We start from the raw sequence: 54,892 nt of genomic DNA, 5'->3' as shown, positions 1-54,892 counted from the left end.
ACCTTGCTGGAACGAGGCGCCGATCCCGACGGGGCGGACAATAACATGGAGACGGCGCTCCATCTCGCGGCGGCGAAGGGTCGCACCGACGTTGCGGACATGCTGCTGGACTATGGCGCGAACCAGCGGATGACCAACATCGAAGGGCACACACCGTTGCACAATGCCGCGAACCAGGTGGACATGGGCATGGTGAATAAACTCGTGAGCCGGGGTGGAGATCCGGCGGGCGTTGACTCGCTCGTATCGGGACGTGACACCGTGTTGGCACTCAACGCCACCGTCTACGGCGATCACGACATCACCCAAAAGCTCTTGGACAACGGGGCAAATCCCCGGCTCGCGATGGACAGTCCGACTTGGCGTGAGGCGGAAGATCGTCAGAGGAACCATCCGAACCGGATGCAGCCCGGAGCAAATGAAGCCATGAATCTCGTGCGGACCCACGCCGTTGAGCAAGAGAAGCAGACGCTCCGCCAGACCTTCGCGGAGGTCGAGCACGACCAATCCCCCGAGGTCGCGGAACAACCCACCCAACCCGTCGCGCGTCGGCGCGTGCGTCTGTAAGGAGACCACCCATGACTTCCCTTCGTGAACTCTTCGCCGGCGTGCGTAACACCTTTGTACCGCAGGTCCCCAGCCAAGCGGACCTGATCGAGCTTGTCCGGGAAAACGACATTGACGGGTTGACGGCAGCGTTCGACCGGCACGACCTGAAGCCCGGCAACCTGCTCCACAGCGTGCGCTCACCCGAGATGGTGGATTTCCTGGTGGGGAAAGGGGCGGACGTCAACCGGCCTTACCAGAACAAGGATGGGCCGGGCGATTACGGCGATCCCACCCCGCTGTTGTCCGCGGCGGGCAGCGCCAATGCGGAAACGGTTCAACGTCTCTTGCATCACGGTGCAGACCCTGATGCGGGAGGCGTAGCCCCTGATGCGGGAGGCGTAGCGGACGACGACCCGCTCGGCCGCGCGGTGACGCGTGACGACGATCAACAAGAAGCCGTGGTTCGCGCCCTCCTCAATGCGGGCGCAGAGACCAGCCGTGCTTTGGCACAAGCCGTCAAGGAAAAGCATGCAACCATCGGAACGATCACGGCGCTGCTCGAACACGGGGCGGATCCCAACGATTGCTCAAACGATTACGGCCTGGTGCCCGCGTTGAACTTTGCGGCGGCCCAAGGGCGTGGCGATGTCGTCGATCTGCTCCTCGATTACGGCGCCGACCCCATGGAGCGAAACGTCAACGAAGCGACCGCACTCCATTGGGCGAGGGATCCGGAAATGGTGGACAAACTCGTCGGCCGCAGCAAGGATCCAGTTGCGCTGCTCGACGCCAGGGATGAACGCGACGATACCGCTCTTACGGATGCAGCGACCTGCGGTGAAATCGACATAGCGGCGAAACTCCTCGATCTCGGGGCAGACCCAGCACTCGCCATGCAGGGCGACGGCTGGCGGCAAGCGGAGGAGCAGGAACAGTCGGGGTTGGATCCCCAACCCGGTCGCAAAGAAGCCATGCACCTTGTTCGGACCTTCGCCGTCGAGAAAGAGAAGCAGGCTCTCCGCCAGACCTTCGCCGACGTCGAGCAGGAGCAGGCTCACGAGGTCGCGGAACAACCCGCACCGCGTCGCCGGGTCCGCCTCTGACCGCCTGCGGGACAGCGCGAAGCGGGTGGGCCCGGGCGGCGTCAGCCGCTCCAACGAGGTTTTCGGGTGGCGCGAGCCACCCGTTGTTCCGGTCCGCCGTCCCTTGTCCTGGATTCCAGCCCACCCAAAAATCCGGCTCCGCACCCCGCATCGCTTTTCGTTCACCATCCCCTTGCGCTTCTGCCCAGGTGTCGTAACTTTATCCGAAGGGATTCGCACCTCGCTCACCATCCAGGAGACCACCGTGGACATCGACAACGCCAACCTCCGTCGCAAGCCCGTGAACGACCGCGACCCGCCGTCGATGGACACCCTTCGGGAATGGGTGGAAGAGGACCAGCACGATCACGTGAAAGACGCCTTCGAGCGCTTCGACCTTCCCACGACCAACCTGCTGCACGAAGCACGGTCCGGCGCGATGGTGGATCTGCTTGTGAGCAACGGGGCGGACGTGAACCAGCGCTACCGGGACGAGGTGCCGCAGGAACTGCGCGCACCGAACTCGATCACCGGTGAGGAGCAGGAGGACCGGGTCGACACGCCGTTGCAAGCGGCGGTCCAGAACGGTCGCAAGGAAGTGTTCGACCATTTGCTCGTGCACGGGGCAGACGTTGAGATCGGCGGCGACCAACGTCCGCTGATGCTGGCGCTCGGCCACCTTCCGGAAAACGATTGGAGCGGTTACCCGCCGGGAACGGATGCGACGGCGATGGTCGAGATGGCGAACACGTTGCTCGACCGGGGCGCACGGGTGCACGCAGAGCGCGGCGAAATGCCGGCGGTCCTTGCGGCGGTCGAACGGGGGCACCGGGAACCGATGGTCAAGCGCCTGCTCGATGCGGGCGGGAATGCGCAGCAAGGCTTTGAGGACCGTGGCACCCCGCTGCACCACGTGATGGACAACCAGCCCGGCGTGGCCGATCTACTGCTGGATTACGGCGCGAAGATCAACGAAACGTCGTACGACGAGTTCACCGGCACCGAAGAGACGCCGCTCGAAGTCGCGATGTACAACGGTCAGATCCAGACCGTCGGGCGCCTGATCGAGCGGGGGGCCAACGTTGAGGAACTGGTGCAGGGGCCAAACTGGCAACGGCACGTCGTGAACACGCAGAACGATCCGCCCCGGAAGGCAGCGGTCGATTTCGTGCGAGGCGTGTCCATCGAGCGCGAACAGGTGGCGCTTCGCCAGGCCGCCGCGGAAGCCTCGCAGGCTCCCGACATCGCGGAAACACCCGCACCGCGACGGCGGATGCGCCTCTAACCACGCAAGGCCGGGCGATCCCCTGGCCTTTCTTTCGTCGCAAACAGGTGCTTTTCACCCTGTCCGTCGGCATTGTTGTAATCCTCCGTTACTTTCGAGGCTTCCCTCTTGCGCATCCCCACGCATTTCGTAACCTGGGTCGAGCAGGACCCACCGCAGGTGCATCAGCACCTCTTACCACCAAGGAGGTTCATCATGGCTCGCAGGGACTTCAACAGCGCTCGCTTCGGCGCCGAACTCGCCAATAGCGTTTACGAGCAGGAGCAGATCCGCAAGAAACTGGAGCAGAGCCAGCGCTGGGCGGCAACGGACCAGTTGTGCATCGCGGCGCAGAACAACGAGCGCGACCTCATCCCGGGTCTGGCGCGGCGCACGAACATCGACGCTTTCAGCAACAACGGCATGACCCCTTTGCAAGCGGCGTGCAGCAAAACCGTCGAACCGGAAACGGTGCAGTTGCTGCTGAACCTCGGCGCGGGCATCAACGCACGGGGGCGCGACGGATCGACGGCGCTTCACAAGGCGGTCACGGCGGACAACGGTGCGGAAGGGGTGCGGATGCTCCTGGACAATGGGGCGGACCCCAACGTGCAAAACGGGCCGGGCGCAACCCCGCTCCACGTGGCAGCCGCCGCGCCCAACGATCCCGGTTGCACGCAAGCCCTGCTGGAAGCCGGGGCGCTCCCGACGATCGCGGACGAAACGGGCAACACCCCGTTGCACGTCGCGCGGTCCCACTCGATGGACCTCCTGCTTGACTACGGCGCCAGGCACGACGCGCAGAATCTGGCGGGCGAAACGCCGCTTCACCTGGTGGCGGGGCGCGGCGGGGTGAGCGAGGCACGGACGCTGATCAACCGTGGTACGGACGTGAACGTTCGTGACTTGCGGGGCAACACCGCTTTGCACACGGCGGCGACGGGATCGACGACCCACCCCGAGGTGGGGGATCTTCTGGTGCGGGCGGGCGTGGACGTGCACGCGACGAACAAGGACGGCCGCACCGCGGTGCAGGTCGCTGACATGCTTGGCAACGCCCCGTTCAAGAACGCGGTGCAGGGCGCGATCGTGGACTGCGACCGGACCACGCTCACGCACGCCATGGAGCAGGACGCTCCCGCGCAGGCACCGGCACCACGTTGGCGGATGCGTTTGTGATCCTCACGCCCTGCGAACCGGGCGTCAGCCCAGTGCCCTCGCCTCCGGCGGGGGTTTTTACGTCGTGGGAGCAGGCCTCCCGAGGAGCGTCAGTAGCAGGTCGTGGTGGCCGACGTGCCCAGCGTGGTCGAAGTGCACGTCACCGGAGCGGGTTTGGGCGGCGGCGCAGCAGCAGCCATGGCGGAAAGCGCGGCGAGCGCACCGTTACGACGTTGGTCCGCCTGAACCCCACCGCTGTCGAGGTCCTTGATCAGTGAAGCGCGGATGTCCGCGGCGTGTTCGGGCTGGGCTTTCATCGCTTCGCAGTAGCGGGTCATGCGAGCGTACTGGTCGTCCATCCGTTTGAAATGCGGCAGTTCGGCGGCGCACCAGCCCTCGTACCACGACGTGTCCCGGGCACCGGGGTGCAACGCGACGAACTCGTTGCCGTCCCGGGCGGCGTTTTGGTAGGCGTCCACGCGCCCGTCGAAACCGATCCCTTCGATTGCGCAGCCGGACAGCGCGCACGCCAGCGCAGCAAGCATCACCCGTCGCATCATTGTTTTCCCCGTTGTCGTTTTATCGTGTCGCAGGATTATACGAGCAGCAAAACCTGTTCAGGCGCCGCCTGCCGGGTGCCCGGCCGTCGTGGGAGCAGGCCGACGACGCCCGTTCCGGAACGGTTCGAGCGCCTGATCCATCCAGTCGGCCAACCGGTCCACCGCTTCCAGCACGCCCATCAGATGGTCCCCGGTGACCGCCACCCGGGGCGGCATCAACCACACGCTTTCCCCGTTCCCGTCGATGCGGGTCAGGGCCTGCCGCTCGTGGTCGTCCAGGAAGAACGGGCTCTTGAGGCGGGCCAGTTCCGCCTTCGAATGGCTCGGGCGGTTCATCGTGAGCGAATCCTGATGCTGCACGCGGTTGCGCACCAGCACCACCTGTTCGAGCAGTTCCAGGTCCACGCCGCTGTCGGCGAGTTGCACGCCCAACCGTTGCTCGAACAGCGCACGGTAGCCGGCGACGAAGCCTTGCTTCTTGAAGACCTTCGCCGTCGCGGGGTCGGTGGTCACGCCGGTCAGCCGTTCCCATTCCCCGAAGAAGACCTTCAGCGTGTCGGAGAGCGTTGAGACGCAGGCGTACCCCAGCACGTGGAGCGAATCGTCGGCCTCCTGCCATTCGAGGAGGAAGGGCGGCTCGCCGTCCTCGCTGTACGGCGGTTCGAACGGGGCTTCGCCCGCGTCGATCAGGCGCTGGCGCTCGATGTAGGGCGCGGCCGACGTCGCGTAGAGTTGCCGGATGAAACCGACCCGTTGATGCAAAAACCAGCCCACGTCCATGCTCGGCTCCTCGTTCGAATGGTTCGAGAAACGTTAGCACGGAAGATCGGCGGATCACGTCGTATGTAAGTCAGTTTGATGCACGTTCTGCGCGCGCCCGGTGCAGAACCGCCAGGCGATGGCCAGCACTCGGGTTCGGGTCGGGCAGGCTGTTGCAGTGGATGATCTCCACGTCTTCCCAAAACGCAGCGATGGCACCAACGAAGTCCCGCAGCCACTGGCGCGGCACGACGATGCGGTCGAACGTTGGGGGACCGGTGTACACGTAGGGCTCCGCCTGACCGGGGAGCATCATCGGCGCCGGTGGCCAGTCCGGCCACAACTCCGGGTGGCGCTTGTAGAGCCGGTTGGCGGAATCCCCATCCCCGTGCCGGCAGGCGTTCGCCAGCAGTTGCAGCCGTTGAAGGTCGGCGTAACCGTCGAACCGGCTCAGTGGAACGCCGCGCACTTCGTTCAGCAGGACGTTCATGGCGTTCAGGTTGCCGCCCTGCGCGCGCTCGATCCGGTCCTTGGAGTGGGCGAGGGCGTACACGCACCCAGCGAGCCACCGGCGGATCTGGCGCTCGAACAGGGAATGGATCGCCAGGCAAAACGCTTCGGTGGTTGAGCGCAGCAACTCCTTCGCGTCCTGGTGGGCGAAGGGGGCTCCCCCTTCGGTCTCAGCGGCCCAGCGTTCGATGTCCGCGTCCAGCGCGGAGAGGGCGGGCTCCACGACGTTGCGCAGGAAGGCGCGCACGCGATGGGCGTTGCCGGTGGATTCGATGTCGGCGAGGCAGAACGTCCATCGGACGTCGTCGATGTTTTGCATGGTCAAGCGAAAAGCAAGGATGAACGTGCCGAAAGGATACCGGACGCGGTCGACCGGGCGGTGGATCCACGCGCTTGCGAACGAGGCGCAAGCGGCGGTGCCATCGCCTCCGGCGAGGTGTTGGGGCGGGTTCCGGGCACTGATTTTCCAGGGGCGAGGGCAAAAGCTTGATCACCGGCCACCACCCAACCCATCTGGGGTCGCTTGCGCTCCCCGGTGACTTCGCCCGCAACGGCGCCGCAGGCCGAAGGCGGTCTCTCCCAAGGAGGAACGCTTGTCGGTTGACGCGACCGTCGGTTCGCGTAACGTGGGGTGAGAAGCACCCACCGCATCGCCCCTCCGGAGACCACCGTGGACCCCATCGAGCGCGAGATCTTCGGCGCCCTGTTCGGCAACGACCGTGATCCGGACGTCCGGTCCAGCCTCCGCGCGCTGATCGATCAGCACGGCGTGGACGTCCTCAACGAGGTCCGCGACAACCGTCTGGACGGACTGCTGCAGCGGGCCGTGCGCAACGACGATCCCGACCGCACCGCGGCGCTGCTCGACGCAGGGCTCAACCCCAACGAGCAATGGCTGGACGATTCGCCCCTCCACCTCGCCGCTCAGACGAACCAGGAGGCGGACCTCGTTCAACTGCTGGCGCACGCGGCCGACGTGTCAGCGACGAACAGACGTGGGCAGACGGCCCTTCACGTCGCGGCAGCGTGGGGGTCCACCGGCGCGATGCAAAACCTGCTCGACCACCGGGCGCTGATCGACGCGGTGGACACGAACGGCAACACCCCGTTGGCACGGGCGGTCCAGGAAGGGCAACGCGACAACGTGAGATTCCTGCTGGACCGGGACGCGGACCCGGCGCTGGCCAAGCAGGGGACGGCTTGGCGGTTTGCCCAAACTCATGTCGCCCAACGTGCCGGCGAGCATCGCCGGCGAGATGAGAGCGCGTTCAACGTCCGGGAGTGCATGGGCCTCGTCCTCGAGCACGAGAAGCGGGCGTTGCGGCAGGCGATGGTCGGTGCACCCGCGCAGGCGTCGGCACCGCGTCGGCGGATGCGCCTCTAAAACTTGACATCCGCACACCGTACGCGATGATGATGGTGTGGCGTTTCTTCATCCGCACCGTTCCGTGATCCCATCAGGGAAGTTGTTCCGAGATCCCATCAGGGAAGCCGTTCGTGACCCCATCAGGGGTAAAGCACCGTTGTCCATCCGGGGCACGGGCACGTTCAACTTCTCATTCGGAGGATCCCATGGACACCACCCGCAAATCGGCGACGCGCTCGCCGGAAACCGCTCAACTTCTCGAGACACTGCGCCAACAGCCTGGCGAAGACACGTCCTTCTGGACCGAGCATTGGATCAACGCAGGCGCGGATCTCAACTCACGCGATTACCGCGGCCGGACGCCGTTGCACATCGCGGTCGAGCACGGCAACTGCACCGCGACGGACATGCTGGTCCAGGAAGGCGCCGACCCGAACCTGCGGGACCGGGACGGTCGGTCCCCGATCGACGTGGCGGCACGCACCGAGGCCGGGCACCACACCCTGCTCTACATGGTCACGAGCGCGACCCCGGAAACGCTGAACCACCGGGACGCGAACGGCATGACCGCGCTGCACTGGGCGGCGCAGAGGGGGCAGGAGGACCACACCATCGAGTTCATGATCGACAAGGGCGCGGACCCGGCGATCCAGGATCGGAACAACCGGCTCCCGACCGACTGGCTCACGTACCCGGCGTCCTACACGTCGCTGCTCCATGGCACGTCGGAGGCGTCGCAGAAAGTTCAGGCGGCGATCGCCGATCGGCAAAACGAGCGGCACGTCGCGTACGAGCAAGGGGTGCTTGGTGCAGAAGCGGACCGTGCGCACAGCGAGGCGGCTCCGCGCCGGCAGCGCGCTCGGCTCTAATGGTCCGCGATCCAAGAGTCAGCGACCGCCCCCGCTCCCCAGCGGGGGTTTTTGCTTCCCGTCCCGATTGACGTGGGCGGTGGATTCCTTAACCTGGGGTGATAGGCACCCACCAGGCCATTACGGGAGGAAGGATGGACCCCATCGACGAGCAGTTTTTCCACGCCATCAGTTCCGAGAAGCGCATCGACACGAGGGTTCCCCTTTTGGTCAAGCACTACGGCATCGCACGGCTGAACGCTGCTCGTGATCATCGCGGGCTCGGCATTCTGCAACACGTGATCCTCGATGAGATCGGAGACACCGAGCGATCGCACCGGTTGGACGTCCTGCTCGAAGCGGGACTCAACCCGAACGTATGCGACAGCGGCCCCGACGTAGCACCGGTGGTCATGCCGCCGATCATCATGGCGGCGTCGAAGGCGGACATGGACGGGGGCGTGACCATCCGTCAACTGCTCGAACATGGGGCGGACATTCACGCCAGCGAATCCGACGGTGCGACCGTGATGCACCAGGCCGCACAGAGAGGCCATCCCGCGGCGCTGCAAATGATGCTGGATTACGGGGCATCCCTGGACGCGGTTGACCACCATGGCAACACCCCGTTGGCGCTCGCGGTGGACGTGGACGGCAACATGGAGAACACGGTGTTTCTGCTCGAGCGGGGCGCCGACCCGGCGCGCGCGATGCAAGGGCGGGCGTGGGATTTTGCGGTCAACAGTTGCCGTTGGTCGGGAGATGTCCGGGAGCGCGTGAACCTGGTGCGCGCAGCGGCGGTGGAGCAGGAGCGGCAGACGCTGCGTCAGACGGCAGCGGAGGTTGAGCAGGCTCCGGAGGTCGTGGAACAACCCGCACCGCGCCGGCAGCGAGCGCGGCTCTGACGCTCCGCGATCCAGGCGCCAGCCAGTGCCCTCGCCTCCGGCGGGGGTTTTGGCTTTTCGCGCTGGCGCCGGTTGACCTCCGCCCCGGACCTCGTATCCTGGGGTGAGAAGCACCCATTACCCACCCACCGGAGGAACCCATGGCAACCCGATCCGAACTTGGCGCTACACTCTTCGAGGCGATCCTGCAGGGCGATACGCAAGCCATGTCCGAGGCGATCGCGAACGGTGCCGACGTGAACGAGCAAGACGTGGTGGGCGACACACCACTTCACCGTGCGGCGGCCGGCATGGACGATCCCGGTAGCACCGTGCAACTGCTTCTCGACAGCGGGGCGAATCCGAACATCCAGAACGTGGATGGGTACACGCCGCTCCATGCGGCTACCCTGCAAGATTCGGAGCACAGCCAGGATGTCATCCTCGCACTGCTGAAAAGTGGAGCAAACCCGAATCTTCAAGACGAGCAGGGGCGGACGCCGTTGCACAACGTCGCCATCCATCAAACGTATGGTGCAGGGGTGGAGAACGGCGACGCCCTCCAGTCGCTCATTGACCACGGTGCGGACCCGTCCATTTCGGACGAAAACGGGTACACCGCTTTGCACCACGCGGTGGAGCAGCAGGTTTTGCATGCTGTGCGTGAAGGACCTGGCTCGTCCATCGAGGCGTTGCTGAAAAGCGGGGCCAACCCGAACGCGCAAAACGATTTCGGCCAAACGCCGCTCCACCTTGCCAGCATGGGGACCTTCCACGATGACGTGGCCATGCTCGTGGACTATGGGGCAGACGTCCACCTGGCGGACGCGTACGGGCAGACGGGGCTTCACGTTGCTGCGGAGCGGGGATCGGAAACGATGGTGGAGCACCTGTTGCAGAGGGGCGCCAATCCGAACGCACAGGATGGGAACGGCGACACACCCTTGCATCGCAACGCGGTCGAACCGATGGCGCCTGCGGCATCGGCAGCGATCCTGTTGGGAAACGGGGCGGACCCGTCGATCCGCAACACGGCGGACGAGCTTCCCGAAACCCTGGCTCAAAGCGCAGCGGACGAATCCCCGGAGTTCCGCAACAACAAGCTTGAAGCGGTGGCAATCCTCCGCACCGCTCGGGAGACGACCGCGCTCCGCGAGGCGTTGCACGAGGTGAAGCAGGAGGCTGAACCCGAGCAGGCGCCGGTACGTCGCCCCCGCCAACGGATGTAATCCCTCACGCGCAGCGTCCCAGGCGTCAGCAACGTGCCCTCGCCTCCGGCGGGGGTTTTTGCTTTTGGCAGCGTCGTCGGTTGACGTGGTCGGTGCGTCTTGTATCGTGGGGTGAGAAGCACCTAGCGATCAAAGGAGGAGACCATGCTCCACTTCAAGGACAACGGGATGTGGTTCGTCTACGATGGGAAAATCGGATTACGCGTCCTGATGGAAATCGAGGTCGCGATCCTGGACGACCTTGTCCGGGCAGGGCTGGGAAAGGATCATCCGGACGTCGTGTCGAACTCACTGAAGTTCTCCCGGTTGATGACGAGGTTCGCCGATGAAAGGGGCAACGTGACGGTGCTTCATCCGGACGAGCCAACGCATACGATCCCCATTCATGCGTTCGACGTTTGACACGGGCGCTGCATCCCGTAGCCTGGCGTGATGAACAACGGAGGCACATCATGCACTACATCATCGCCGGCTGGATGCTCGTGATTTCGCTACCGATCCTGGTCATCGCCGCTGTGCGGATCGACCAATACCTCAACCTATCTGCCCCACTTTACGGCGCCTGTTGACGCCTTGATCGCCCCACCGCGTTCATGTGCACCAGCCTACCGTTGGAGGACACTTCGATGAGCACATCCAGCAAAAATCGACCTGCAAACGCCCGGGAACGCCAATCCTGGGGCGTGTTTCACTGCCATTCCCGACGTGGACGTCGCCCGTCTGGCGGGATTGACATGGTGCGAAAAAAGTGCGAACAGTCGATGCCAGAAGGCTTGACATGGGGCAATACTTTGCGACCATTAAAAGAGACCTGCGGACCGAGGAGCCCCCCTACTACGGCCGACAAGGAGGAAATCATGAGCACGATGAACGCACAACGGCAGGGCGGCCGTGGAAACTTTACGCCCGAAAAAATCAACATGAACATCGATTCCACGATCCTGGAAGAACTTGCCCGAGCAGGTATGGGAGATGATCCGGCGACCGTTGTCGCTAATGCCCTTCGGTTCTCTCGGCTCGTGATGGGCTTCAAAGACCAAAACGGAAATGTTTATGTCCAGAATAAGCAGCACAGCGTCGGTAAAGACGACGATATGGTTGTTGTTCACGCGTTTGAAGCCGCCTAGTCGCGGACGTCGAATCATCATCTAAAAAGAATCTCGATGGGAACGTGTACATCCAGCGCCCCGATGGCTCAACCGCTCACCGCACCACCGGCAAATCCCCCCAATCCGTCGTGTAGCAGGGCGTCTTCGCGTTCTGGCTCATGTGCCACGCCTGGCGGCCTTCCACGTTCCCCACGCGCAACGTGTTCCGCCCAAAACGGTCGTTCACGGCATCGAGCGCCGCCATCAACCGGTCCCGCCGGTCCGACGCCGGGGCGAACAGGTCGCCCTGCTCGACGCCTTGCGCCTGCAACTCCACGAGCATCACGCCGGCTTTCGCATACTTGAAGCCCGGCTTGTAGATCCGCTTCAACCCGTACACGGCTGCGGCGACCAGCCGAAGCGTGTCCGACGTGGGCACGGTCAGCGGCACGGTGAGCCCGGCCGAATACTGCTTGTCTTTCACGCGGAACGAACTGGTTTGAATGAACACCTGAATCTGACCGGCTTTCAGGTTTTGCTTGCGCATCCGGCCGGCGGCGGTACTGGCGAAATCCTGCACGGCGATCGCGAGGTCGTCGAACGCCATCACCGGCGATCCGAACGACCGGGAGCAGACGATCTGCTTTTGCGGCTGGCTTTCGCACTCGAGCGGGTAGCAGACGATCCCGTTCAACTCGCGCACCGTGCGTTCGAGCACCACGGACACGGTCGACCGGATGAACGTCGGGTCCGCACGCTTCAACGCGAGGGCGGTGTCGATCCCATCGGCGGTGAGGCGGTCGCGCAGGCGACGGCCGACGCCCCACACCTCGCCCACCTGGATCTGCGCGAGCAAGGCGTCCACCTCGGGCTCGGGCAGCGCGGTCAGGTCGCACACGCCCGCCCAGTTGTGCCCACCGACGTTCTTCTTCGCGATGTGATTCGAAAGTTTCGCGAGCGTCTTCGTCGGACCGATTCCACAGCAGGTGGGGATGCCGATCCACGCGAGGATGCGCTGACGGATCGTGCGACCGTAGGCGGTCAGGTCCGGCACGGCCAACGCCATGTTCGACAGATCGAGGAAGCACTCGTCGATCGAGTAGACCTCGGAACGAGGTGCAAAAGAACCTGCGATCGCCATCATGCGCGACGACATGTCGGCGTAGAGCGCGTAGTTCGAGGAGAGGGCAACGAGCCCATGGCTTTCCGCGAGGTGGCGAACCTGGAACCACGGTTGCCCCATCTTCACGTTGAGGTCCTTCGCCTCCTGCGAGCGGGCGACGGCGCACCCGTCGTTGTTCGACAGGACGACCACGGGCTTGCCGACGAGATCCGGTCGGAAGACCCGCTCGCACGACACATACATATTGTTCCCGTCCACGATGGCGAAGACCTGCTGCGCGCTCATGATCCGCCCCGAACCTTCGTGGCCAGGACCTGCCTCAGATTCCAGGTGACCACGCCCCACACCGTCATTTCCTGGCCGTCGGAAAACACGATCGTCGGAAAATCAGGGTTCGCCGGGACGAGCTTCACCACACCGGCGCGACGGTAGAGCCGTTTCACCGTGAACTCGTTGTCCACGCACGCCACCACCACCTGGCCGTGCTTGGGCTCGATCGAACGATCGACCACGAGCTTGTCCCCGTCCACGATGCCCGCGTTCTTCATGCTGTCGCCGGAGACGTGAAACAGGAACGTGGAGAGCGGATTGAGGATCAGAACCTCGTTCAGGTCCACCCGGTTTTGCGTATGGTCTTGCGCGGGGCTGGGGAAGCCGGCGGGCACGCGGCTCAGGGCTTCGACGATGAAAAGCGCCGCGGGCTCCTCGGAGAGCGGAATGGGGACGGATGGGAAAGCGGGGTGGTTCATGGATGGCAGACTACTGTTCGGATATACAGTAGTCAGTCTAGCAGGCGTTCCCGTGGACGACCAAGGCAGGATTGCGAGAGCCAAGCCCAGCGGGCTTCCCCGGGCAGGGAAACCACGCTTCCCACGGCAACGGGCGTCAGCGAGTGCCCGGGCGCTTGCGCCCCAAAAGGTTTGGGGGCTGGTTCCGGGGTTGGGATTTGGGCATCGCCCGTTTCCTGGGGATCCCCATCACGATGCGAGAACCCAGACGCCCGAAGCAAAAACCCCAGCCGGAGGCGAGGGCACCCGCTTCGCACCGTTTCCTTGGGGCGATCAGATCTCCACCGTTTCCGGCTTGGTCGATCCCACCTCCGCCTCGCGGACGGCGCCCGTCGGTTCAGCACCACCCGTCGGCACCTGACGCAGCAGTTTCGCGGTGAACTGGCGATACGGCCGGGTGCTTTTACGCGGTGCACCGTAGCGATGGATCGCGCGCCACGTCGTGTCCGACGACAGGATCGCGACGACGCGGTCGAGGTCCGCCGGATCGCGAGGCTGCACGACGTATCCGCCAACAAACAGGAAGCGACCGTCCGGCGCGATCTCGCGCGGCGTCACCACGATCGGCTTCATCGCCTCGCAAACAAGGCCCGGCACGAGGATCACCGGGGTATCGAGATCGAAGGTGTACATCCCCGCACGGCGTCCAAACGCGTACCACGCCTCCACGTCCTTCGTCCCGCGGGCGTCCAGCGCATCGCGACGCCCGTTCAGCCAACCGCGCGCGGCAGCACCGAGGCGTTCCTCAGGAACCAACCGCCATGCGGCGTCGTACGGGCAGACCATGCGCTGGCTGAACGCTGGCGTGTCCAGCATGGCGCGGCTCTTCAGCCGGTTGAGCTTCAGAAACCGCGGTGTCAGGGCGAGCGGCAGGAGCACGTCCTTTCCGGTGACCGGATCGACCGCCCGAACACGCTCGCCCACGACCTGGCCACCGTCCACGCGATACGTCCAGTCCGCGCTGGTGTTCACGCCGCTATGGACGATCGCCAGATCGTTCAGCGTTTCACCGACGTCATTGTCCAGCAGACCGTCGAGGTCGCGGTCCGCGCCGAAATACCACCCGTCGGGTTGCAGCGGACCATTGTCGTCACGGAACACGACGTTCCAGGGCGAGCCCTCCTCCGGCAAGTTCTCGCGATGAAGCATGGGCGTGACCGCGGTTTCGGGACCCGTGACCACGATCGAGGCGAACGTGGCGGCGGCTTTCCCGAACACCTGACGCATCCCGAAATCCACGAGCGCGCGGACGCGCGAACGCAGGTGCGCGCGCAGCGGAGCACCCGACTTCGTGCGCAACCACGTGTTGGGCACCAGCAGGACCGCGCGATCGCTCTGGCGGGTGGCGCGATCCATGAAGGCAAAATACAGATCAAACAGACCCGTCGAGCACGACGACGGGAAAGCGGTGCGCAGGCGCTCGCGGTAGTCCGGGTCGAGGCTCGTCGTGCGGACATACGGCGGATTGGTAATGGTGACGTTGAAGCGCTCCCCGGCGAACCCGTCGAACAGCGAGTCCCCGACGCGCAAGTTCGCGCGCAGGTCGGACACGACCCCGTGCTCGGCGAAGTACGACGTCCACAGGCGGGCGCAATCATCGATGGAGCGGGCGCAGACGTCCTGCGCGAACAGGCATTTTTCAGCCCAGCGGGCGGTCTGCTCGTACGTCCAACCGCGCTCATGCACCCAGTGTTCGACGATCGCCCACAGGAAGACCCCGCGACCAACGGACGGTTCGAAGACCCGGTCCGTCGGTTCGAGGCGGGCCATGCGCACCATCGAGCGGGCGAGGGCGCTCCCGGTGTAGACGACCCCACCGCTGCGGCGCTCCTCCTCGCTGATCCCGCTTTCCGCATGAAGATCGTTCAGGCGCTCGAACACGGATGGTTGCGGCTTGGCCAGCGTCCCGGCATAGCCGGCGACCAGTTCATCCTGCGCGATCGACGGATTTCCCGCGGTGCGATGCTTCACGGCCTCCCACGCACCGTCCGACTCAAGACGCTCAAAACGCTCGCGCACGAGCTTCTTCTCGAAGCGGTCGGTGGCACGCACGAAGTAGTGCGAGCCCGTCGGGACGCGACCGAACATGTCCTTGACCGCGCCGGCGGCGGACCCCACGCGCTGGACGGCGAAGTCCGCGCTCAGCCGCTCGACGTCGGAGAGCAGGACGAAATCCGGGTGCGTGCGCACCACCGGCACCGGTTCGCTGGCATGGACCGCGCCGCGCTCCCACACCATCCACACGCACGGCACGTCGTAAGCGTTTCCGTCGAACACGAACGAGTCCGCGGGCAGCACCTCCTGATGGACGAGGCGGAACGTGCGACCGAGGCGGCGCTGGATCGACGCCTTCTCGAAGGACCGGGGCACGACGAAGGCAATGACCGACGTCCCGGGGAACGACGCGGCGCGGTTGAAGAACTTCACGGCGAGCGAGGCGCAACGCCCGAACGGCGGGTTGCCCACGAACGCCATCGGCGCGTCCGGATCCTCGGGCGCCCATTCGAAGAAGTCCGCCTGCTCGACACCGGGGCAATGCGGATCGAGGTCCAGACCGACGGACCCGGCGGGGAACTGCTGGAAGAACGCACCGGCGCCGGCGGACGGCTCGACGAACGTCAGCCCCTTGGCCTTGCGGCCGAGGTTTTTCAGAAGGGTCTTGTAGAGCGCTTGGGCGATGGCGGGGGCGGTGTAGAACTGGTCCAGCGTGCGGGCGGTGGTGGTCATGGTGTCCGGTCTCGGAAATGGCACGGACACCCATTTCATGGCACATCGCTCCCCTGGTGCGGACCCGAACTTTTGGGGACGGCGAAATCCAGGACAACCCGCGGTGGCGCTCCGCGGCTAAAATCGGGCGGACAACGACAGCGCAGGGGCGAGACGGATGACGACGACGAAGAGCAGCAAGGCGGGAACGGCGGAACCGGCGGCGAAAGCGCCGGGTGAAAAGGCACCCAAGAAACCGCACGGCAACGCGAAGCGGGCCTGGAAGGTCACCCGCGTCAAGGCGTGGGCGAGGTGGTGCAGGCTCGAAGCCGAAGATCTGATCAACGGGACGAGCCGCCTGGTGCTCCCCGCGGGCACGTCGATGAACCACCTGCGGGATTACCTGCTCAGGCGGTTGAAGAACCCGCTGATCAACGACGACCCGGTCGACGACGAGGTGCTGACACGGAGCCTTCCGGCAAAGGGCGATCAGCAGGCAGCGCCCGCGGGCGAGCGGCGGCACGTCACGTTGAACGCCATGAACGGCTTGTTGGAAAGCCAGTCCGGAACCGCCTGGCACAAGTACGAGCGGGGCAGCGTGGGCGAACTGGACGGGCTAACGGTCCGGAAGATCGACGGCTGGATCCCCGGTGCGAAGGCGTTCTACGAGGTGGGACCGCACGGCGTTCCCATCTGGGCGTTGATGGGCGGTGTGCTCACCGTGGACGACGTGTGGCTCCCGCTCTTGCACTACCGTGAAGGTGGCAGCGAGTCGCACCGGCGCACGGCCGATGCCCTGGAACTCGACGTCTTGCCCGTGGGCAATGCTGCGGATCCTGACGGACGCCCGGCGGTTCCCCGCGCGGTGGCGGACAAGCCGGTCAAGGACCGCACGCCCGAGGACTGGCGGATCATCGACCAGGCGATGACGGAAAGCTTGCGCGTGGGCGCTCGGCTGCTGTCCGGGTACACCCCCGAGCAGTTCCGGCGGGCGATCGAGGTTGGGTACGACCTGCGCGGCCCGGAGGAAGACGGTTTCATGATCGGGGACGTGCTGCTCCTGGCCATCGCGGCGCTGATCCATTCCGGAGCGCACAGCACGGACGACCATACCTGGAATCACCCCGAAACGGGCTGGCTCGAGGACGACGTGTTCACCGCCTTACGGGCTCGCCGGCCGTTGTTCGACGCGTACGGCGCGGCGTTCTTCTTCAAAGACGAGATCGGCGCCTGGCTCGACGCGATGCAGGCGGCGTACCTCGTGCGCAACGGCTACACGGGAGCACCGAGCGCGGCGGACATCGACGCCAAGCGTGCGGCGTACGCCCGGCTGGTCGAAGAGCAAGCGGAGGCCGAGGCGGCGACGCAACCCTCCGAGGACTTGCGCACGCAGGCGTTGAAAAACCGGCGCAAGCCGTCGGTGGTTCGGCTGGGCTGACGCACCGAGCGTCAACAGCGACACCCAACCCGTCACCGCCGCACAACCCAACCGCTGGGGTCGCGTTCGCTCCCGGGCACCGACCCCGCCGCCTGCGGCATGAAGGGGGGCTACTCCGAAGGACACGGCGCGCAGCGGGTCGCCCAGCGGCGTCAGCCGCCCAAGGGTTTGGGGTCTTTCCCTTCCGGCACCGCCCCATCCCCGCCAGGTGAGGCTCCCGCCTTCGCCCTGAGGTCTACGTTTCAGGACCTTGTCCTGGATTTCCCCTCCTCGAAAAATCCGAATCCACGCCCCGGTGCCCCCCAGCGTGATCATCCGTCCTGTCCCAACGACATCCCCACGGAGATCACCATGCAGACCACTCATGTGCCCACCGCCGAACGTTCGATCGACCCGACCGGCTCGCTCGTGAACGTTCTCCCCATCGCTCATCGCGCCGGCGCACTGCTCGACAACACCGAACCGGTGTACGTCCCGTTCCACGCGTTCAGCGCCTGCTGCGACCGTGCGGACGCACGCTCCAACCGCAACCCGGAGAAGGGCGACGGGCTCTGGTGCGACCTCGTGCGTCACCAGGTGCAGATTCCCGCCTGAACGTCGCTTGTCCCGGATTTCGGGTCCTCGAAAAATCCAGATCCGCAGCAGACCCTTCACCCGATCGACACTGATTCAACACCAAGCCAGCACCCAAGGAGAACACCATGAAGGCACCCACAACCAAGCAAGCCATCATCGATGCCGTGAAAAAAATGAACCTGAACCGGCGTGAGGAAGACGCCGTTCTCGTGTTCCTGAACGCAGGTCCCGAAACGGTGTCTGCGGCGTTTTCCGCCCTCAAATGTTACGACGGGCTCGACGATGAAGGCCACGACCCGGACGAATGCGAAATCGCCGGATCGTATGGCATCACGGACGAGCAGTTTGAGGCCGCAGCGACGTGCGCGAACAGCCCCACGGCGCTCCATGCTTTGAACTTCGCGCTCGCGCAACTGCAAAAACTGGAAGCCAACCACCAACCCATGTGATCCCGCGTTTCACCGCAAACGGCAGTAACCACATCAATCAATAAGGAGTGCATACCATGAAGTCTACCCATGACCGTTTGATCGACGACATCGTTGAGTTGGAAGAGAAGCGTGTCCGCGGCGAGGACACCCTCTCGTTGATGATCCCGTGGGCGACCAAGTATCCGATCGACCCGCTCGAGGCGAACCTGAGCGTGACGGGATCCAAGCAGATCGTGGACAACGTCCCCCCGTACGACATCGCGTGGATGTGCATCCCGGCGGAGAAGCGTCTGATGGCGCTCAAAGCGTTTCGCTCGGGCAAGGACTCGTTCCTGAATCACCTGAGTGCCAAGGACACGCGGGCAACTGTGATGCTGATGCTGGTGGCGTTGTTCGTCGCGTCCAACCCCGACATGGACCCCATGGAGGGTTTCCTCGACGTCACCGAGGTCGTAATGGACCAGAAGCCGGTGGCACGTAAGCAGATCGCCCACGCGATCGGCGACCGGATGCTGAAGGACGGCATGGTGCGTCTGCACCACGAAGCCGCGATCGACAACATCCAGCAGATGACGCTTTGGGGCGAGGTCGGCGTGCGCTTCTCGCTGATCCAGATCGCACTGCTCGCAATGATGGTCCACATGGGTCCGGAGAAGGGTCCGCGTTGCGACGAGGTGCGCGAACTCATGACGCGCTTGACCGAGATCCACGGTGACCGTGCGCGGCACCAACTCTCCCCGCAGGTGATGAATCCGCTCATCTGGACCGCTAACTTGGAAGCCTCCAACGCAGTGCACATGGCGTAAGGACCACCCACCAAGGGAGACCTGTCCCGGATTTCGGGTCTTCGAAAAATCCAGATCCGCAACGCCCCACCGATCCACCCGAAACTGGCTTCACATCAACCGAGACCACGACCATGCAAAACCTCAAACTCGCCCACGGCAAGCTCACCCTCGCCCGTGTTACCCCGGTTATCCGCGCGGTCTTCGCTCCCTTCGGGGTGCGGGAGGACGGCACCCTGCTCGCGGACCGCAACCTTTTCCCCATGTGGCTCGACCTGCTCGTTCCGCTGCGCGCCCTGCTCGACGAGATGGGCATCGATCGTCCGGCCGACGACCACGCAACGCTGCTCATCAACCTGCTGGCGGAGCACGTCGGCGGGTTGCCCTACCGGGCGGACGACGAGCGTCTGGACGGCGAGACGTACGACCTGCGCGAAGCGTTCGACCTCGCGGTCGCGCTGGACGACGGTCATGGCTTGCTGGACGCTACGCGCATCGGCGTGGTGCACGACGACGCGTCCCCGGACGTCTGGACGAACACCGTGTCACGTCGGGTGGACGCCCATCAGGTCGGCTCGGTGTTGCAAAGCGAAGCGGAGGCGTTGCACGACGCTCTTCGTCGTCACGACCACCGCCAAGCCGCACGCTGCATCGAGGCGGCGTTGCAGCGGAGCCTGCTGGCCATCCGCGATCCCAAGGCACGCCAGAAGGTGGCGGCGCTGGTCCAGATCAACGACACGTAAGACCTGAGCAACCGGCCAGCGCGATTCACACACCGTCCAGGTGCAAAGCACCCTAACGAAACGGAACGAAAAGGCTTGTCCCGGATCCGCTGGCCTCACGAAATCCAGATCCGCAGCAGATCGCTCCGCCGACCGACACTGTTTTCACCGCAACCAAAACCCAAGGAGAAATCCCATGAACGTCCAGTGCTCCACCGCAGAACTTCCGGCCCTGCTCCCGATGCTGGCAGGTCTCAAAACCTCGTTCCACCTCACCGTGACCGACGGACAGCAGGAGAAGGCGGTGGTGTTTCCGGCGCCGGCGTCGATCGTGACCCCGGCGACCACGGTTGTGGAGGCAGACCCCGCGGCGGACGTTCAGCCGGCACCGGCGGAGAAGGCAGCCCCGGTCGGACGCCGCTGGTATTCGACCGCGGAGGTGAGCGCGATCTTCGGTCACAAAGCCGCCCAAACCACGGTGCAACTGATGGCTCGCGCAAAGATCACCCCGATCCACATGAACCCGACCGGGAAGATCGGCGGCACCGGGAACTACTACGACTCGGAAAAGGTGGACGCGCTGAAGCGTGCTTACGACGATACGTTGGCCCCGAAAGACGCGGCGTCGTTCATGGGCGACAAGAGCGTTGTTCCGATCCATTACCACACCGAACACCGCCGCATCACCCCCACCGAGGTCGCGGGGAAGGTGCGCTACCGCCTCGAAGATCTTGAGCAACTGATGAAGCAGCGCAAGATCGCTTAACCACGCACCACGTTCAAGCCCCTGAGTGCACCCACCCTGGGTGCATCACACCCTGAAAACCTTCAAGGAGAGCACCATGATCAAAGCACAACCCCGTTCCATCACCCCGTTCGAACCGATCACGGATAGCATCTGGGTCTTGGTCCCCGACGCAACCGGCAACGGCACCTTCGACCCTGAACTGGGCACGACGCTTGGCGCCATGTTCGACAAGGGCATTCGTGGGGACGTTTCCGCGATGAAGGCGATGCTGGACCACGCGAAGGAGGCTGGATGCGCGGGCACCTTCCGCTTCACCTGCTACGGGGAGACCGGACCGACCTCGTGGTTGAGCCCGTTCCACATCATGACGATGGGCGGCGCGGGGCTTTGGAACCACGAGATCGCGGCGATGCTGCTGGACGCCGGCCATTCGATCGACGACGCGTCGCACAACGGGACGACCCCCTTGATGTCCGCGGCGATCACCGGGGACGTGGACGCTTTGTCGGCGATGCTCGCGCTGGGCGCAAACGTGGACCTGTACGACCGCTACGGACGCACCGCGCTGTCCAGCGCGGCGGTATGGGGGCAGACCGATTGCGTGAAGCGTCTGCTGGCCGCGGGGGCGAACCCGAACCTCAGCAACCATATGGGCGAAGCCCCGTGCGACACGGCGGCAGCGTGTGGCTACCGCGACATTGCAGCGATGCTGCGTCCGCTCACCATCACGCGTTTGAAGGCCGAGGGCACGGATCCCTACCCGACGCTGGACGATTCGAGCTACTCGATCCTCCACTGCCTCGCTGAAATGGGATTGACGGCGAATGTTCAAGGCATCACCCACAGCGTTTCGGGCTACAAGCCCCCGCGCACGCACGGCGGCTTGACCCCGGCGCACATCGCTCTGCTGCACGGCTTCGGACAAACCGCGGTCGCAGCACTGGGGGTGGGCGGCGACTACGAAAAGCTTGAACCGCTGGCGAAGAGCCTGCGCAAGAAGGGATTCAAGGTGCCGTCGTTGACGACGGTGATCATCTGCGAAATCAGCGGCACCCCGTATCGCTCGATCTGATCGACCCACGACCGCCCGTCGTCCTCGCTGGATGGCGGGTGTTTTTCATCCACCCACCAGGGCGGCACTTGTCCCGGAAAACGGGCCGGCGCGAAATCCGAATCCACGGTGCCGCACCCATCAGCACGACACTGATCGTGTTGTAACCAACATCAAGGAGCAGACCATGACCGCACTCTACGGCACCCCGGCACCGATCGACCACGAGGACCATGCGCAGTTCATCGCACTGGTCAAGACGCTGCTCGCCAACGCAAAGCGCTACAAACCGAAGTCCTACTTGCACAAGGGTCTGCCGCTTGTCCATTACGCGGTGCGCACGCGCAACCGCGAGGCGTTGTTCCTCCTCGGCGACGGCGGGATGCACCTGAACAAATCGTTTAAGGAAGACGGCTACTACTTGGACAACCCCCTGATGTTGAGCAGCACCCCGCTCGACGAAGCGATGCGCACCGACGATCCCCGCATGGTGGAAGCATTGTTCCAGGCGGGCCTCGATCCGGACATTCTGCTGGAAGAGCCGGATTGGAACCGTCACCCCTATCGTGCCGTCCTTCGCGCGAGCTACGAACCGGCACCCGAGATGATCGACGCGCTGCTGGGGGTGGTGTCGGACGAGGACGTTCGCGACGAGGTGACCATGCGCCTCATCATGGCGATGGTCGATCGCGAGTTGCCCTACGTGGCCTTGATCCGGCACATGCTCAACGGGATGTTCAACGAGCACGTTCGGGTTTATGCCGCGTCCAACGCGCTGCTCAAAGCGGCGTCCAAGGCCGGCGGCAACTCGAACGCCCATCCTTGGATTCGCGCGATGGTTCCGATGCTGCTGGACGCGGGTGCTGCGGTGGACGGCAGTTACAACGAAATGCCGGGCTACGCGCTGTCGATGTTCGTCAAGGGAATGCGTCCCGTCGGACAACGTGAACACCTTCTAAAGCTCCTGCTGGCGCAAAAATGGAAGCCCGACGTGCACGCGGAGGTGACGTTCAACTACACCTACGGGACCGAGCAGGGCACTCCGTTCTTCTTCGCGGTGAAAAACAACGACATCATGGCGATCGACGTGATGGTGGCGAGCGGCGCGCTGGAAGGGCGGGGGTTGGACCGGGCGAAGGCGAGCTTGGACCGCTTCGACGAACCTGCGAACGAGGTATGCCAGAAGGGGATGCGTCATGCCCGGGGGCTCCTTGTTGAAGCGGAAGGGATCGCGCTCCGGGCGAGCGTGGAGAGTGCGGAGACGGTGGGGGCTGGGGGCCGACCGGAAGCACCGCGCGGGCGCGCTCGGTTGTAGCGCAGGAACGAAGCACGGGCAAAACTCGAATCACCAATCACCCAGGTGCAACGCACCCTTTAAGGAGAGCATCATGAGCACGGCACAATCGAACACGTCCGGCGCAGGGGCGCTGGAACGTCTGGCGGCGATGGACCCTTCCGATATCCGTCGCGCGTGGAATGTCATGCGTCACGAGGACATGAAAATCGCACAGTGGACCCTCGAATGGGCGGAGGAATGCGCCAACGGAGAGGTGCCAGACATCGACGATGGAGAGGATGAGAAATGGTGGGACACATACTTCGACGACTTCGCTCTCACGGCACCGGAGACCGCGGACTACCGCGAGATGGTGCAGGAAACGCGGATGGAGTTTGACCGCATTTTCTTGATCGTGATGCCCAACATCACGTGGTCGTTGATCGACGCGATGAAAGCAGAGCATGTCCGGCGCAAAGACGTTGTCCGCCTGCTGCATGAAAAGGGCGACGACCGGGACCTGCCCATGGATCCGTCGTGGCTCGACACCGACTGGATTCACGACCACGGGCAGAGCAGCAGCGACATGACGCCGGTCATGCTTCCCAAGGGCATCTAGTCGCACCGCCGGGCTCATCAACCGCACCCTCAGCGGCAACCGAACCGCTGCGCGCCTTTTCCCGGGGACGCGGCCCGGCTCCCGACCACCGCAGGTGCTTTCCGGGTCGGGTGCCGGGCGCTTGCGCCCCCAAGGTTTTGGGGGTCTTCGTCCCCTGAGCATGCCACCGTCATCAGGCCCGACGCACTTCAAATATTTCCCGTGACGCTATTGCGTAAAACCCACCTCGAGCTAACCTGGGGTATGCCCCAGCGCACTCAGAACCCGTCGGAGATCCCAGCATGACCAACATTACCTTGTCCATTCTCACCGCGACGCAGCAGGAGAAGGACGACGCCCTGATCAACGCGGCGCACATCGGCAACGTCCCCGGGGCCGCCATGCTGCTCGAAGCCGGCGCGAACGTGAAGGCGCAATGGCCGAGCGACCACGGAAGCCGGCATTTCACGACCCCGCTGGGCATCGCAGCGTCCGGCTTTGACGGAACCCACCGTCTCAACGGGCGGGCGATGGTGCTGGACATGCTGCTCACCCACGGCGCGAAGGTCTTCACGCAGGACGAGAAAGACCATGCGCTTTTCATCGCGCTGGGCGCGGGCATCGAGGCGGTGAAAGTGCTGCTGAAACACGGTGCGAACCCCAACGCGCAGCGGAGCAACGGGCAGGCCCCCTTGCACGCGGTCGTGGCGTCCAACGGGGATCCCGCGCTGATGGCGCTGCTGATCGACCACGGGGCGGACATGAACGAACGGGACGCCGATTTGAACACGCCGATCCGCCTGGCCGTGGGGATCGGGCGCACGTCCGCCGTCCGGCTGCTGCTCGACCGGGGCGCCGACACGGACGTCATGATGGACCCCTCGCAGCCTCTGGCGCTGCTGGCGCAGCCCGGCGAGGAAATCTGGACGATGCTCGTCCTGAATCCACGAACCGGCACGTTCCGCGAGCGCTTCGAGCTCGTGGTGAAAGCGGCCGATCCTGCCGCCCTTAAAGAACTGCTGACCCAACGCGGCCCGGACGACGACCTGTCGGGTGGCATCGCAGAAGCGCTGTTGAGCGCCTACATGTGGACGTCGAACAACCGCCAGGGTGCGAAGGTGAAATCCCCGTCGAAATGGTGGACCGACGCCGGCCGTTGCGTCCGGGCGCTGGTGAAAGCCGGCGCACCGGACCGGACGATCGTCCACCACCACGGCAACGGCCGGGACATGACGATCCCGGAGTGGCTGCACCTCGTCCGACGCGAAATCCTCGCCGGCACGACCGGGTTCGAGCGCGTGGCGGCATCGTTGCACAAGCTCTTCATGAACGAAGAGGAAAAGGCGCTCCGGAGCGTCATCGCCGAGGTCGAAGCCTCCGTCCCGTCCCGCGCCGAACGTTCACGTCTGTAACCCAGCATCCCGAGGAGACCAGCATGGGCCATTTCCACCTGAAACACGACCACGATCCCGACGACCTGAACGACCTCACGCTGGACGCGGGCGACGCGACCACGCCGCAGGTCCGGCGTAGCTTCGGCTACCCCGACGGCATCACGTTCTTCGAAGAAGCACCGGCGGTCCTTCTCGCGCACGAGGCGGTGACCGTGCTGGAAAGCGCGTGCGCAAAGCACGAGCGAACGGTGCAGGAGGTCATGAGCGGGCAGCCTTGGGTGACCTACGAGACCACCCGCGAGGCATACCTGACCGCCGCGCTGATCTTCGGCCGCGCGGACCTGCTCGCCGCGGTGCTGCTGGACTGCTCGAATCAGGGCGCCGAGTGGTCCCGATTTTTTGCGTTCGGTGAGGTGCATCGCACCCTGGGGAACCCGGCGCTGAACGTGCTGATCGACAGCACCCCGGCGGACGTGCTCAACACCGTGCTGACGACCCATCTGACCGGTGACCTGCGCAGGGTGCCCGTTTGGGTCGCCGTCCTGCTCGCGGCGCGAGTCGGGCCACGGCGCTACGGCTGCGTCCTGCGACGCCTGGCCCTGTCCGGAGCGAAGGGCTTTCGCCAGCACCTGGCCGGCAAGCACCCGGTCCTGCTGAACCGTGCGGCGCTCGACCTCGCGATCGAGCGGGCGGAGGACACCGTGGAGGAGGTCGCACGCAAGGCGGCGGCACGGCGCGCGAAGCAACACGCCGACGCCACCCTTTCGACCCTCCGGCAGGCGCGCGACGCGCTCGCGGACGTGGAAAGTCGGACGAAGGACCGCGACGTGAGCGACATCCTGGCGATCATCAACGAGCTTCCCGGCGTCGGCCCGCTCGCATTGCTCGACGAGTCGAAGGACAACGGCCCGGTGGACGCGACGGACCGTTACATGGCCGAGGTCGAAGAACGGGAGAACGCCGCGCGCCCGGCGACGGAGCACCGTGCGCCGGGCACGCTCAGCGCGCGTTTCGACGTGTGGGGATGGAGCAGGGACCTGACGCCCGGTCAGGAACAACAGGAGCGCAAGCGGTTGGGGCTTCCCCCGCGGCCGGTGGTGGAGAACGAGCACCGGCGTCGCCTGCAGGAAGCCGAACTCGTCACCGCCTGCCGTGCGAAGCGGATCGCCGACGTCCAGCGGTTGTTGAACCGGGGCGTGGACCCGGACACCCTGACCTTTATGCCGGGAGCGGCCCTGTCCTGGGCGTTGAGCACCAGCGAACGCCTGGCCACGATGCTCCTGGCTCAGGGCGCCAACCCGAGCCAGCGGTGCAACGGCGTGACCCCGCTGTCTTACGTGTGCCGCATGGCTTACGAGCGTACCACCGGCGGATTCGAGGACCGCGAGGACATGGAAGATTCGCTGGATCCTTACGTGCTGCGCATCGGTCTGCTGGTGCGCGCCGGAGCGACCGCGTCGCAGTTGAACGCACCGACGAATGCGATGGACGACGCCGGGCCCGACGCCTGGCACTGGATCCGCAAAGTTCCCGCGTTGTACGACGCCTACCTCGACGCGGTGGAGCAGCGCAAGCAGATCGTCGAAGAAGCGGAGCAGGGCCTCGCCAGCGTCCGGCAGGCGGTGAAGGACCACACGGCGGAGATGGAACAGGCGATGCACGACGCGGCGGCGATGCTGGACGAGGCGAAGCGCACGGCGGCTGGGCAGAAATAGCGGGAGGGTCCGGTTTGCGGCGCGCCGGCGTACGCGTAAGCACGGTTGCACACCTGGGCCCACCGGGCATCGACCTCCTCGCGCTCAACGGGAGCGCTGGGTCGAACGGAACGCGGGCGCCGGTCACACCGGCTGGCGCTCCGCCCGTGGACTAGGTGCACAACCGTTGTTCAACAACCGTTGTTCATTGGGATTTGCTACGCTGTGCGATCACCGGAGCGGGTCCGGATAAAGTCCCGCCCAAGCCGTCGATGATGGCAACAACAACACAAGACCAACGAGGCGCAAGCATGCCAAAAGCATCTGACCATAGACTCCTCGACCCAGTCAGGCGAGCGGAACACGCCCTGAGGGGGCGGCTAGAAGAACTGAACGATGATGGTCTGAAACTGCCCATCAAGGCAGGACCGTTCTTTGTGCTGCTGGCGCAGCCAACCGGCATTCCCGACTTTGATGTCACGTACGACGCCAAAGACTGCGAAGCGGCGGCGCGGAAGCTCTTACGGGCTCGCCCAAACGGCTACGACATGAGCGATCGCAAGCTCCGAGCCATGCCTCCCAACACGTTCGGCTCGTTCGATCCCAACCCCACCACCACGTGGGATCGCTTCGCTTACGTCCACGTCGCCGGGGACGGTATGGTCGAACTGTCATCGGGGGAAGTGGCTGATGTGGGCAGTCGAGCGATCGTGGGCTTGGGTGGCTTAGAGGAGGGGATTCGAACGCACGACGCCCAAGCGCTTCAGGAAGCGTTCAAGGAACTCGGGGTAAAAGGACGTGTTGTGGTGACCGTTGCGCTGCTCCGCACGCAAGGCGTCAAGGTAATGTGGAACAAACCCATTCCGTCAGAGGGTGTGCTGGGTGCTTCTTACGTCACCATCAAACCGTATTGCTTCGCCTCGCCGTCCGATCTTTCCGCCGAGAACCTGATCGGCCTGGTGCACGGCCTCTGGACGAGCATCACCCGGCAGGCACTCCCTGAATCGAAGAATGGCGCTTGACGCCCCGCGCACGCTGAGCGCCCGCGAGGCGGTCACGCTCCGCCGGGCGATGCTCACCGAACCGCACATCGCACCGCTGGCGTCCTACGTCGGTGGCCTGCGGCTGAAACACCCCGACTGGGAGTTTCAGGACTTCGATCCGCTCGACAGCGGGGTCGAGGCGGACATGCTGTTCCTGCTCGAGAAGCCCGGCCCGATGACGTCGCCCACGGGAAAGAAGCAGGGCTCCGGCTTCATCAGCCGGAACAACGACGACCCGACGGCGGAGAACCTGTTCACGTTCATGCGCACCGCCGGGATCGAGCGCAAGCGCACGGTCCTGTGGAACGTCATCCCGGGGTGGAACGCGACCATCAAGTACGACGCGGCGGAGATCCGGCGCGGGGTCGAGGAGCTTCGCCACCTGCTCCCGTTGCTCCCCAAACTCCGCACGGTGGTGCTGGTCGGCAAGCCGGCGCAGAGGGCGCGGCGGCTCCTGCACGCGGTGCGGCCGGACCTGCTGATTCACACGTCCGCGCATCCCAGCGCCCGGTGCTTCCAGTTCAACCCCGATCAGTGGCGCGCGATACCGGAGCAGTGGCGGGTCGCGGGCGAGGCGTAACGGCAGGGGCGGGCGGGATCCCTTCGGGACACCCAAAACGGAAAAGGCGGGCACGCACCCCGAACGGCGCCGCAGGCATGGGGCGGGGCTCCCTCACCCCTGGGTGCGTTTCACCCTAGCGGCAGCAGAAGGCGCGGAGCGGCGGACCAGGAGCCTCCGGCTCCAAAAAGGTTTGGCGGTTTCTCGCGGGCGGGTCGATCCGTCCCCACAGGTCACCGTCGTCCCATGGGCGTGCACCTTTCCGACAACCACACCCGGTTTTGCAGGGGAGGGGTTTGGCGGTCCAGCATGGTCAAAGCCTTATCCAGAAAGGGTTTCGGGTATTCCGTCGCCTCCGATTCTTCTCGCTAAAGCCTCAACCTTCGCCTATAATAGACTCTATTGGAAATCAATAGACGAGGTGGGTCATGACGGTGGAACTGAGAACGTTGACGGCGCAGGTCCCGGTCGAACTCGCGCAGCAGGTGGACGCCCTGTCCGACATGCTGGAAAGGCCGAAGCAATGGATCATCAAAAAGGCACTGGTGCAGTTTCTTGCGCGTGAAGCGGAGAAGCGGCGGCTGATTCAGGAAGGCCTGGACGACGTGACGGCCGGGCGGACGATCTCGATTGAGCAGGCTCGGGCGTGGGCGGACAGCCTCGGCACGGACAACGAGCTTCCGCTCCCGACGCCTGAAGGCAAAGCATGAGCATCAAGGTCATTCCGACCAGCAAAGCGATGTCGGACCTCCAGGTCATCGCGCTACACATCAAGACGTTCAACGACGCAGCGACCGCGCGCAAGACCGTGAACGCACTGCTCGACGAGGCGGAACGGCTGGGGCAAGACCACTTCCACCGGCTGGGCGAAGAACTCGACGGCTACGACGACCCACCGCGCGAAGTACATCGCTGGGTTTGCCTGGCCGGGCGCTACGAGCTTCATTACGAGGTGCTTCCGCCTTACGCGGACGAACCCACCGCCGTTGCAATCTTGCGGGTGTGGGACACACGGCAGGACCGCTAGACCAAAGGGGCGCAACGCCCCTTTTTCCTGCTCGACGGTCCATCCCATTCGCGACGCACGCTAGAATCGCCGGATGACCGCGACCACCTTCTACGCCGGGCTTTCCGGCGTGCACCTTCCGCCCGGCACCGACGAGATCGACCTCGGGCAAGGGCTCGTCCTGAAGCGCACGTACGCGCATCTGATGAGTTCGTACACGATGGCGTTCAACCCGCCGACGGCACCGGGCAAGCATCACCCTGCACCGTGGAAGGCGACAACACGTCATGACGCCTTCGACGTCCACGCCGAACTGGTCGTACCCAGCGGCTACAAACCGCCGGGCGACCTCGATCCGTTCGACGTCGCGCGCATCCTCACCAGCGTGATGCGCCTGGTGATCGAGCCGGACGTCCGCTTCCTGGTCCACTCGACGCATTCCCTGTCCCAAATCGCCACGCTCGACGACCAGAGCATGAGCATTTCCCCGGTCGAAACCACCCGGCAATACATCGAACTGGCGTTGGTGAACCCGCTGGCGGACGACGTGCGTTGGGACTGGGTCCGGAGATACTGGTCGCACGCCGTGGCGTTGATGGCCACGCACGCGGACTTCCGCCTGGCGATGGAAGCGTTCGAACTGTCCACGTTCGTCCCGCACCACGCCCTCACGCTCGTGTCGCTGTGGGGCGCGCTCGAAGCGCTGTTCTCGCCATCCACGTCCGAACTCCGGTTCCGCGTGTCGGTGCTGATCGCCTCGTACCTCCACCCGGCCGGGGAAGCGCGCCTGGCACGGCAGCGCGAGGTGTTCGACCTGTACGACAAACGTTCAGCGGCGGCGCACGGCAAGCCAAAGCACAACACGACGCACCTCGTGCAGACGTTCAACATCTTGCAATGCGTGCTGGTGAAAATGATCGAGTTGAACGAGGTCCCGAGCAAGACGGCGCTCAACAACATGCTGCTGGGCGCACCGTAAGCGGGTCAGCGCTTCGCGCGGCGCCTTTCCCCCTCTAGACGCACAGGACAGCCGCCCCTTTGCACGACGCACGCGTGCACGGGCGGCTCCGCCGGCGGGCGCGTGTCGAACACGCTGGCCGGTGGCCTGATGGACAGCGGGGAAAAGCCGGGATCAATCGTCCGTCCGTAGGCTCCTGCTAAGCACGACCGGACACACGGCGAACACCAAACCCGTAACCCGCCACCACCAACCCGGCCGCCTGCGGCGTAGGGCACCTCGCTTCGCGCCCCTTCCTCCGGACACAGCCCGGCCGCTCTCCGCGAGCGGTGTTCCGGGCGGGTGCCCATGGGCGCTCCGCGCCCGTCTCGGGTTTTCCCATCCTCGACGTCAAACCTCACCTCCGAACAGCAGGGTGCTCCTCACCCCAGGTGAAACGATCACCGCATTCGCGGTGACGTGCAGGTCTACCCACGTTGTGCGCTGGTCCACCCCTTTGGCGGTCTGCCTCCCGTTTCGCCTTTCCCGGACGCCTACCCGAACGTTCCCCTGATGAACCATGGGTGCTCTTCGCTTCGCCTGCACCCGATCCCCTCTCTCCCTTTGGTCGGTCGCGGCGTGCGGCTTTGGTCTCACCCATGGTCCGGGTCCCGTGCGGGTCCTTCGGCGCCAGGCGAAACCCGATGGCAAGACAACCCCCAAAGGAGAGAGAGCATGACCAGCGCACAACAGACCCGCACGACCAACGCAAACCGCGCTTTCCGCGCACCCCAGGCTCTCCCGACAGCAAGGGTTCAACACCAAACGCCGAAGGCACCGGCAACGGCAACGTCCCCGGCAGTGCTGGCAAACGTCCTGGACCTCGTGGGCACCGCGCAACTGGTCCAAACGGTGCTTGTGGAAGCTTTCGGCAAGACCGGAGCACGCTTCTACGTAAAAACGCAGCAGGCGGAATCGCACACGCGGCTGATGGTGGAGTGGGTGGACGGTCCGAGCGAGAAGCAGGTGCTAAAGCTTCTCCTCCCGTTGCAAGCCTCGACCCCGGGCACGTTCGGCGGCAAGACCCCGGTGGAGCACTTCCGTCTAAGCGCCACGGGTCCGCAACGCGTGACCTTGGGCGCCGACCGCATCACCGTCAAACGGTCCTTTTCGGCAGGGCTGATCGGCAACGTCCTGCAGCGCATCGCGCACCGACACGCCGGCCGCATGACCCCGGACGTCCGCAAGCTCCTCACGGTGGAAGCGTTCAAGAAAGGCGCACTGGTGGCGGTGGTGCTTTACGGCGTGCATTTCGCGGGCAACACCCTGCACACGGACGTGGAAGCGGCGCTCCAGGACCACACCACGGTGCAGGGCTTCCCGCGCAGCGCGACGGCGGCGAGCCTGTTTGTGCGCAAGCCCTTGAAGGCCTGACCGCACGGACCGCACGCTACGGTTTGTCGGTCCTCTCCCTCACCATCACGGAGATCCACACCATGACCTACACCAGCAAGAATCCCTACCTCGAAGCGCGTTGCGAGTACGTGCTGGCGAAGCTCGCGCTGCTCACCGACCCGGACGACGACACGACCTACGAACCGCTGATCGACGCAGAGGTGCTGGGGCACCGGGACGCGAACTACCACCTGAAAACGGGGAAGGACGTGGACACGCCGGCGTTCTTCGCGGACGTGCCGGACTTGCTCAAGGCATGGATCCACGGCTGGAACATGGCGATGCAAGCGCACGAGATGGACCGGTGCAGCGGGTGCAACAACTCGCGAGGCGACCCCTGCTGCATCCACGGCTGAGCAGCAAAACAAAGCGGACCCGAGGGTCCGCTTGTTGATTCAGGCGAAGCGGGGCATGCACCCGGTCAGTGGCGCGTAGTGTCCCCGACCAACGGGTTGGCGAGGGCATCGCGAACGGCTTGGTCGGCTTTGGCTTTCGCAGCCTCGGCCTCAGCAACGACGGTGGCGAGACGAACGGCTTCGGCGTCGCGATCCGGTGTGGCGGTGGGCGCGTTGGCACGGGATTGAGCAGAGCGCAGCGCACGGGTGATGGTCTTGAACATGGTCTCCCTCCTGGATGGTTGTGGACCCCGCAGCGGCGGGGCATGGGTGTACCGATAGCAGATCGGTACGGCTTGGCAAGTTCCCCCACAACCACAACCGGGTCGCTCTCGCTCCCTGGCACCGACCCCCTAACACCGCGGCCGAGGGCAGAAGCGGGGCTCCCTCCGCAGGCAACAGCGCGAAGCGGGGTCGCCCAAGCGGCGACAGCCGCCCGGTTGTTGGTGGATGATTCCGGGTTTTGACAACGTAGGTGCAACGCACCCCATGACGCAAGTATTTTTGCATTGCAACGGTCACGATACCCGATTTGCCGTTGACTTAAAAATACCTCGAGCTACCCTGCTCATGTAGGCAAGCGATCGCAATGCCATCACCTTCCCCCGGAGTTCCGCCATGCAAACCGCCGACACCCAGACCCAAACGAACATTGACGCACGATTCCTCGACTTCGTTCGGGCGGGCGACGGCGGAGGCATCCTCGTCACGTGCATCACGTTCCACGCCAACCCGTTCGCGGTGGGCAGCGACGGTCTCGACGCCATGCAACTGATCAACCGGCTTCCGCCGGTGGTGGAACTGGTCGTGGACGAAGCCTTGGGGCTGACGATGAGCTACCCGCGCGCAGACCTGCGGACGCTGATCCAGGATTTCCGGGACATGTACGTCGCACCGCAGGCGACCACGCTGCAATAAGCACCACCACACACCGTTCAACCAGGGTCGCACGCGCGACCAGACCGAAAGCCCGGCGAACCCCGTCGGGCTTTTTCATTGGAGCACCCTCCATGTTCACCTTCTCTACCATCGGCACTCGCATCGAGAAGATCCAGCGTTACCTCGCGCTCGACGGTCAGCGCCATCGAAGCTCGACTCAGGATCTGTCCACAACCCAGGACGAGGCGCTGGTGGCGATGGAGGGCGTCGATCTGGCGAAGTTGACGGCGCTGATCAACAAAACGACCGTCCTGGCGATCATCGCCCTTGCTATCAACGTCGAACGCAAAGACGTGATCGCAACGTGCATCCCGTTCGTTGCTGAGCCAAGCAAACTGTTGGCGTCAACTGTCATCCTGAACGACGACCCTTGCCTGGACGCGTTGCTCGCGCGGCTCACCCCGGACGTCCTGAACGCGAAGACCTTCCGGAAGCACCTCAACAAAGACGTTTCGTATTTCCCAAGCCACGACCAGAAGGCTTGCTGGGAGATCGTCATCGATCTGGACGAAGACGTTCCGGACGAGCGTTTCCTCACCACGATCCTTCCGAAGCTCAACGCGGCCGGGGCTGACCTGATGGACGACCGGTTCGCAACGATCGACGGTGACACGCACCTGAAACTGTTCGCTCCGGGGCGCATTGCGCTCGCGACCTACCGGCGGCAAGTGCTCAACGCGGAACTGCACGCGCTGGTGGACGAGGTAACACCGGAACCCGCACCACCCCGCCTCCGGGCGCGTCTGTAAGGAGATCATCATGACCAACTTGATTCAAGATGAAGTGGGAGCAATGTTCAACGAGGACGCCCCCGTCTGGGACATTGGACGCGATGAGGGTCCATCGACCGTCGCACCATGGAAAATCGAACCGCAACATCCCGTATGGGCCAAGGGTGCGATGAGGGTCGAACGCCTCATGCATAAGATGGCTGTCGATGAAGCTATCCGCGTCGCAGAAGAGACGCGAGCACGCGCGAAGGAACGCGCGGACCTGATCGCATTCGCGGACCAGGCAGCACCCGAACCCGCACCATCCCGCGCTCGGGCGCGGCTCTAGGAGATCACCATGAACCACACCCTCGAACTTTGGACGTACGGCAGCGTCGCGGACTGGATGGTTTCGGAGGACATCGACTGGCCTCTTCACTCGCAGTACATGAGCACCGTCGGCGCGGATGAGGGAAGGAGCGATGAAGCACGAACCGAGGCGATGATCCTCTGCCTGGAAAACCCGGAGAAGGCGCAGGAGGAGATCGACGCTTACCGGGCAGCACTGCACGCGATCGCGGACGAAGCGATGGCGGCAGCACCCGAACCAGCACAACCCCGGGCACGACCGAGGCTCTGAAAACCATCAGGTGCATCACCACCTCGACTCTTCAAGTATTTCGCGCGCTCCTCTTGCATTCCTCCCACCTGGAGTTAGTCTGACCTTGCAAGCACCACCACTCCGTTCACCCCGGGTCGCACAACGCGACCAGACCGAAAGCCCGGCGAACCCCGTCGGGCTTTTTTTGTTGGAGCACTCTCATGACCACCACCTCATCAAATACGGCTCACCCGTACGCGCCGATTCCGAACAGCGTGAACCAAAGCTCGTGCGATGACCTCGTCCAGCACTTGAACATCATGAACATCAACGCCTTCAAGACGAAACCGCTCACGCGGGCGGAACGTCGTATGCGTCGTCAACGGATGGTGAAGCGTGTCCCGAACACGGGAGAGTACACACGACGTGATCAGTGGGTCCTTCCCTCGAACTACTTGAACTCATCCATGATGACGCAGTTCTTCGAAAAGAATCAGTGGACGACGTTCAAGGACGGTGGGCAGGTGGTCGAAGGCACGAAGGGGCTCAGCAAGATGATCGCGGCGTTCCACGCGGTGATCGCGCTCAGGACCGCGATGATCGAGGGGACGGACGACGACCTTATCGTTGCACTTCCCGTCGCTCAGAAGATCCTGAACGAGCGTCCGGAACGGGATCGCCCCGAACATATCGTCTCACTCATGACCAAGTGGCTGGACTTCATCGACGACACCCTGGACGACCTGGCGCAGGACGGCACGTTGGAGCGCATCGAGCTTCGGCTGGAGGTCGAGAAGGCGAGCGTTCTCAACCCCGCACAACCACGCGCACGTGCGCGTCTGTAAGGAGATAACCGTGGAAATCCTTCGATCCATCTTATTGAAGCTCTCCCGGCGTCCGAAAGACGGGGCGGTCGAACTCATCCGGATCCAACCGGTGCCCCTGGCGATCGGACCCGACGCGTGGAGCACCCGGATGATCGTTCTCGGGGCGACGCCCATCCGGGGTCCGAAACCCATCGACCTCGACCTGATACGCGAGCGGTTGGCGCGGCACATGGTCGAACTGGACTGGGAAATGGCGATTGAAGAAGATACGCTCCGGCAAGCGGCGCGGGACGTCATGCCGGAAGCAGCACCATCCCGCGCTCGCGGGCGCCTTTGAAGCATTGAAGGAGACTGCCATGACAAATCTGCGATCCCGGTTCTCCACCATCGTCGAGCGGTATCGCACACTTGTCCACGGCGTGACGCTCCACGTGCGCAGTCGGCGACTGCTCCGCCGACTGGGCTACCCGGACGTTCAAACCCTGCTCAAGACCGGCACGGCGGAGCACATTGCGTCCTACACTTTGGCCGGCGCCGACGTGATCTGCGCGGACGATCCCCAGCAACGCGGGCCGGTGGTTCACCAAATGCTTCCCCACTTGCTGGAAAGCCGACGCGGCAGTGTCTTTCCGCTCGACGTCGGAACGGAACTTCGACTGCGGGCTTTCGTCGTGCAGGTCGTCCTGGCGATGCTCGATCAAGGCTTGTCGCCTTTCCTGTTGATGCGTTCACCGCGGTCGTCGATGGTATGGCTATGGTGCGAGCCCACGATCTACCGACGGCTCATCGACGGGATGACCGTGGAAGACCTGAACACCGGCGTCGTTGAAAGCCACGGGAAGGGCGTGATGGCGTGGTTCGTGTTCCTTGAAGCGACCGCGTATGGGGTCGGGCGTGCGCAGGGATCGACCGTGATGCTCGACCAGGTGACCCGGCTGCGTGACAAGGGCATCGACGTCTCCGTGGAGCGGATCGAAGACCTGCTCAACACCGTGTGGGCAAGGGTCTACGGAGGCGCCCGGGACGTCCTTCCTGTGCTGCGCGACATGGACGCGGAGCGACGTCGGCAGGAAAGGGCAGCACTTACGGAGGTCGCGGATCAGGCGATGGCAGAAGCACCAAAACCGGCACCACGTCGTGCACGTGCGCGGCTCTGAGCAAGACAGTACCCTGCGGGCAAAACCTCACCCGAGGCGAAACGGCACTCTCGCCCCGAACATCGCTCGCAAGCGCGTGGCGGGGCTCTATTCCTCAGGACCAGAGGCGACAGCGCGTGCCCGGAGCCGCAGGCTCCCAAAAGGTTCGGTTTGATCGAGGGGTCCGGCACTGTCTGGTGCATCACCACGTAAGCCTTCAAGTATTTCACGAACCGCCATTGCATTTCTCTGCACTCGAGCTAGCCTGGTCTTGTAGGCAGCACCATCATCGTTCAAACCCGGGTCGCACACCGCGACCAGACCGAAAGCCCGGCGAACCCCGTCGGGCTTTTTTGTTGGAGAGACCGCTATGTCCGTTGTTATTCATCGCACCGTCGCCGTTCATGACTCGTTCCGCGTTAACGCCATGGCCTATCGCGACCGGAAGATGTTCGCGGAACACCTACGCGATGAATACATGGCGACCGTGGGCGGTCACCTGGAGCAGATAAAAGTGCTGGACCTCTGCATGAACGACCCTGACACGGCACGGGCTCACATCACCGCGGCGCAACAGGCACAACTGAACGCGACGAATATCCTTCCTAAAAACAGTCCGCTGATCGCATTTGCTCGGAACGGCTCCTCGGAGGATCTGGTCCGTGCGATGCTGGTTGATAAACTGGACCTCACCACGTTCGACTTCAAGAGCGCTTGCGTGGATTCCGACCTTCCCCTCATTGGACTGGCAGCAGGCGGCGGCAGTTTCAGCGCGGCGCAGATCCTGATCGACGCGGGGGCGTGTCGCAACACGGCGCTCCTCTACGCAAGCGCCACGGACCGGGTGATCAAACTACTCAAGGCAGGCGCAGATCCAAACCACGTTGCAGCGGACGGCACCACCCCCCTGATGGCGAGGTGCGCTGATCTACCAGGAAGCCCGCGACTTCCCATGACCGCGATGGAAGCGACTGGATTGATCGGCGCGCTCCTCAACGCCGGTGCGAACGTTCACGCGGTGGACACCAACGGCTACCAGGCGATCCACCACGCGGTGCTGAAGCCGGGGGATACGCGCGGGTTTGACCGGATGATCATCATCAAGATGCTGGTCGGGCGGGGCGCAAATCTGCGGGCGACTACCGCGGACGGCACAACCGTGATGGAACTCGCAGCGCGTTCCGGATGCGCAGGGGTGGTCGAGCACCTGCTCGAAGAGGGGTTCGACGTGGGCGATGCTTTCTCGGACCCGGCAGTGGTCCGTCGGCTGCTGGAAGCGGGCAGTGTGAAGAAAAAGACCACGTTCCTGCAACGCGTCGTGGCGTGCGTGACGGCCGACACGTTGAACGCGGTCGTGGACGACGACCTCTTTCCGGTGTGGACCTTCGCGGTTGCGAAACACACGGCGAACGACTGCGCCACCATCGCGCGCCTGGTGAACGGTCTCGCGAGCGCAGGGGCAGACCTCCCGATGCGGACGTTGAACCTGAACGGTTCGGAACGGTTTCGCGTCCAAGGGTATCTCGAAAAGCGCCCGATCTTGCAGGAGCGCGTGACGCTGCTGGAAGCGGCCGACGAAGCGATGGCGGAGTCGACCGAGCCCGCACAACCTCGCGCACGTCGGCGCCTTTGAAGGAGACCACCATGTCGATCATCGATCAAATCATCAACTCGTGGGATCACATCGACCGGCAGGAAAAGATGTTCCTCACCGGCGTTCTGGAGCGCGAGGCACGGATCCCCATGACCCTCGCGGTGCTGACCCACCACCTGGTGCTCCGCGTCTGGCTGCGCAAGCGCGGCTACCAGAACTGGGAAGCGCTCCTGCGTTTCGGCAGCGCCGAGCACATCCTTGCGTTCACCGTGCTTTTCTCAGACGCTTTGAAACGCTGGAACGGACTCACCACGGGTCGCTGGACCTCCGTGCATTCCCACGTGAGCTTCGCCTTCGAGTGGTTATCGAAGGACGACGGCGCCACGCCCAATCGGGTGCAGGTCTTCAGCAACGTCATCCTGGCGATGCTCGATCAAGGGCTTTCACCGGCGGAGTTCGCACGCACGTGGGGCCTTAAACGCTTCCTGGCCATCCCGACGATCTACCAGCGTCTGATCGACAGCATGAGCGAGGAGGACCTGAACGCGCCGCGGAACTCGTACGGCGGGTCCCAAGGCCCTGTGTGGTTCTGGCTGCTGACCTCCGGTCTCGCCAATGCTCCGACCGAGGCACGGCGCGACCGCCTGCTCGACCAGGTGGTCCGGCTGCGCGCCAAGGGCATCGACGTGACCTCCCAGCGCTTGCTGAACGGTGATGGGAAGGGATGGAACGAAAGCGACAGGATCGGACCGGCGTTGATCGACGTGGAGGACGAACTCAGGCGACGGGAAGGGGCGATGCTCATGGATCTCGCTGACACCGTGTTGGTTGTAGCGGCCGGTGATGAAACCGCGCAACCGTGCGAGCGAAAGCGCCTTTAGGGCGGAAGGGTGAGGCAAAGGGGGATCCAACGTCAAAAGCAGACGGGGCGCTGCGCTCCCATCTCCCAAACCCGCGCACGCCACCGGCGATTGCAGGCGGGCGATCACCCGAATGGTGCCGGCGCGAGAGCGCACCGCCCGGAGCCGCAGGCTCCCTGGTGGGGTTGTCATCGGCTCCGGTCTTCCTCGGATCAGGTGCAACGCACTCCACGAACAAGGGTATTACGTCGTTCATCGGTCGCAATACCCGTTTTCCCCTTGATTTAAAAATCCCTCGAGCTACCTTGGTGTTGCGCTTCACATCCGCACCACCACACCGTTCAACCTTGGGTCGCACGCGCGACCTGACCGAAAGCCCGGCGAACCGTCGGGCTTATTCGTTGGAGGCCACCATGTCCCGCCACACCTACACCAAACGCTACACCATCGACGACGAGCTTTTCGTCCTGCTCGCTGGAATCCGGATGCTCCGGCACCGGGGGATCCTCCCGAGCGCGGAGGCGTTCGACCGGGTGGTCAACGAGGGTCTGCTCGACGGTGCTCCGGACGTCACCCTTTGCAGCAAGACGATCACCGAGAAAGAGGTTCGTACGTTCCTCGCATCGCACGCCAAGCACTTCCACGACGTCCGCTGCAGCGTGTGGGCGGAGCACGACCCCGCCGGCGCGTTCGAGGCGGCGATCGACTACCCGTACGACGTCTACCTGGCGGTGCAAGCGACGCACCGCATGGCGCCGGAGGAGCGGCAAGCCGTGCTCCTGAAGGCGATGATCGATCAGGAGGACTGGGGTGCTGCGATCCTGGCGATCGAGCTTGGTCTCGACGTATCAACCACGTCCCCCAGCGGACCGTGGTTGTCCACCATCCCCACCGACAAAGTAGAGATCTGGGTCGCCGAGGCGCTACTGGACGCGGGCGCAGACCCCAACGAGCGGGATGCGAAGGGCGAGACCCCTTTGCACGCGCTCGCTTACGGCTGCGACGGAGGGTTGGTGAAGGTCCTGCTCGACGGTGGCGCGGACCCGCTGATCCGGGACAACTTCGGACGGCGTCCGCTCGACAAGGTGGAAGGCGTGGACGAGGACGGTAAGGTCTATTTCCCGGGCGTCCAGATCGACGAGGACGACCACGAGGAACTGCTCGAAGCGACCCGACGCGCTGAACGCCTGGCGTTGGAGCAGACCGCCGACGAAACGATGAACGACAACCAACCGGCACCGCGGCGCGTCCGCCCGCGCCTGTAATCGGAGGCACCATGACCAACACCGACCGCGAGACGGCACGCTACGAGCAGCGCAACGCCATCCTTGGCATCGCCCGCTCGCTCGTCAAGATCGGCATCGCTCCGACCGTGCAAGCGTTCGAGCAGGTGATTCACCAAGGTTTGCTCGACGGGATTGAGGACGTTTGGATCGGTCGCGGCGAGACCCTGAGCATCGCTGCGATGCGCGACAGGCTGCGACCGCACATGGCGTGTTTCCGTGCCCCGCTTAAGCATGCCCCGAAACGGGAACTCCGCTGGGCGATCGAGTCGTCCCAGGGCGACCCGTACAAGGCGGTGGCGGCGTTCAGCGCGATCCCCGAGGGCGAACGTAACGAGATGCTGGCCCGGATCTTCTGCAAGGGAATGTACATGGGCGAGCCCGTCGTGTCGGAGCGCGCGGTCATCATGACGCTCGCGTTTGGCTTCAACATCTGGTCCTTCGCCATCAAAGGGGCCGAGGATGTGCCCTGGCTCTTCTACGCATGCGCTCTGGATGACCAGGATGTAACCCGGGCGTTGCTGCTCGCAGGCGCGGACCCAAACGAGCAGGATTCCGACGGCTACACTGCGCTGCACGTCGCGGCGGCAAACCTTCAGTGGGGCGTGATTGAGAACTGGTCTGCCGAAGGCATTCACTGGGGCGTGATTAAGAACCTGCTCGACGCGGGTGCGGACCCACTGGTCCGAAACAACGAAGGGAAGCGTCCCGAGGAGCTTCTGGGGGACGTTGAACCTTCCTCACCCGAATGGAACCTCTTGCCGCTTGCCCGGTGCCGAGCGGAGGACCGCATCCTTCGACAAGCGGCCGGCGAGATCGCCTCACCCACCGCGACGTCCCGCGCTCGCGCTCGCCTTTAACCCCTACAACGACATTCCAGGAGACGACCATGGCATTCATCCCCGCTTTCCTCAACCGCATGTTCGGGCGCTCGACCGACGAAACCGACGACACGGTCCTGTACCCGTCCGACCCGTCTCCCGAGGTCGTCCAGGCTCCCGCAGCACCGGACACCACCGTGCACACCTCGGAAGCGGAGCAGCGTCGCGCAGCGATCCTGCAGCACCGCGACAACCCGGAGTTGAAGGCGCTCGTCCTCGAAACCATGGCGTACGACCCGGATGAACTGATGGACTTCGCGATCTCCTCCGGCGACGAGGACGCCTCTGTGCTTGTGTTCGACCGGATCATCCAAAGCACCTGGCACGGACCCACCGCCGGCGGGTGGCAGAACCGCTGGCAAGCGGCGCTCGACGCAGGGCTTTCCCCGCGCGCGGCGCTCATCGCGATGGAGCGGGCGTGGATCGAGCGGGGACTGGTCAACGGCATGGCCGAGGCGGTGATGCGAAGCGCGGCCGGGCGCGGTATGAAGGAGGACCACGTCGACTTCCCGGCGTTCTGGGAAGCGGCGAAGGCGGTGGCGGTGAAACACAAGATGGTGGAGGCGGTTGTGCGGGAAACGTTCCGGCGGAACGTGGTCCAACGCGCTGCGTGAAGGGGGTTTCCCATGCACGACATCGACACCATGAGCAGCGACGAGCTTCGGACCTTCCTGAACGACCTGGACGAAGGCATGGAGGTGAAGAAGAAACGCGACGCGTGGCTGCGGCGCTTACCGTTCGAGCAACTGCTCGACGAAGCGGTGCGTACGTCCCTCCCAGACGAGGGCGCGATGGTGTGGGAGCGTGCGATCGTCCCTGCGGACTGGGACAGGCTCGCGCAGGCGCTTCGACGGGGCCTGTCGCCAACCGGAGCGTTTCAGGCGATCGCCGTTCGACGATGGTTTGATCCGGTGCAGGGCCGGGAAGCGCTCAAACCGGATCAGTTCCGAAAAGCGCTGGACGTGCTCCTGAGCGTTGCCACGCGGGGTGGTCTGGAAGCGTTGATCGATCCATCGGACGTTGTACCGATCCCTGTGTGGCTTGACGGCTTCAACCGGATCACGTTCTCCAGAATGGACGGCTGGGCTCACCACCTTGACGCGTTTGGGAACGCCGGCTACACCGTCCCCACGGACGTCCTGGTGACCAACGCGATCCGCGAGGAGCAGAGGAAAAATCCAACGTTGATGCGATGGAGCGATTCAAAAGGCCCCGTCAGGGCAGCGCTCATCCGGCACATGTTGTCACGCACGAGCGGCGATCCGGGCCATCACCTCGTCGAGGGGCTGCTGGACGATTTTCTGGAAGGGATGGATCCGGTGTCCAGGGACGAGGCGCTGGATCATGTCCTCGACAAAGTGGAGAACAGTCCGGCCCAGGTGGAGCATGTGCGCCTGCTGATGGCGCGCGGGCTGCAAGTGAAAACAAACCACCTGCTGCACACGCCTGCGGATCTCCTACCCACGCTCATGGCGGCTGGCCAACCCATTCTGCCGTTGATCGGCGACGGGTATCTGTTCGAAAGAGCACCCACGGAAAAGCGGGCGAAACGGGTGAGCGCGGTGCTCACCCGTCTGAGCGCAAACGTCCTGAACGGCCCGGCGGGCACGGACGAACACCAAGAGGTCAACGCGTTTCCGCTCTGGCTGACGCTGTTCTTCACCGTGGCGAACATGGACAACGACGACGAGGCGTTTCAGACGCTTCTCGCGAGCGGCGCCGACGTCACCCGTGAGGGCGTCGCACGGCACTTCCCCGACGAGCAGAAGGCTCAGGCGGTGGACCGTTGCTTGAAGGCGGTCGATCGCGTTCGGATGCACGTCGAGGAGGCTGAACTCCGTGCGGTGGCGGAGAAGGCCGTGCAGGACGCACAGTCGGTACCGTCCCGCGGACGCAAACGCTTGTAGGCACAACCGGTACCCTGCGGGAAAACCTCGCCGGAGGCGAAGGCACTCCACCCGCGCACGCCTGGGCGATGAAGGCGTGCTCCAACCCTTGCAGGGTGTTTTGCACCTCATCCGCAAGGAAAGGGCGCGAAGCGGGTCGCCCGGACGCGCAAGCGTCCCAGTGGGTTGGGGGCATCGATTCCGGGTTGATCACGGGTCCCGGCAGCACCAGGTGCTGGGGCACCTCGCATCAACCTTCAAATATTTCCCGTACCCCTCTTGTGTTTCGCCGGGCTCGAGCTACCGTGAATGGAGCAGTTTCCAATCACCACACAGACCGCGAGAAGCGGCGATCCCCATCTCACGAGGAGACCTTCATGAATCGCTTTCCGCTTGTCAACGTTGGCGTCGCTCTTGTGACCTGCGTCGTTGGACTGTTCAAAGGGTTCAACTCCTTCGACATCTGGATGATCGCCGGCAACCTCGGTTGGAGCATCATCTTCTTCGGCGGCTACTTTGTCGGGGACGCCTGCACGGTGTTCACCGGCATCCGCAACCGCGATGGCTCGGTGACCCGACGCGCGATCGTCAACCACCTTCGCGGAATCAGCCCATACCCGAGCGCGGAACCCACCGAACTTGCCCGGATCGCCGTTGCACGGATCTTCCCGGACGGTAAATCGATGTCCCCGGATGCCGTCGAGGCAGTGTTCGGAAAAAGCACCATCGCAGAGGCGCGGGCAGCACTCGGTTACGCGGACGGCAAGACCTGGTTCGAAGAGGCGCCCGGCGGGTTGCTGGTCGCAGAGTTGGCGTTCCGCATCGGCAACAAAGGCGAGCCCTACGAGCGCCGATCGCGGGTAGAGGAAGTGCTCAAGGAATACCAGATCATTGCCTGCACCTTTGCGCGTCCCGACCTGCTCGCAGCGATCCTGCTCGAAAAAGCAGGATGTCTGAAACGATGGGCTCCGGCCGCGGACATCCTCACGGCTCAGCGCAAGCTCTCCCCCGTGATGCTCGACGCGATTCTCGAGGTCGTTTCTTCGGACGTGCTCAACGACATCATCGAAGCCGCCGACGACTACATCCGATCATGGGCGCTTCTCTTCGAGCGGTTGGAGACTGAACCGAAAACGTATGAGAAGGTTTTGGCCCGCTTCGCCGAAGCCGGAGTCGACCCGAGCAGCATCGGGATGCTCACCTGGAAATACAAGACCATCCGTAACCGACGCCGCCTGGAAGCAGCGGTGAAGAAGGTCGGAAAGAATGCCGAAGCTCTGAAACTGGCGAGGGCGAAAGCGGACATCCTTGCGAAGGCGAACGGCATCATCGAGCGTAAAGCGGTCGAGGTGGAGACCGTGGTGGCGATCGAAGCACCCGTGACGACTGAGGAATCCGATGAGGCGGTGGTCACGATCGAAACCTACGTTAGCACCGAGGCATCCGGTGACGCCCGCATCGCGGTCGATCGGATCTTCCCAGACTGGAAGACGATGGATGAAAACGCACTTCAAGCCGTCTTCGGCAAAGGCACCACCGCTGAGGTGCGCGCATCACTCGGCTACGCGGACGGAAAGACCTGGTTTGAGACGGCACCCGGCGGGCTGGTGGTGGCGGAAATGGTGCATCGCTGGAATGCATTGGCGGACCCGGACGGCTACGAGTATCGCGCCGTGGAACCAAGGTTGAAACTGATCTGGGAGTACCAGGCCCTGGGGCTCACGTTCAAACGTCCGGACCTGGTTGGCGCGACCATGCTGCAGCAGTCTGGAAAGCTCGACCGTTGGGCTCCGGCGTCCAACGTGATGATGGCCGACCGAGCCATCCGCGATCGCTTGCTCGACGTGATTCTCACGGAGGTGAACGACGATACCCTCAACAGGCTCATGGGCGACCCGGAGGCGGACGACAAATACGGGCGCGCGGCGTGGCACCTCCTGTTCAAGATGATGCAATGCGATCCCGAGAACTACGAGGATGTGTTGACACGCTTTGCAGAAGCCGGCGCGGATCCGGCGTCGATTCAAATCCTTCAATACGACCACGGCAACTACAAACTCCGCAAACCGATGCACCTGAAGAAGGTGGCGGCACGCGTTGGCGCTCGGGCGGAGGAGATGCGGAAAGCCAAGGCAAAAGCCGACCTCCTCGCCAAGGCGAACGCGCTCACCCCGATCGAAGCGGAGGCGGTGGTCCTGGGATCCGTGTCGGAGGACACCTCGGACGAGGCGGGCATCGTTCCCGTCGCACGCAAGCGCGCTCGCCTCTGATCGATCACCCAGCACAGCACCCAAGGAGATCATCATGCACCGCATCCCCCGCACCTTCTTCAGCATCGCACTGGTGACCCTCGCCCTTGCAACGTTCACGGGCGCCCATGGCGGCAACGGGGCGGCGGTGGCGTTCCTCTATTACGTCGTGTCCTCAGCGGCGCTCGCCCTGGGGATTCTTTGGTACGTGTGCCGCGGCTTCGAAAACATCGAACACAAAGTGGCACGCCGGCGCGCTCGCCTCTGACCAACCCTCAAATATTTGCCTCGCTGCCCTTGCATAAATCCTTGCGCGAGCTAACGTAAATCGAGGGTGTTCTCACCCCCCACACATTCCAGGAGACCACCATGCACGACCTGCACCTGAACGTTCTCACCGGGACTGAAACGCGCGGCTCGACGCTTCGTCCGAACGCGAAGCAGGGCGGACTGGTTCGAGCAATGCGCGACGACGATCTGGAGGACATCGTGGACCGGCTGGACGACGGCGACATCGCCCGGCTGATCGAAGCTCGAAAGAATGAACCGAGGATCGTCGTGGGGTTCAACGACCTTTAACACGCACCACCTTCGTCCTCCCCGTTGCCAGTCCCTCGGGGCTGGCTTGTGGGTACCGGACCCGGCGTCGTCGGGTCATCCGCCCAAAGGAGGAAAACACCATGGCTGCAATCAAGAACTTCAAGATCCGCAAGGACCGCACTTCAGACAGTTGTGACCACACGGTGGCGATCGAAGTCGTTAGGAAGGAAGTACAGATCACGCATGGACCGAAGGCACCGGCCGCACGGCAGGAGAAGACCTACACGCTCGGTGAAGCCATCATGATTATTGTGTGTGCCTTGCTGATTTTCATGCCGTATCTCGTAGGGCTTGGACAACTGATGGGTGAAGCCGAAAGCGCAACCGGAGCGATGCTGCGTCTGATCACGTTCGTTGCTTACCCGGTGGCGGCCGGGCTCTACTTTTTCTCAAAGTCAGACTAATCCGCTGAACAACTTTTCATCCCCCGTTGCCAGTCCCTCGGGGCTGGCTTGTGGGTACCGGACCCGGCATCGTCGGGTCATCCGCCCAAAGGAGACCATCATGATCACCATCAAGGACAGCAACATGAGCAAGAAATATCGCAAGGCGCTTTCCGAACGTAACGCTGAAATCGAAGCGTTCGTGAAGAAGCACGATTCGAGCGCCCCGTTTGCGGCGTTGGCAACGCGTCCCATCAAGGGCAACGGCATGTTCATCATGGGCGCCAGCGGCGATCTCGACCACGGTATCTCCCCGTGGGATTTCACGTATCCGGCCGAGATGGGATGGGGGTGATGTTCTGGGATTGCCTGCCGTCGTCGGACGAGGTCGTTCATCACCACACGCACGCGATCATCATCGGCAAGTGATCCTCCCTCGGGACATCCTTCCCGTTGCCAGTCCCTCCGGGCTGGCCTTGTGGGTACCGGACCCGGCGTCGTCGGGTCACCCACACGAAGGAGACCATCATGCTGCAACTTTCGTTCGACCTCTCCAGCCTCGTTCTGGCGAGCGCCAGCATCCCCGCGCTGCTCATCCTGCTCGTCAACGCGGTCGGCACCGTCGCCGGACTGCTGCTCTACGCCCTTTGGTCGCTCGTCATGCTCCCCATCGTGCCGGTGGGCGCGGTGGGCGTGTTGGTGTGGCTGCTCACGAGCAACGTCGCACGCGGAGAGCAGCCGAAGGCCCAGGGCTGAACGGAGACCGCCATGCTCGCCGTTCCACCGAGATTCCGGTTCCATGTCGGGGAAGACCCCGACATCAACGAGATGCTGCGCATCCACTGGCGCGAGCGCGACCGGGCGTGCCTGGCGCGGTTCGCCCAGCGTGGGATGGACGTGCACGACCTGTTGCAATACGACGGCTACTACAAGGATCCCGACCACCAGGAAGCGACGGACGTGGTCAAGCGCCTCGCTGCGGGTCTGCATCTCGCGACGATCGAAGGTCTGCATCGGGTGCGCGGGCTCGCCGGGACCCATCCGGCGTGGGTGGGCATCGTCGGCACGCTGGCACGGAACGCGGAGCCGGAGGACATTCCCAAATGCCTCGCCTTGCTGCGGACCGCTGGGGTGGAGTTCGCCACGTACGATCCCCTCGACGATGAGGACCCGCTCATTGGCTTTGAGATCCTGGACCATCTCGGCAAGATGGTGAACCTGCAGCGCATCGAACGCGAGGTGGCCGTGCTTCAGACAACGCTCACCCGGGTGGCGGAGGAAACCGCGGGAACCGTGGATGGGCGCGCTCGGCGGCGGCTCTAACAGGACGGGCGACCTTCATGATGCAGGCATACCAACACCACACCTCGCGCTTCCCTTACCGGAAGGACCCGGAGATCGAGGAAATCTTGCTAATCGCTCCGGAGGAGCGCACCCGCGCGTGCATCGCAAGGTTCGTGGCACGCGGCATGGACGTGCTGGACATGCTGTCGTCCCGCGTGTATTTCGACCCGTGGCGGCAACGGACCGACCTCGACGAGATCGCGCTCCTCAAGGCCGGGCTCGTCTTCTGCACGGCGGAAGGTCTCAACCGGACCGCGGACGCTGGCGTTCCTGGCGAGCGCGGCCGCACGGCGGTGTGGGTGAGCATTGTCCAGGCGCTCTCGGACCAGGTGCGCGACATGACCGGATGCTTGGAAGCGCTGCGCGACGCGGGGGCGGACCTCGAAGAGTTCACCGACGACGACGCGGCCTTCAACGACTATTTCGTCGAAGAAAGTACCTGCGACGAGATCCGCCGGCTCGCGACCCGGCAGCGCGTCGAACGGGAGCGCACGGTGCTCGACGCGGCAGCGGAGTCCGCGGAGTCGATGCCCTCCGTCGCTCGTCGCAGGCTTTGAACGCATCGGGGTGCTTCGGCACCTGGGCTTGACCTTCCCGTGGCATTTGAGAACCTGCTCCTTCCCAATCAACCCAACGAGAGGAGGAGACCCCCATGTCGTTCAAACCGTATTGCCCCTGGTGCCGCAGCACGGTGCAGCGCATCGACCGGAAGCATTGGACCTGCGCACCGTGCACATCACAGTCCGAGACCGCCCAACGCGATGGCACCGCCCCGCCATGGGCCGACGGTGTGGATCCGGTGGACACGACCCTCCCTGAATCATTCCACGAGAACGCGTTTCACCAGATTTTCACCGGGACGATCCATCCGTGGATGGTCCACGCACAGCACATAGCCTTCGTCGCGGCGAAGGAAAAGCGAAAGACCGATCGCGAGGCACAGAACAACAAGCGGATCCACGATCAGGTCCGGGAGGCGCTGAACCGGGGCATCGATTCCTTACTGGACCGTCTCGCGGCGAGCAACAAAAAACTCCCAAATCTCTTCCACGAGGTGGTGGCGAAGGACTTGCGGATCGAGGCGATGGAATCCTTGCTCTACTGGAACTCGGATCCCGAGGCGTTGGCGGCTCTGATCAGCGACGGGTTCGACGAACCAATCGGTCAGCACCGGATGGTGGACTACCTCCACACTTGGCTGGGCCACGTAGGCACCCTGCCGGCGGACCATAATGTGGTGCTGAACGACGGGGGATGGACGAACCACGACGAACCGGTCTGGCTGATCTACTACGGTAACAGCGTTCCACCGGGCACCTCGGATGACGACATCGACAGGGTCGCTCGTGCGTACTTGAACGCTGGCGCCTACCTGGACATCAACGGCATGGTCACCGGGCGCCACCATGGGTACCGCTGGAGCAACGATTGGCAGGAGCACCTGCACACCCGGTTGCGCATCGCAGGGATGCAGGTGTTCGACGAGCGCATCGCGGCGGGGTACGACCTTCACCTCCTTTACGATCGTTCCTTTCAAAGCCTTGAAGCGGTCGAGAAACTGATGGCAGCAGGCCTGTCGTTTCGCGACATGGGACCGAGTGCGTTCAGCGATCTGATCAAACACCAGCCTGCGCTGGCACTCGAGGTGCTGAAAGCCGGTCTTCCGAAGCACGTGGTCGATTCAGACCATGACGGACCGTTCCCTATCCATGAAGCGGTGCGGATGGTAACCGGCACCGAGCGTGCATCTGAGCTTTACGACCTCTACATCGAGATCGTCCAGGCGCTGCTTGACGCAGAAGTGAACGTCAACGCGGTTGAGCGCAACACTGAACGGACGGCAGGGATCTACGCCCTGCGCGATGGGCAGGAAGAGCTTTTCCACCTGCTCCATCGGCATGGCGCGCGGATCGAACCGTGCATCGCCTTCGTGCAAGGATTGTTGAACGAATCGAACCGAGAGCGAAAGCAACGCGAGCGTGTGTTGGCGTTGCTCGTCGGCATTCAGCAGGACGAGTTGCGGACGGTGCTGGCGGACACGGTCGAACCGGTGCAGCGCAGCGCGGGACGGCGGAGGCTCTGAGGGGAAGACCGCATCCCTGCGGGCAACACCGCACCTGGAAAAGCGGGCACTGATCCCGCGATCGCCAAGGGCGAATGAAGGCGGGCTCCCACCGTTACAGGTGCGTTTCACCCCGCTGCGCAAGCAATAGGCGCGAAGCGGGTTGCCCGGATGCGCAAGCATCCCAATGCCTTTGACGTTGCTTCTGCCGCCGGTTTTCCTCCGATCTTGCAATCCTTCTCCCGTTCGCTACGTTGGTTTGACAGAACCATTCCAGAAAAAGGAGGACCACGATGCTCGCCGTTGCCGTTCCATTTCCTACTGCTGGGGAGATCATCCAGCAGGGTCTTCAAGAACTACGCACCAACCTCGCACAGCACCCGCCCGGCTCCAAAGCCCGGTTGGACCTGATCCAGGAGGCGCGCAACCACGTCGTGGACGACTGGCGAGTCCAGAGGATCATGGAGCAGTTCCGATGCCCGCGGAGCTTTCACCCCGTTTGCCCGACGTGCAAAACCTTGGTCCGGAAGGACTTCAAGCAACGGGCCTGGACCTGCGACTGCGGGGCGTCCGGGCACCTTGACGGTGAGGCAGTCCTGTACCAACACCAGATCGCGCAGCACGAAAAAGCGATCGACCGATACGCCAAAAAGGAAAGGGCAGCCGAACAACGCTGGCTCGACCGGGTCGCATCGTACGTCCCAGCGAAACCATTCCGATGCACCCTCCCGGTGGCGGAGAACTCGGCGTTTTACCGAGCGACGCGGACCCTCCTCGGCGATCTGGCCAGCCGAGACGAGGACACGCAACTGGCGCTGCTCAGAAGCCACGCGATATGGAAGGACGGAGGGGACCTTTTGCTGCACGCGATGCTCCAATCCATGCTGAGCCGCAACGCGGGCAGGACGCTCACGCAACGACCCTGGTTGAACGTCTTACGCGGCTTCCAGGAGGTCGGCTCGAACAATGGGTGGGTTCGACTCCTCACTTCGACCACGGTCGAACGGGCGTGGCACCTCCTCGACGTGGTGGCGTCGTGCGGGCGGGCGTGGGACGTGCGCACCATGAAGGGCGAACGGACGTGGTACAGCGCCTGGTTCACCCCCAACATGCTGGTGTCGATCGCGAAGAGCAATGATCCGATCACATCGTTTGAAGGGGTTTCCACACCGATGCGGGCGTTGGTCAAACGCTACGTGGACGTCCATTACGACCTCGAGTTGTCCAACCTCCGGGCGACCGCGCGGAAATACGTACGGCGACCCGTGAACGCCACGCGAAGGACGCGGATCCTCCACCGCCTGGAAGCGTTGAAGCAGATGGCGATCCATTCGATCGACCACCTCGAGCGATGGACGGTCCTGCGCGACGACCTGGTGGCGATGGGCTACACCACGGTCGCGGACGCAAACGCCTGGATGGTGTGCCACCTGCTCGACTCATCGATGCTCAACGAGGTCGACGCGATGCGTTGGACCTTGCGGCTGATGGACGAAGGATTGCCCGAGGTTGCGATCACCGACGCCCTCCGGCCGGCTGCGGAAAATGGGTTGACCGACGTGGTGGACCTGCTGATCAACAACGGGGCGGACGTCATCAGCAGGGTGGCGGTGGAGAGCGTGCTCGGCGCGATCCTTTGGGAACGGTTCGACACTGCGTACCGTTTGCTCGACCGGGGTGTACCAGCGAACGCGGTGCGGGCGATCGTGGACGACAAGGATCAACTCAACGACTGCGTGTACGCCATCACCGCGGAACAGGTGCACGCAGCGGTGCGCGCATGGGAAGGGCAGGCGCTGCGCAAGGTGGCGCTCGCTGAGCAACCGGAACCGGGGGCGCGGGCAGCACGGCGGAGGCTCTGAGCGGCAGTGCGGGTGCCCAACGGGCAACCCAAAACCCACCTTGGTCGCGTCCGCTCCTTGGCACCCGCCCGCTGCACCTTCCGGGGAAGACGGCGGGCTCCTTTACGCACCCAGGTGTGTTTCACCCTATCCCCTGGTAACGGCGCGTAAGCGGGGTCGCCCCGCGGCGTTAGCCGCCCGGTGTTGGCAATCGGTCCTCGCCACCCTGATCATGATCGGTCCTGGCTATTGACTAATCCCGCGGACACGCCACACTCAAAACTGTCATGGGGTTCAGCACCATGGCTTTCATCATCGACACCTCCGTGACCATCGCAAAACGATGGCTTTCCCGGTACCGGGCCCCGCGCCCTTTGACCGATGGAGGTTATTGATGAACAACGACGAACTCGCTCTGGCTCTGGCACGCGCCAACCGGGCTGAAAGCAACTACCGCAAGGCTGTGGACACGCTGAACGACGAGGTGAAAGCCCTCGAAGAGCACACCAACGACGTCCTACAAGCCGCCCGCGACATTCGCGCCAAGCGCATCGTGCAGGGCAAACCTGTGCAGAAGCCCTTGGACCCCGCCTTCTCCGTCGCTTCGATCGACCCGGAACGTCTCTACAAACCGATCGAAGCAGCGCAGATCCTCGGCATCACGGCCGGCGCCGTCTCGACGTACATCCACCTCGGCAACCTCAAGGGCGTTAACGTGCAGAAGCCGGGCGCCCTGCGGGCACGCTGGGCGATCACCGGTGCGACGCTCAGCGACTACATCGCCCGTCGGCGCAACCGCACCATCGGTCGCAAGACCATCATTTGAAGGAGAACACCATGCTGAACCTCATCACCCAAACCCATTCCAACGCTCGCGTCCTCGGCGTGAGCGCCGCGTGGACCCCCGCCGCGAAGATGGCGAACGACCTGGGGATCGACGTCACCACCGACGTGCTGCTGCTCGACGACCTGGCAAGCGGTCAACGTGCGCTCACCGCGGATCACGTCCTCGTGCTCGACGAAGCTCAGAGCGTCAACATCACGGAGATCCAGAAGGCAGCGGACGCTGCAGGCGCGAAGGTCATCGTGATGGGCGACCACCGCGGTCTGGCAATGGTTCACTGATCGCCCACTGGTCCTTCAGTCGCAGCAAAGCCCGGATCCCTCCGGGCTTTTTCACGTCCTGCGGTCCTGCTCATCACTGGTCGATGACCACCTGGCGATTCGCTTCCGGCACAACCGCACGACGTTCCCGTCGTTCCAGCAGGGGCTTGTCCATGGCGATCTCAGGATCGTCGTCCAGGGACCGCTACGGCGTGTCCGGCGGCATCCGCATGACGACCACGAAAAGCGCCGTCACCTGTACCGCAAGGATGAACGGCCACAACCCGACCATCGGCTCGACCATCGCGAGCAGGATGCACACCGCGATCGCGCTCCATTCCATGACGTGCACGACCTTCTGAACCACCGTGTGCGGCTTGTCGGGCAGGGTGGTGATCCTGAAGAACGATCCAACCGCGATCACGGGGCGGGCGATCCGAAGGAGGAGATCCGATGCGCGCACCGGGCTGGGCAACGTCGAAAACGCGGGGCCTGGCAACACGATGGGGCTTGCGGCCGACGGCAGAACGATCGGCTTTGCAGCACGGGATGGCGTCACGCGGGAACGTGGGGTGTAGGGCTTGCGCATGGTCTCCTCCGGGCGGCGGTCGCCGTCGAACGCGGCGGTCCATTCCAGGCTAACGGATTGGAGGTGCTTGGCAACAGGCGTTGGGTACGTCTACGAACCGCAAGCGGGAAAAGCCGCCGGAGGCCTGGGCAGACCGCTGCGCGCCGTCACCTCAGGGCTAGGGTGCAACGCACCCAATGACCAGGAGCCCGGCGCTACTTCTTCGAGCGCTTGTCCGGGCCGAGTGTCGGGAGCGTCAGCGACCCAATGGGGTTGAGAGCCCGGTCACCGCACGTCCTACGTCCTGCCGGGCAGCACCTCGTACAACGCATGAACGTTTGGTCCGGCCTCCGGCAGGTTGTAGCACCACACCAACGGGTCACCGGGGCGGCGCACCCGCTCGCGCACGAGGCGGTTGAACGCTCGACCGGTCTTGCGCCGAACACCGTGGGGCAGCGATTCCCACAACCGGGCAAACCCCGGGTCGCTCCCGCACAGGCGGCGAAGCGTTCCAGCGCGGTGGATGGGCCGTTCTTGCAGCCAGGCGAGCAGGGCGTTGGCGAGGTCGGACGGGGTCTGCGGATCGTGGGGCATGGTGGCTCCGAACATGTGTGGAAGGGCGCCACACTCGAAACGCAAGAGGTGGCCACACATATAGCGTTGAGCGACCTAAATCCGCAGCGATTTCCCCGACTGTTACAAAAAAGTCGCTCGGGGCGCCACCGCGATCAGTGCGCGCTGCGACCGAACGTGCCGATGACAACAGAGGTCATCGTGTCCCCGCAGATCCATCCCCCGCCGCGGTAGAACTTGCAGTCCGACGGCATCCCCGGGTACAGATGGGCTTTCTGATACTTCGGAGCGTCCTCCGGGGTCAGCATCAGCATGAAGGATTTGCCCGTGTCGTCGGCGATCGGCGAAACCTCCATGTTCCAGCACTCCCGCCGTTCCGGGTTCAGGTAGGTCGCCTCCCCCGCGTCGCAGAAGCGCACGTGCGGGTCGTCCTTCTTGATCGTGAAGCTCTTCGTCGGTGTCGGCCCGTGCGAATCGTGGAACGTGCCGCAATAAGCGCATTCAAAATCGTTCCGATCGATGCAGGACTTGATCCAGCCGATCGCCAGCAGGACCACCAGAATGTTGAACATCACCTTAAACATGGATCGCCCCCGGCCGGTGGCATGGGCGAGTCGGTTCCCCGGTCATTGTCTCTCCGTTGTTCTGTTTTTGTAAGGCGATAACGTAGCACACGACGGCTCCCGACCGGAAGGGTGCGCCATGTCGGATAATCCTGCGATGCCCCACGCGATACCTCTTCCGCTCAGCACCGACGACATCCGCGCGCACCTGCGACGGCGCTCCGCTCTTCTCCCCGGAACGTGGGAAGTCGCCTGGCCCGGCGGGACCGCTCAACCCGATCGCGGTGCTCCCATCCTGTTCCTCGACGTGGACGGCGTGCTGCACCCGGACGCGTGCGACCCGGTCGACCACTTCTCGCGTTGGCCGTTGGTCGAAGCCGTCCTCGACGACGTGGCCGGCGTGGACGTCGTGTGGTCATCGACCTGGCGCTTCCAGAAAGGGTGGGACGTGCTGATGGCACGGGTGCCGCAGCGCCTTCACGGGCGGTTTCTGGGTGCTACGCCGGCGCACCTTTATCCGCGCGGCGATGCGTGCCCCATCGGTCCGCGTCGGCTCGAGGTTGAAGGCTTCCTCAGCCTCGTGCTGGTCGATCCCCAACGCCCGTGGGTCGCTCTTGAGGACAGCCCCCTGTACGACGGCGCAGAGCACGGGCGGGTGCTGTATTGCGACCCGGCGACCGGCTTGCGGAAGGGCGTGAGCGGCATGGGCCATACCGACCAACGGACCCTAAGGGAACGCCTGAACAGGCTGGTCACCGCGGGCTAGGAGAACAGGACGCCCATCGGCCCTGTCCGTCCCGCGCTTCACGGCAGGTCGATCGGCGGGACGAGGTCGTCCAGCGTGCTGCTGTCGGCCCCCGGCCCGG

65 protein-coding genes (2 of these 65 only partly in view) are annotated in these 54,892 nt (G+C 64.1%); 54 read left to right on the top strand and 11 right to left on the bottom strand.

Annotated elements, in window-relative coordinates; genetic code table 11:
* From AC57B1_RS04180 to AC57B1_RS04165, 4 genes are all read left to right on the top strand, one after another.
* Window positions 1-567, top strand: partial view of an ankyrin repeat domain-containing protein gene (locus tag AC57B1_RS04180; protein ID WP_496416698.1) — the final stretch only. The gene continues 585 nt to the left of window position 1, outside the view; the window shows 567 of its 1,152 coding nt (coding positions 586-1,152); the start codon falls outside the window, past its left edge; its stop codon occupies window positions 565-567.
* A gap of 11 nt (window positions 568-578) precedes the next feature.
* Entirely contained in the window at window positions 579-1,652 is a 1,074-nt protein-coding gene (locus AC57B1_RS04175) for an ankyrin repeat domain-containing protein (protein ID WP_496416697.1), read from the top strand.
* A 244-nt stretch (window positions 1,653-1,896) separates the two neighbouring features.
* On the top strand, window positions 1,897-2,916 hold the full coding sequence (locus AC57B1_RS04170; protein WP_496416696.1) for an ankyrin repeat domain-containing protein: 1,020 nt from the start codon (window positions 1,897-1,899) through the stop codon (window positions 2,914-2,916).
* 195 nt (window positions 2,917-3,111) lie between these two features.
* Entirely contained in the window at window positions 3,112-4,074 is a 963-nt protein-coding gene (locus AC57B1_RS04165) for an ankyrin repeat domain-containing protein (RefSeq protein WP_496416695.1), read from the top strand.
* An 89-nt stretch (window positions 4,075-4,163) separates the two neighbouring features.
* On the opposite strand, the gene AC57B1_RS04160 is transcribed toward AC57B1_RS04165, so the two are convergent.
* The 3 genes from AC57B1_RS04160 to AC57B1_RS04150 form a co-directional block, all read right to left on the bottom strand.
* Window positions 4,164-4,613 carry a hypothetical protein gene (locus AC57B1_RS04160; protein WP_496416694.1) on the bottom strand — a complete coding sequence of 150 codons (450 nt, stop codon included), beginning with the start codon at window positions 4,611-4,613 and terminating at the stop codon, window positions 4,164-4,166.
* Between the two features lie 57 nt (window positions 4,614-4,670).
* Window positions 4,671-5,393, bottom strand: a complete 723-nt coding sequence (locus AC57B1_RS04155) for a hypothetical protein (protein ID WP_496416693.1) — start codon at window positions 5,391-5,393, stop codon at window positions 4,671-4,673.
* Window positions 5,394-5,463: 70 nt separating this feature from the next.
* Window positions 5,464-6,201 (bottom strand): hypothetical protein, encoded by a 738-nt coding sequence (locus AC57B1_RS04150; protein ID WP_496416692.1) that lies wholly within the window; start codon window positions 6,199-6,201, stop codon window positions 5,464-5,466.
* A 351-nt stretch (window positions 6,202-6,552) separates the two neighbouring features.
* Between AC57B1_RS04150 and AC57B1_RS04145 the strand changes: the two genes are divergently transcribed.
* The 6 genes from AC57B1_RS04145 (at window position 6,553) to AC57B1_RS04120 (ending at window position 11,336) form a co-directional block, all read left to right on the top strand.
* On the top strand, window positions 6,553-7,266 hold the full coding sequence (locus AC57B1_RS04145) for an ankyrin repeat domain-containing protein (protein ID WP_496416691.1): 714 nt from the start codon (window positions 6,553-6,555) through the stop codon (window positions 7,264-7,266).
* Between the two features lie 188 nt (window positions 7,267-7,454).
* The gene (locus AC57B1_RS04140) at window positions 7,455-8,117 is read left to right on the top strand and encodes an ankyrin repeat domain-containing protein (protein ID WP_496416690.1); all 663 of its coding nucleotides are present in this window, start codon (window positions 7,455-7,457) and stop codon (window positions 8,115-8,117) included.
* 134 nt (window positions 8,118-8,251) lie between these two features.
* Window positions 8,252-9,001 carry an ankyrin repeat domain-containing protein gene (locus tag AC57B1_RS04135; protein ID WP_496416689.1) on the top strand — a complete coding sequence of 250 codons (750 nt, stop codon included), beginning with the start codon at window positions 8,252-8,254 and terminating at the stop codon, window positions 8,999-9,001.
* 140 nt (window positions 9,002-9,141) lie between these two features.
* Complete coding sequence (locus tag AC57B1_RS04130; protein WP_496416688.1) at window positions 9,142-10,209, top strand: ankyrin repeat domain-containing protein; 1,068 nt, start codon at window positions 9,142-9,144, stop codon at window positions 10,207-10,209.
* Window positions 10,210-10,353: 144 nt separating this feature from the next.
* Window positions 10,354-10,611 carry a hypothetical protein gene (locus AC57B1_RS04125; RefSeq protein WP_496416687.1) on the top strand — a complete coding sequence of 86 codons (258 nt, stop codon included), beginning with the start codon at window positions 10,354-10,356 and terminating at the stop codon, window positions 10,609-10,611.
* A gap of 455 nt (window positions 10,612-11,066) precedes the next feature.
* Window positions 11,067-11,336, top strand: a complete 270-nt coding sequence (locus AC57B1_RS04120; protein ID WP_496416686.1) for a hypothetical protein — start codon at window positions 11,067-11,069, stop codon at window positions 11,334-11,336.
* Window positions 11,337-11,412: 76 nt separating this feature from the next.
* Here AC57B1_RS04120 and AC57B1_RS04115 read toward each other — a convergent pair whose 3' ends face one another.
* From AC57B1_RS04115 to AC57B1_RS04105, 3 genes are all read right to left on the bottom strand, one after another.
* Complete coding sequence (locus tag AC57B1_RS04115; RefSeq protein WP_496416685.1) at window positions 11,413-12,705, bottom strand: Y-family DNA polymerase; 1,293 nt, start codon at window positions 12,703-12,705, stop codon at window positions 11,413-11,415.
* Window positions 12,702-13,169 (bottom strand): LexA family protein, encoded by a 468-nt coding sequence (locus AC57B1_RS04110; protein WP_496416684.1) that lies wholly within the window; start codon window positions 13,167-13,169, stop codon window positions 12,702-12,704. The genes AC57B1_RS04115 and AC57B1_RS04110 overlap by 4 nt, the downstream gene beginning before the upstream one ends.
* A gap of 312 nt (window positions 13,170-13,481) precedes the next feature.
* On the bottom strand, window positions 13,482-15,935 hold the full coding sequence (locus AC57B1_RS04105) for an Eco57I restriction-modification methylase domain-containing protein (protein ID WP_496416683.1): 2,454 nt from the start codon (window positions 15,933-15,935) through the stop codon (window positions 13,482-13,484).
* 157 nt (window positions 15,936-16,092) lie between these two features.
* On the opposite strand from AC57B1_RS04105, the gene AC57B1_RS04100 reads away from it, so the two are divergent.
* From AC57B1_RS04100 to AC57B1_RS04015, 18 genes are all read left to right on the top strand, one after another.
* Window positions 16,093-17,352, top strand: coding sequence for a hypothetical protein (locus AC57B1_RS04100; RefSeq protein ID WP_496416682.1), 1,260 nt, complete (start codon window positions 16,093-16,095; stop codon window positions 17,350-17,352).
* Between the two features lie 351 nt (window positions 17,353-17,703).
* Complete coding sequence (locus AC57B1_RS04095) at window positions 17,704-17,946, top strand: hypothetical protein (RefSeq protein WP_496416681.1); 243 nt, start codon at window positions 17,704-17,706, stop codon at window positions 17,944-17,946.
* A 107-nt stretch (window positions 17,947-18,053) separates the two neighbouring features.
* On the top strand, window positions 18,054-18,377 hold the full coding sequence (locus AC57B1_RS04090; RefSeq protein ID WP_496416680.1) for a hypothetical protein: 324 nt from the start codon (window positions 18,054-18,056) through the stop codon (window positions 18,375-18,377).
* Window positions 18,378-18,433: 56 nt separating this feature from the next.
* Window positions 18,434-19,165, top strand: coding sequence for a hypothetical protein (locus tag AC57B1_RS04085; RefSeq protein WP_496416679.1), 732 nt, complete (start codon window positions 18,434-18,436; stop codon window positions 19,163-19,165).
* A gap of 113 nt (window positions 19,166-19,278) precedes the next feature.
* Complete coding sequence (locus AC57B1_RS04080) at window positions 19,279-19,887, top strand: hypothetical protein (protein WP_496416678.1); 609 nt, start codon at window positions 19,279-19,281, stop codon at window positions 19,885-19,887.
* Between the two features lie 175 nt (window positions 19,888-20,062).
* Entirely contained in the window at window positions 20,063-20,632 is a 570-nt protein-coding gene (locus AC57B1_RS04075; RefSeq protein WP_496416677.1) for a hypothetical protein, read from the top strand.
* 76 nt (window positions 20,633-20,708) lie between these two features.
* Entirely contained in the window at window positions 20,709-21,686 is a 978-nt protein-coding gene (locus tag AC57B1_RS04070) for an ankyrin repeat domain-containing protein (RefSeq protein ID WP_496416676.1), read from the top strand.
* 166 nt (window positions 21,687-21,852) lie between these two features.
* A complete protein-coding gene (locus AC57B1_RS04065; RefSeq protein ID WP_496416675.1) occupies window positions 21,853-22,980 on the top strand; it encodes a hypothetical protein in 1,128 nt (375 codons plus the stop codon).
* Between the two features lie 73 nt (window positions 22,981-23,053).
* Window positions 23,054-23,560, top strand: a complete 507-nt coding sequence (locus tag AC57B1_RS04060) for a hypothetical protein (protein ID WP_496416674.1) — start codon at window positions 23,054-23,056, stop codon at window positions 23,558-23,560.
* A gap of 281 nt (window positions 23,561-23,841) precedes the next feature.
* A complete protein-coding gene (locus AC57B1_RS04055; protein ID WP_496416673.1) occupies window positions 23,842-24,951 on the top strand; it encodes an ankyrin repeat domain-containing protein in 1,110 nt (369 codons plus the stop codon).
* 23 nt (window positions 24,952-24,974) lie between these two features.
* On the top strand, window positions 24,975-26,648 hold the full coding sequence (locus tag AC57B1_RS04050) for an ATP synthase subunit B family protein (protein WP_496416672.1): 1,674 nt from the start codon (window positions 24,975-24,977) through the stop codon (window positions 26,646-26,648).
* 290 nt (window positions 26,649-26,938) lie between these two features.
* A complete protein-coding gene (locus AC57B1_RS04045) occupies window positions 26,939-27,649 on the top strand; it encodes a hypothetical protein (protein ID WP_496416671.1) in 711 nt (236 codons plus the stop codon).
* Window positions 27,639-28,250, top strand: a complete 612-nt coding sequence (locus AC57B1_RS04040) for a uracil-DNA glycosylase (protein WP_496416670.1) — start codon at window positions 27,639-27,641, stop codon at window positions 28,248-28,250. The genes AC57B1_RS04045 and AC57B1_RS04040 overlap by 11 nt, the downstream gene beginning before the upstream one ends.
* A 407-nt stretch (window positions 28,251-28,657) precedes the next feature.
* On the top strand, window positions 28,658-28,939 hold the full coding sequence (locus tag AC57B1_RS04035; RefSeq protein WP_496416669.1) for a CopG family ribbon-helix-helix protein: 282 nt from the start codon (window positions 28,658-28,660) through the stop codon (window positions 28,937-28,939).
* A complete protein-coding gene (locus AC57B1_RS04030; protein WP_496416668.1) occupies window positions 28,936-29,256 on the top strand; it encodes a type II toxin-antitoxin system RelE/ParE family toxin in 321 nt (106 codons plus the stop codon). The genes AC57B1_RS04035 and AC57B1_RS04030 overlap by 4 nt, the downstream gene beginning before the upstream one ends.
* A 73-nt stretch (window positions 29,257-29,329) precedes the next feature.
* Window positions 29,330-30,214, top strand: coding sequence for a hypothetical protein (locus tag AC57B1_RS04025; RefSeq protein ID WP_496416667.1), 885 nt, complete (start codon window positions 29,330-29,332; stop codon window positions 30,212-30,214).
* Window positions 30,215-30,907: 693 nt separating this feature from the next.
* On the top strand, window positions 30,908-31,606 hold the full coding sequence (locus AC57B1_RS04020) for an LPD29 domain-containing protein (protein ID WP_496416666.1): 699 nt from the start codon (window positions 30,908-30,910) through the stop codon (window positions 31,604-31,606).
* A 62-nt stretch (window positions 31,607-31,668) separates the two neighbouring features.
* Entirely contained in the window at window positions 31,669-31,983 is a 315-nt protein-coding gene (locus AC57B1_RS04015; RefSeq protein ID WP_496416665.1) for a hypothetical protein, read from the top strand.
* A gap of 65 nt (window positions 31,984-32,048) precedes the next feature.
* On the opposite strand, the gene AC57B1_RS04010 is transcribed toward AC57B1_RS04015, so the two are convergent.
* Window positions 32,049-32,246: a hypothetical protein gene (locus AC57B1_RS04010; protein ID WP_496416664.1), complete on the bottom strand. Its 198-nt coding sequence runs from the start codon at window positions 32,244-32,246 to the stop codon at window positions 32,049-32,051.
* 394 nt (window positions 32,247-32,640) lie between these two features.
* Here AC57B1_RS04010 and AC57B1_RS04005 point away from each other — a divergent pair, with 394 nt between their 5' ends.
* The 25 genes from AC57B1_RS04005 (at window position 32,641) to AC57B1_RS03885 (ending at window position 52,343) form a co-directional block, all read left to right on the top strand.
* The gene (locus AC57B1_RS04005) at window positions 32,641-32,940 is read left to right on the top strand and encodes a hypothetical protein (RefSeq protein WP_496416663.1); all 300 of its coding nucleotides are present in this window, start codon (window positions 32,641-32,643) and stop codon (window positions 32,938-32,940) included.
* Window positions 32,941-33,032: 92 nt separating this feature from the next.
* Complete coding sequence (locus AC57B1_RS04000) at window positions 33,033-33,710, top strand: hypothetical protein (protein WP_496416662.1); 678 nt, start codon at window positions 33,033-33,035, stop codon at window positions 33,708-33,710.
* A gap of 10 nt (window positions 33,711-33,720) precedes the next feature.
* Entirely contained in the window at window positions 33,721-34,020 is a 300-nt protein-coding gene (locus AC57B1_RS03995; RefSeq protein ID WP_496416661.1) for a hypothetical protein, read from the top strand.
* A gap of 9 nt (window positions 34,021-34,029) precedes the next feature.
* Window positions 34,030-34,311 carry a hypothetical protein gene (locus AC57B1_RS03990; protein ID WP_496416660.1) on the top strand — a complete coding sequence of 94 codons (282 nt, stop codon included), beginning with the start codon at window positions 34,030-34,032 and terminating at the stop codon, window positions 34,309-34,311.
* Window positions 34,312-34,493: 182 nt separating this feature from the next.
* A complete protein-coding gene (locus AC57B1_RS03985) occupies window positions 34,494-35,117 on the top strand; it encodes a hypothetical protein (RefSeq protein ID WP_496416659.1) in 624 nt (207 codons plus the stop codon).
* Between the two features lie 10 nt (window positions 35,118-35,127).
* Complete coding sequence (locus AC57B1_RS03980) at window positions 35,128-35,436, top strand: hypothetical protein (RefSeq protein ID WP_496416658.1); 309 nt, start codon at window positions 35,128-35,130, stop codon at window positions 35,434-35,436.
* 19 nt (window positions 35,437-35,455) lie between these two features.
* The gene (locus tag AC57B1_RS03975) at window positions 35,456-36,256 is read left to right on the top strand and encodes a hypothetical protein (protein ID WP_496416657.1); all 801 of its coding nucleotides are present in this window, start codon (window positions 35,456-35,458) and stop codon (window positions 36,254-36,256) included.
* Window positions 36,257-36,662: 406 nt separating this feature from the next.
* On the top strand, window positions 36,663-37,868 hold the full coding sequence (locus tag AC57B1_RS03970) for an ankyrin repeat domain-containing protein (protein WP_496416656.1): 1,206 nt from the start codon (window positions 36,663-36,665) through the stop codon (window positions 37,866-37,868).
* A gap of 11 nt (window positions 37,869-37,879) precedes the next feature.
* Window positions 37,880-38,710 carry a hypothetical protein gene (locus AC57B1_RS03965; RefSeq protein ID WP_496416655.1) on the top strand — a complete coding sequence of 277 codons (831 nt, stop codon included), beginning with the start codon at window positions 37,880-37,882 and terminating at the stop codon, window positions 38,708-38,710.
* A gap of 392 nt (window positions 38,711-39,102) precedes the next feature.
* Window positions 39,103-39,954 (top strand): ankyrin repeat domain-containing protein, encoded by an 852-nt coding sequence (locus AC57B1_RS03960; RefSeq protein WP_496416654.1) that lies wholly within the window; start codon window positions 39,103-39,105, stop codon window positions 39,952-39,954.
* Window positions 39,955-39,965: 11 nt separating this feature from the next.
* Window positions 39,966-40,832, top strand: coding sequence for an ankyrin repeat domain-containing protein (locus AC57B1_RS03955; RefSeq protein WP_496416653.1), 867 nt, complete (start codon window positions 39,966-39,968; stop codon window positions 40,830-40,832).
* Window positions 40,833-40,861: 29 nt separating this feature from the next.
* A complete protein-coding gene (locus AC57B1_RS03950; RefSeq protein ID WP_496416652.1) occupies window positions 40,862-41,467 on the top strand; it encodes a hypothetical protein in 606 nt (201 codons plus the stop codon).
* Window positions 41,468-41,479: 12 nt separating this feature from the next.
* Window positions 41,480-42,760, top strand: coding sequence for a hypothetical protein (locus AC57B1_RS03945; RefSeq protein ID WP_496416651.1), 1,281 nt, complete (start codon window positions 41,480-41,482; stop codon window positions 42,758-42,760).
* A gap of 356 nt (window positions 42,761-43,116) precedes the next feature.
* Window positions 43,117-45,009, top strand: a complete 1,893-nt coding sequence (locus AC57B1_RS03940; protein ID WP_496416650.1) for a hypothetical protein — start codon at window positions 43,117-43,119, stop codon at window positions 45,007-45,009.
* A gap of 34 nt (window positions 45,010-45,043) precedes the next feature.
* Entirely contained in the window at window positions 45,044-45,256 is a 213-nt protein-coding gene (locus AC57B1_RS03935) for a hypothetical protein (RefSeq protein ID WP_496416649.1), read from the top strand.
* Between the two features lie 101 nt (window positions 45,257-45,357).
* On the top strand, window positions 45,358-45,567 hold the full coding sequence (locus AC57B1_RS03930; RefSeq protein WP_496416648.1) for a hypothetical protein: 210 nt from the start codon (window positions 45,358-45,360) through the stop codon (window positions 45,565-45,567).
* Window positions 45,568-45,668: 101 nt separating this feature from the next.
* Window positions 45,669-45,992 (top strand): hypothetical protein, encoded by a 324-nt coding sequence (locus AC57B1_RS03925; protein ID WP_496416647.1) that lies wholly within the window; start codon window positions 45,669-45,671, stop codon window positions 45,990-45,992.
* A gap of 100 nt (window positions 45,993-46,092) precedes the next feature.
* Window positions 46,093-46,326 carry a hypothetical protein gene (locus AC57B1_RS03920; protein WP_496416646.1) on the top strand — a complete coding sequence of 78 codons (234 nt, stop codon included), beginning with the start codon at window positions 46,093-46,095 and terminating at the stop codon, window positions 46,324-46,326.
* Between the two features lie 173 nt (window positions 46,327-46,499).
* Window positions 46,500-46,727, top strand: a complete 228-nt coding sequence (locus AC57B1_RS03915) for a hypothetical protein (RefSeq protein WP_496416645.1) — start codon at window positions 46,500-46,502, stop codon at window positions 46,725-46,727.
* Window positions 46,728-46,739: 12 nt separating this feature from the next.
* On the top strand, window positions 46,740-47,294 hold the full coding sequence (locus tag AC57B1_RS03910; RefSeq protein ID WP_496416644.1) for a hypothetical protein: 555 nt from the start codon (window positions 46,740-46,742) through the stop codon (window positions 47,292-47,294).
* Between the two features lie 17 nt (window positions 47,295-47,311).
* Window positions 47,312-47,872, top strand: a complete 561-nt coding sequence (locus tag AC57B1_RS03905; RefSeq protein ID WP_496416643.1) for a hypothetical protein — start codon at window positions 47,312-47,314, stop codon at window positions 47,870-47,872.
* 95 nt (window positions 47,873-47,967) lie between these two features.
* Window positions 47,968-49,398 carry an ankyrin repeat domain-containing protein gene (locus tag AC57B1_RS03900; protein ID WP_496416642.1) on the top strand — a complete coding sequence of 477 codons (1,431 nt, stop codon included), beginning with the start codon at window positions 47,968-47,970 and terminating at the stop codon, window positions 49,396-49,398.
* A gap of 272 nt (window positions 49,399-49,670) precedes the next feature.
* A complete protein-coding gene (locus AC57B1_RS03895; RefSeq protein WP_496416641.1) occupies window positions 49,671-51,239 on the top strand; it encodes a hypothetical protein in 1,569 nt (522 codons plus the stop codon).
* A 373-nt stretch (window positions 51,240-51,612) separates the two neighbouring features.
* Window positions 51,613-52,044 carry a hypothetical protein gene (locus tag AC57B1_RS03890; RefSeq protein ID WP_496416640.1) on the top strand — a complete coding sequence of 144 codons (432 nt, stop codon included), beginning with the start codon at window positions 51,613-51,615 and terminating at the stop codon, window positions 52,042-52,044.
* Between the two features lie 11 nt (window positions 52,045-52,055).
* Entirely contained in the window at window positions 52,056-52,343 is a 288-nt protein-coding gene (locus AC57B1_RS03885; RefSeq protein WP_496416639.1) for an AAA family ATPase, read from the top strand.
* A 184-nt stretch (window positions 52,344-52,527) separates the two neighbouring features.
* Here the strand turns inward: AC57B1_RS03885 and AC57B1_RS03880 are convergent, their stop codons facing one another.
* From AC57B1_RS03880 to AC57B1_RS03870, 3 genes are all read right to left on the bottom strand, one after another.
* Window positions 52,528-52,911, bottom strand: a complete 384-nt coding sequence (locus AC57B1_RS03880) for a hypothetical protein (RefSeq protein ID WP_496416638.1) — start codon at window positions 52,909-52,911, stop codon at window positions 52,528-52,530.
* A gap of 276 nt (window positions 52,912-53,187) precedes the next feature.
* Window positions 53,188-53,484: a hypothetical protein gene (locus AC57B1_RS03875; protein WP_496416637.1), complete on the bottom strand. Its 297-nt coding sequence runs from the start codon at window positions 53,482-53,484 to the stop codon at window positions 53,188-53,190.
* Window positions 53,485-53,618: 134 nt separating this feature from the next.
* Window positions 53,619-54,047, bottom strand: coding sequence for a hypothetical protein (locus AC57B1_RS03870; RefSeq protein WP_496416636.1), 429 nt, complete (start codon window positions 54,045-54,047; stop codon window positions 53,619-53,621).
* A gap of 118 nt (window positions 54,048-54,165) precedes the next feature.
* On the opposite strand from AC57B1_RS03870, the gene AC57B1_RS03865 reads away from it, so the two are divergent.
* Entirely contained in the window at window positions 54,166-54,792 is a 627-nt protein-coding gene (locus AC57B1_RS03865; RefSeq protein WP_496416635.1) for an HAD domain-containing protein, read from the top strand.
* A gap of 38 nt (window positions 54,793-54,830) precedes the next feature.
* Here the strand turns inward: AC57B1_RS03865 and AC57B1_RS03860 are convergent, their stop codons facing one another.
* A protein-coding gene (locus tag AC57B1_RS03860; RefSeq protein WP_496416634.1) for a hypothetical protein crosses the window boundary here: on the bottom strand, window positions 54,831-54,892 show its final stretch. The gene runs 541 nt beyond the window's last position; the window shows 62 of its 603 coding nt (coding positions 542-603); the start codon falls outside the window, past its right edge — the gene reads right to left on this strand; it ends in the stop codon at window positions 54,831-54,833.

This window comes from Paraburkholderia sp. BGA-UO-ETr-F21, assembly GCF_059567925.1.
The sequence above is the reverse complement of the archived record's forward strand: the minus strand, read 5'-3'. Positions and strand labels throughout refer to the sequence as shown.

What these genes read in the sequence shown, in the direction of transcription:
- AC57B1_RS04175 (WP_496416697.1), top strand. Translation starts at nt 579, where the DNA reads ATGACTTCCCTTCGTGAACTCTTCGCCGGCGTGCGTAACACCTTTGTA.
- AC57B1_RS04165 (WP_496416695.1), top strand. Translation starts at nt 3,112, where the DNA reads ATGGCTCGCAGGGACTTCAACAGCGCTCGCTTCGGCGCCGAACTCGCC.
- AC57B1_RS04160 (WP_496416694.1), bottom strand. Translation starts at nt 4,613, where the DNA reads ATGATGCGACGGGTGATGCTTGCTGCGCTGGCGTGCGCGCTGTCCGGC.
- AC57B1_RS04155 (WP_496416693.1), bottom strand. Translation starts at nt 5,393, where the DNA reads ATGGACGTGGGCTGGTTTTTGCATCAACGGGTCGGTTTCATCCGGCAA.
- AC57B1_RS04150 (WP_496416692.1), bottom strand. Translation starts at nt 6,201, where the DNA reads ATGCAAAACATCGACGACGTCCGATGGACGTTCTGCCTCGCCGACATC.
- AC57B1_RS04140 (WP_496416690.1), top strand. Translation starts at nt 7,455, where the DNA reads ATGGACACCACCCGCAAATCGGCGACGCGCTCGCCGGAAACCGCTCAA.
- AC57B1_RS04135 (WP_496416689.1), top strand. Translation starts at nt 8,252, where the DNA reads ATGGACCCCATCGACGAGCAGTTTTTCCACGCCATCAGTTCCGAGAAG.
- AC57B1_RS04130 (WP_496416688.1), top strand. Translation starts at nt 9,142, where the DNA reads ATGGCAACCCGATCCGAACTTGGCGCTACACTCTTCGAGGCGATCCTG.
- AC57B1_RS04125 (WP_496416687.1), top strand. Translation starts at nt 10,354, where the DNA reads ATGCTCCACTTCAAGGACAACGGGATGTGGTTCGTCTACGATGGGAAA.
- AC57B1_RS04120 (WP_496416686.1), top strand. Translation starts at nt 11,067, where the DNA reads ATGAGCACGATGAACGCACAACGGCAGGGCGGCCGTGGAAACTTTACG.
- AC57B1_RS04115 (WP_496416685.1), bottom strand. Translation starts at nt 12,705, where the DNA reads ATGAGCGCGCAGCAGGTCTTCGCCATCGTGGACGGGAACAATATGTAT.
- AC57B1_RS04110 (WP_496416684.1), bottom strand. Translation starts at nt 13,169, where the DNA reads ATGAACCACCCCGCTTTCCCATCCGTCCCCATTCCGCTCTCCGAGGAG.
- AC57B1_RS04105 (WP_496416683.1), bottom strand. Translation starts at nt 15,935, where the DNA reads ATGACCACCACCGCCCGCACGCTGGACCAGTTCTACACCGCCCCCGCC.
- AC57B1_RS04100 (WP_496416682.1), top strand. Translation starts at nt 16,093, where the DNA reads ATGACGACGACGAAGAGCAGCAAGGCGGGAACGGCGGAACCGGCGGCG.
- AC57B1_RS04095 (WP_496416681.1), top strand. Translation starts at nt 17,704, where the DNA reads ATGCAGACCACTCATGTGCCCACCGCCGAACGTTCGATCGACCCGACC.
- AC57B1_RS04090 (WP_496416680.1), top strand. Translation starts at nt 18,054, where the DNA reads ATGAAGGCACCCACAACCAAGCAAGCCATCATCGATGCCGTGAAAAAA.
- AC57B1_RS04085 (WP_496416679.1), top strand. Translation starts at nt 18,434, where the DNA reads ATGAAGTCTACCCATGACCGTTTGATCGACGACATCGTTGAGTTGGAA.
- AC57B1_RS04080 (WP_496416678.1), top strand. Translation starts at nt 19,279, where the DNA reads ATGCAAAACCTCAAACTCGCCCACGGCAAGCTCACCCTCGCCCGTGTT.
- AC57B1_RS04075 (WP_496416677.1), top strand. Translation starts at nt 20,063, where the DNA reads ATGAACGTCCAGTGCTCCACCGCAGAACTTCCGGCCCTGCTCCCGATG.
- AC57B1_RS04070 (WP_496416676.1), top strand. Translation starts at nt 20,709, where the DNA reads ATGATCAAAGCACAACCCCGTTCCATCACCCCGTTCGAACCGATCACG.
- AC57B1_RS04065 (WP_496416675.1), top strand. Translation starts at nt 21,853, where the DNA reads ATGACCGCACTCTACGGCACCCCGGCACCGATCGACCACGAGGACCAT.
- AC57B1_RS04060 (WP_496416674.1), top strand. Translation starts at nt 23,054, where the DNA reads ATGAGCACGGCACAATCGAACACGTCCGGCGCAGGGGCGCTGGAACGT.
- AC57B1_RS04055 (WP_496416673.1), top strand. Translation starts at nt 23,842, where the DNA reads ATGACCAACATTACCTTGTCCATTCTCACCGCGACGCAGCAGGAGAAG.
- AC57B1_RS04050 (WP_496416672.1), top strand. Translation starts at nt 24,975, where the DNA reads ATGGGCCATTTCCACCTGAAACACGACCACGATCCCGACGACCTGAAC.
- AC57B1_RS04045 (WP_496416671.1), top strand. Translation starts at nt 26,939, where the DNA reads ATGCCAAAAGCATCTGACCATAGACTCCTCGACCCAGTCAGGCGAGCG.
- AC57B1_RS04040 (WP_496416670.1), top strand. Translation starts at nt 27,639, where the DNA reads ATGGCGCTTGACGCCCCGCGCACGCTGAGCGCCCGCGAGGCGGTCACG.
- AC57B1_RS04035 (WP_496416669.1), top strand. Translation starts at nt 28,658, where the DNA reads ATGACGGTGGAACTGAGAACGTTGACGGCGCAGGTCCCGGTCGAACTC.
- AC57B1_RS04030 (WP_496416668.1), top strand. Translation starts at nt 28,936, where the DNA reads ATGAGCATCAAGGTCATTCCGACCAGCAAAGCGATGTCGGACCTCCAG.
- AC57B1_RS04025 (WP_496416667.1), top strand. Translation starts at nt 29,330, where the DNA reads ATGACCGCGACCACCTTCTACGCCGGGCTTTCCGGCGTGCACCTTCCG.
- AC57B1_RS04020 (WP_496416666.1), top strand. Translation starts at nt 30,908, where the DNA reads ATGACCAGCGCACAACAGACCCGCACGACCAACGCAAACCGCGCTTTC.
- AC57B1_RS04015 (WP_496416665.1), top strand. Translation starts at nt 31,669, where the DNA reads ATGACCTACACCAGCAAGAATCCCTACCTCGAAGCGCGTTGCGAGTAC.
- AC57B1_RS04010 (WP_496416664.1), bottom strand. Translation starts at nt 32,246, where the DNA reads ATGTTCAAGACCATCACCCGTGCGCTGCGCTCTGCTCAATCCCGTGCC.
- AC57B1_RS04005 (WP_496416663.1), top strand. Translation starts at nt 32,641, where the DNA reads ATGCAAACCGCCGACACCCAGACCCAAACGAACATTGACGCACGATTC.
- AC57B1_RS04000 (WP_496416662.1), top strand. Translation starts at nt 33,033, where the DNA reads ATGTTCACCTTCTCTACCATCGGCACTCGCATCGAGAAGATCCAGCGT.
- AC57B1_RS03995 (WP_496416661.1), top strand. Translation starts at nt 33,721, where the DNA reads ATGACCAACTTGATTCAAGATGAAGTGGGAGCAATGTTCAACGAGGAC.
- AC57B1_RS03990 (WP_496416660.1), top strand. Translation starts at nt 34,030, where the DNA reads ATGAACCACACCCTCGAACTTTGGACGTACGGCAGCGTCGCGGACTGG.
- AC57B1_RS03985 (WP_496416659.1), top strand. Translation starts at nt 34,494, where the DNA reads ATGACCACCACCTCATCAAATACGGCTCACCCGTACGCGCCGATTCCG.
- AC57B1_RS03975 (WP_496416657.1), top strand. Translation starts at nt 35,456, where the DNA reads ATGACAAATCTGCGATCCCGGTTCTCCACCATCGTCGAGCGGTATCGC.
- AC57B1_RS03970 (WP_496416656.1), top strand. Translation starts at nt 36,663, where the DNA reads ATGGCCTATCGCGACCGGAAGATGTTCGCGGAACACCTACGCGATGAA.
- AC57B1_RS03965 (WP_496416655.1), top strand. Translation starts at nt 37,880, where the DNA reads ATGTCGATCATCGATCAAATCATCAACTCGTGGGATCACATCGACCGG.
- AC57B1_RS03960 (WP_496416654.1), top strand. Translation starts at nt 39,103, where the DNA reads ATGTCCCGCCACACCTACACCAAACGCTACACCATCGACGACGAGCTT.
- AC57B1_RS03955 (WP_496416653.1), top strand. Translation starts at nt 39,966, where the DNA reads ATGACCAACACCGACCGCGAGACGGCACGCTACGAGCAGCGCAACGCC.
- AC57B1_RS03950 (WP_496416652.1), top strand. Translation starts at nt 40,862, where the DNA reads ATGGCATTCATCCCCGCTTTCCTCAACCGCATGTTCGGGCGCTCGACC.
- AC57B1_RS03945 (WP_496416651.1), top strand. Translation starts at nt 41,480, where the DNA reads ATGCACGACATCGACACCATGAGCAGCGACGAGCTTCGGACCTTCCTG.
- AC57B1_RS03940 (WP_496416650.1), top strand. Translation starts at nt 43,117, where the DNA reads ATGAATCGCTTTCCGCTTGTCAACGTTGGCGTCGCTCTTGTGACCTGC.
- AC57B1_RS03935 (WP_496416649.1), top strand. Translation starts at nt 45,044, where the DNA reads ATGCACCGCATCCCCCGCACCTTCTTCAGCATCGCACTGGTGACCCTC.
- AC57B1_RS03930 (WP_496416648.1), top strand. Translation starts at nt 45,358, where the DNA reads ATGCACGACCTGCACCTGAACGTTCTCACCGGGACTGAAACGCGCGGC.
- AC57B1_RS03925 (WP_496416647.1), top strand. Translation starts at nt 45,669, where the DNA reads ATGGCTGCAATCAAGAACTTCAAGATCCGCAAGGACCGCACTTCAGAC.
- AC57B1_RS03920 (WP_496416646.1), top strand. Translation starts at nt 46,093, where the DNA reads ATGATCACCATCAAGGACAGCAACATGAGCAAGAAATATCGCAAGGCG.
- AC57B1_RS03915 (WP_496416645.1), top strand. Translation starts at nt 46,500, where the DNA reads ATGCTGCAACTTTCGTTCGACCTCTCCAGCCTCGTTCTGGCGAGCGCC.
- AC57B1_RS03910 (WP_496416644.1), top strand. Translation starts at nt 46,740, where the DNA reads ATGCTCGCCGTTCCACCGAGATTCCGGTTCCATGTCGGGGAAGACCCC.
- AC57B1_RS03905 (WP_496416643.1), top strand. Translation starts at nt 47,312, where the DNA reads ATGATGCAGGCATACCAACACCACACCTCGCGCTTCCCTTACCGGAAG.
- AC57B1_RS03900 (WP_496416642.1), top strand. Translation starts at nt 47,968, where the DNA reads ATGTCGTTCAAACCGTATTGCCCCTGGTGCCGCAGCACGGTGCAGCGC.
- AC57B1_RS03895 (WP_496416641.1), top strand. Translation starts at nt 49,671, where the DNA reads ATGCTCGCCGTTGCCGTTCCATTTCCTACTGCTGGGGAGATCATCCAG.
- AC57B1_RS03890 (WP_496416640.1), top strand. Translation starts at nt 51,613, where the DNA reads ATGAACAACGACGAACTCGCTCTGGCTCTGGCACGCGCCAACCGGGCT.
- AC57B1_RS03885 (WP_496416639.1), top strand. Translation starts at nt 52,056, where the DNA reads ATGCTGAACCTCATCACCCAAACCCATTCCAACGCTCGCGTCCTCGGC.
- AC57B1_RS03880 (WP_496416638.1), bottom strand. Translation starts at nt 52,911, where the DNA reads ATGCGCAAGCCCTACACCCCACGTTCCCGCGTGACGCCATCCCGTGCT.
- AC57B1_RS03875 (WP_496416637.1), bottom strand. Translation starts at nt 53,484, where the DNA reads ATGCCCCACGATCCGCAGACCCCGTCCGACCTCGCCAACGCCCTGCTC.
- AC57B1_RS03870 (WP_496416636.1), bottom strand. Translation starts at nt 54,047, where the DNA reads ATGTTTAAGGTGATGTTCAACATTCTGGTGGTCCTGCTGGCGATCGGC.
- AC57B1_RS03865 (WP_496416635.1), top strand. Translation starts at nt 54,166, where the DNA reads ATGTCGGATAATCCTGCGATGCCCCACGCGATACCTCTTCCGCTCAGC.